This is a genomic window from Roseateles sp. GW821-FHT09G09, from assembly GCF_059415965.1.
On the sequence record NZ_JBWKOG010000012.1, the window covers coordinates 111892 to 161095 of the forward strand.

The 49204-nt window shown below is 70.2% G+C and carries 43 protein-coding genes (1 of these 43 cut by a window edge); 28 read left to right on the forward strand and 15 right to left on the reverse strand.

Annotated elements, in window-relative coordinates; genetic code table 11:
• The 3 genes in view from ligA to AC07O8_RS25395 are tightly spaced (at most 50 nt apart) and all read left to right on the forward strand, a layout consistent with a single transcriptional unit that may run on beyond the window.
• Positions 1-293: the 3' portion of a protocatechuate 4,5-dioxygenase subunit alpha gene (gene ligA / locus AC07O8_RS25385; protein ID WP_495050706.1), read on the forward strand. 181 nt of this gene lie to the left of the window's left edge; only the last 293 of its 474 coding nucleotides appear in the window; its start codon lies off the left edge, out of view; it ends in the stop codon at positions 291-293.
• Positions 290-1174: a class III extradiol dioxygenase subunit beta gene (locus AC07O8_RS25390; RefSeq protein ID WP_495050707.1), complete on the forward strand. Its 885-nt coding sequence runs from the start codon at positions 290-292 to the stop codon at positions 1172-1174. Before ligA ends, AC07O8_RS25390 begins: the two co-directional genes overlap by 4 nt.
• Positions 1175-1224: 50 nt before the next feature.
• Positions 1225-2184: a Gfo/Idh/MocA family oxidoreductase gene (locus AC07O8_RS25395; RefSeq protein ID WP_495050708.1), complete on the forward strand. Its 960-nt coding sequence runs from the start codon at positions 1225-1227 to the stop codon at positions 2182-2184.
• 33 nt (positions 2185-2217) lie between these two features.
• Here the strand turns inward: AC07O8_RS25395 and AC07O8_RS25400 are convergent, their stop codons facing one another.
• The gene (locus AC07O8_RS25400) at positions 2218-2721 is read right to left on the reverse strand and encodes a hypothetical protein (protein WP_495050709.1); all 504 of its coding nucleotides are present in this window, start codon (positions 2719-2721) and stop codon (positions 2218-2220) included.
• A 234-nt stretch (positions 2722-2955) separates the two neighbouring features.
• On the reverse strand, positions 2956-3486 hold the full coding sequence (locus AC07O8_RS25405) for a hypothetical protein (RefSeq protein ID WP_495050710.1): 531 nt from the start codon (positions 3484-3486) through the stop codon (positions 2956-2958).
• A 215-nt stretch (positions 3487-3701) separates the two neighbouring features.
• Between AC07O8_RS25405 and AC07O8_RS25410 the strand changes: the two genes are divergently transcribed.
• The 5 genes from AC07O8_RS25410 to paoC all read left to right on the forward strand — a co-directional run bounded on the left by AC07O8_RS25410 (position 3702) and on the right by paoC (position 10148).
• The gene (locus AC07O8_RS25410) at positions 3702-5852 is read left to right on the forward strand and encodes a sensor domain-containing diguanylate cyclase (RefSeq protein WP_495050711.1); all 2151 of its coding nucleotides are present in this window, start codon (positions 3702-3704) and stop codon (positions 5850-5852) included.
• A 14-nt stretch (positions 5853-5866) separates the two neighbouring features.
• The gene (locus AC07O8_RS25415) at positions 5867-6049 is read left to right on the forward strand and encodes a DUF3606 domain-containing protein (RefSeq protein WP_495050712.1); all 183 of its coding nucleotides are present in this window, start codon (positions 5867-5869) and stop codon (positions 6047-6049) included.
• Between the two features lie 171 nt (positions 6050-6220).
• Positions 6221-6976, forward strand: coding sequence for an aldehyde dehydrogenase iron-sulfur subunit PaoA (paoA, locus tag AC07O8_RS25420; RefSeq protein WP_495050713.1), 756 nt, complete (start codon positions 6221-6223; stop codon positions 6974-6976).
• The gene (locus AC07O8_RS25425; RefSeq protein WP_495050714.1) at positions 6973-7938 is read left to right on the forward strand and encodes an FAD binding domain-containing protein; all 966 of its coding nucleotides are present in this window, start codon (positions 6973-6975) and stop codon (positions 7936-7938) included. The genes paoA and AC07O8_RS25425 overlap by 4 nt, the downstream gene beginning before the upstream one ends.
• Positions 7935-10148 carry an aldehyde oxidoreductase molybdenum-binding subunit PaoC gene (gene paoC / locus AC07O8_RS25430; protein WP_495050715.1) on the forward strand — a complete coding sequence of 738 codons (2214 nt, stop codon included), beginning with the start codon at positions 7935-7937 and terminating at the stop codon, positions 10146-10148. The genes AC07O8_RS25425 and paoC overlap by 4 nt, the downstream gene beginning before the upstream one ends.
• An 18-nt stretch (positions 10149-10166) precedes the next feature.
• Here the strand turns inward: paoC and AC07O8_RS25435 are convergent, their stop codons facing one another.
• Positions 10167-10925, reverse strand: coding sequence for a hypothetical protein (locus AC07O8_RS25435; protein ID WP_495050716.1), 759 nt, complete (start codon positions 10923-10925; stop codon positions 10167-10169).
• 114 nt (positions 10926-11039) lie between these two features.
• Positions 11040-13322 (reverse strand): ATP-binding protein, encoded by a 2283-nt coding sequence (locus AC07O8_RS25440; RefSeq protein ID WP_495050717.1) that lies wholly within the window; start codon positions 13320-13322, stop codon positions 11040-11042.
• 90 nt (positions 13323-13412) lie between these two features.
• Here AC07O8_RS25440 and AC07O8_RS25445 point away from each other — a divergent pair, with 90 nt between their 5' ends.
• On the forward strand, positions 13413-14135 hold the full coding sequence (locus AC07O8_RS25445) for a heavy metal response regulator transcription factor (RefSeq protein ID WP_495050718.1): 723 nt from the start codon (positions 13413-13415) through the stop codon (positions 14133-14135).
• On the opposite strand, the gene AC07O8_RS25450 is transcribed toward AC07O8_RS25445, so the two are convergent.
• The gene (locus AC07O8_RS25450) at positions 14078-14848 is read right to left on the reverse strand and encodes a hypothetical protein (RefSeq protein WP_495050719.1); all 771 of its coding nucleotides are present in this window, start codon (positions 14846-14848) and stop codon (positions 14078-14080) included. The genes AC07O8_RS25445 and AC07O8_RS25450 overlap by 58 nt on opposite strands.
• A 62-nt stretch (positions 14849-14910) precedes the next feature.
• Positions 14911-15834 carry a PEP-CTERM sorting domain-containing protein gene (locus tag AC07O8_RS25455; RefSeq protein ID WP_495050720.1) on the reverse strand — a complete coding sequence of 308 codons (924 nt, stop codon included), beginning with the start codon at positions 15832-15834 and terminating at the stop codon, positions 14911-14913.
• Between the two features lie 405 nt (positions 15835-16239).
• On the opposite strand from AC07O8_RS25455, the gene AC07O8_RS25460 reads away from it, so the two are divergent.
• On the forward strand, positions 16240-17031 hold the full coding sequence (locus AC07O8_RS25460) for a Crp/Fnr family transcriptional regulator (RefSeq protein ID WP_495050721.1): 792 nt from the start codon (positions 16240-16242) through the stop codon (positions 17029-17031).
• A 217-nt stretch (positions 17032-17248) separates the two neighbouring features.
• On the opposite strand, the gene pepA is transcribed toward AC07O8_RS25460, so the two are convergent.
• Positions 17249-18046, reverse strand: coding sequence for a flocculation-associated PEP-CTERM protein PepA (gene pepA / locus AC07O8_RS25465; protein ID WP_495050722.1), 798 nt, complete (start codon positions 18044-18046; stop codon positions 17249-17251).
• Positions 18047-18446: 400 nt separating this feature from the next.
• Here pepA and AC07O8_RS25470 point away from each other — a divergent pair, with 400 nt between their 5' ends.
• Complete coding sequence (locus AC07O8_RS25470; RefSeq protein WP_495050723.1) at positions 18447-18746, forward strand: hypothetical protein; 300 nt, start codon at positions 18447-18449, stop codon at positions 18744-18746.
• Positions 18747-18839: 93 nt separating this feature from the next.
• On the opposite strand, the gene AC07O8_RS25475 is transcribed toward AC07O8_RS25470, so the two are convergent.
• The 5 genes from AC07O8_RS25475 to AC07O8_RS25495 form a co-directional block, all read right to left on the reverse strand.
• Complete coding sequence (locus AC07O8_RS25475; protein ID WP_495050724.1) at positions 18840-19238, reverse strand: hypothetical protein; 399 nt, start codon at positions 19236-19238, stop codon at positions 18840-18842.
• Between the two features lie 113 nt (positions 19239-19351).
• Complete coding sequence (locus AC07O8_RS25480; protein WP_495050725.1) at positions 19352-20236, reverse strand: CheR family methyltransferase; 885 nt, start codon at positions 20234-20236, stop codon at positions 19352-19354.
• A gap of 13 nt (positions 20237-20249) precedes the next feature.
• Positions 20250-23837, reverse strand: a complete 3588-nt coding sequence (locus AC07O8_RS25485) for a response regulator (RefSeq protein WP_495050726.1) — start codon at positions 23835-23837, stop codon at positions 20250-20252.
• 106 nt (positions 23838-23943) lie between these two features.
• Positions 23944-24816, reverse strand: a complete 873-nt coding sequence (locus AC07O8_RS25490) for a beta/gamma crystallin-related protein (protein ID WP_495050727.1) — start codon at positions 24814-24816, stop codon at positions 23944-23946.
• Between the two features lie 107 nt (positions 24817-24923).
• A complete protein-coding gene (locus tag AC07O8_RS25495) occupies positions 24924-26042 on the reverse strand; it encodes an ATP-binding response regulator (RefSeq protein WP_495050728.1) in 1119 nt (372 codons plus the stop codon).
• A 208-nt stretch (positions 26043-26250) separates the two neighbouring features.
• On the opposite strand from AC07O8_RS25495, the gene AC07O8_RS25500 reads away from it, so the two are divergent.
• The 9 genes from AC07O8_RS25500 to AC07O8_RS25540 all read left to right on the forward strand — a co-directional run bounded on the left by AC07O8_RS25500 (position 26251) and on the right by AC07O8_RS25540 (position 35875).
• Complete coding sequence (locus tag AC07O8_RS25500) at positions 26251-27141, forward strand: STAS domain-containing protein (RefSeq protein ID WP_495050729.1); 891 nt, start codon at positions 26251-26253, stop codon at positions 27139-27141.
• Positions 27138-27572 carry an STAS domain-containing protein gene (locus AC07O8_RS25505; protein ID WP_495050730.1) on the forward strand — a complete coding sequence of 145 codons (435 nt, stop codon included), beginning with the start codon at positions 27138-27140 and terminating at the stop codon, positions 27570-27572. The genes AC07O8_RS25500 and AC07O8_RS25505 overlap by 4 nt, the downstream gene beginning before the upstream one ends.
• The gene (locus AC07O8_RS25510; protein WP_495050731.1) at positions 27569-27979 is read left to right on the forward strand and encodes an anti-sigma regulatory factor; all 411 of its coding nucleotides are present in this window, start codon (positions 27569-27571) and stop codon (positions 27977-27979) included. Before AC07O8_RS25505 ends, AC07O8_RS25510 begins: the two co-directional genes overlap by 4 nt.
• Before the next feature lie 2 nt (positions 27980-27981).
• The gene (locus AC07O8_RS25515) at positions 27982-29076 is read left to right on the forward strand and encodes an ATP-binding protein (RefSeq protein WP_495050732.1); all 1095 of its coding nucleotides are present in this window, start codon (positions 27982-27984) and stop codon (positions 29074-29076) included.
• Entirely contained in the window at positions 29073-30005 is a 933-nt protein-coding gene (locus AC07O8_RS25520) for a sensor histidine kinase (protein WP_495050733.1), read from the forward strand. The genes AC07O8_RS25515 and AC07O8_RS25520 overlap by 4 nt, the downstream gene beginning before the upstream one ends.
• Entirely contained in the window at positions 30002-32011 is a 2010-nt protein-coding gene (locus AC07O8_RS25525; RefSeq protein ID WP_495050734.1) for a hybrid sensor histidine kinase/response regulator, read from the forward strand. The genes AC07O8_RS25520 and AC07O8_RS25525 overlap by 4 nt, the downstream gene beginning before the upstream one ends.
• Positions 32012-32192: 181 nt before the next feature.
• A complete protein-coding gene (locus AC07O8_RS25530) occupies positions 32193-33710 on the forward strand; it encodes a hypothetical protein (protein WP_495050735.1) in 1518 nt (505 codons plus the stop codon).
• A 79-nt stretch (positions 33711-33789) separates the two neighbouring features.
• On the forward strand, positions 33790-34281 hold the full coding sequence (locus AC07O8_RS25535; protein ID WP_495050736.1) for a hypothetical protein: 492 nt from the start codon (positions 33790-33792) through the stop codon (positions 34279-34281).
• Positions 34282-34312: 31 nt separating this feature from the next.
• Positions 34313-35875, forward strand: a complete 1563-nt coding sequence (locus AC07O8_RS25540) for a hypothetical protein (protein ID WP_495050737.1) — start codon at positions 34313-34315, stop codon at positions 35873-35875.
• Here AC07O8_RS25540 and AC07O8_RS25545 read toward each other — a convergent pair.
• The gene (locus tag AC07O8_RS25545; protein ID WP_495050738.1) at positions 35834-37993 is read right to left on the reverse strand and encodes a TonB-dependent receptor family protein; all 2160 of its coding nucleotides are present in this window, start codon (positions 37991-37993) and stop codon (positions 35834-35836) included. The genes AC07O8_RS25540 and AC07O8_RS25545 overlap by 42 nt on opposite strands.
• A gap of 2123 nt (positions 37994-40116) precedes the next feature.
• Between AC07O8_RS25545 and AC07O8_RS25550 the strand changes: the two genes are divergently transcribed.
• The 4 genes from AC07O8_RS25550 (at position 40117) to AC07O8_RS25565 (ending at position 44055) form a co-directional block, all read left to right on the forward strand.
• The gene (locus AC07O8_RS25550) at positions 40117-41469 is read left to right on the forward strand and encodes a PQQ-dependent sugar dehydrogenase (RefSeq protein ID WP_495050750.1); all 1353 of its coding nucleotides are present in this window, start codon (positions 40117-40119) and stop codon (positions 41467-41469) included.
• 117 nt (positions 41470-41586) lie between these two features.
• Positions 41587-42168: a hypothetical protein gene (locus AC07O8_RS25555; protein ID WP_495050739.1), complete on the forward strand. Its 582-nt coding sequence runs from the start codon at positions 41587-41589 to the stop codon at positions 42166-42168.
• A gap of 115 nt (positions 42169-42283) precedes the next feature.
• A complete protein-coding gene (locus tag AC07O8_RS25560; protein WP_495050740.1) occupies positions 42284-42607 on the forward strand; it encodes a helix-turn-helix domain-containing protein in 324 nt (107 codons plus the stop codon).
• A complete protein-coding gene (locus tag AC07O8_RS25565; protein WP_495050741.1) occupies positions 42604-44055 on the forward strand; it encodes a type II toxin-antitoxin system HipA family toxin in 1452 nt (483 codons plus the stop codon). The genes AC07O8_RS25560 and AC07O8_RS25565 overlap by 4 nt, the downstream gene beginning before the upstream one ends.
• Here the strand turns inward: AC07O8_RS25565 and AC07O8_RS25570 are convergent.
• Together AC07O8_RS25570 and AC07O8_RS25575 are read right to left on the reverse strand one after the other, a co-directional pair.
• The gene (locus tag AC07O8_RS25570; RefSeq protein WP_495050742.1) at positions 44012-44575 is read right to left on the reverse strand and encodes a hemerythrin domain-containing protein; all 564 of its coding nucleotides are present in this window, start codon (positions 44573-44575) and stop codon (positions 44012-44014) included. The two genes, AC07O8_RS25565 and AC07O8_RS25570, sit on opposite strands and share 44 nt — an antisense overlap.
• Positions 44572-44817 carry a hypothetical protein gene (locus AC07O8_RS25575; RefSeq protein WP_495050743.1) on the reverse strand — a complete coding sequence of 82 codons (246 nt, stop codon included), beginning with the start codon at positions 44815-44817 and terminating at the stop codon, positions 44572-44574. The genes AC07O8_RS25570 and AC07O8_RS25575 overlap by 4 nt, the downstream gene beginning before the upstream one ends.
• A gap of 294 nt (positions 44818-45111) precedes the next feature.
• On the opposite strand from AC07O8_RS25575, the gene AC07O8_RS25580 reads away from it, so the two are divergent.
• The 4 genes from AC07O8_RS25580 (at position 45112) to otsB (ending at position 49023) form a co-directional block, all read left to right on the forward strand.
• Entirely contained in the window at positions 45112-45324 is a 213-nt protein-coding gene (locus AC07O8_RS25580; RefSeq protein ID WP_495050744.1) for a hypothetical protein, read from the forward strand.
• A 110-nt stretch (positions 45325-45434) separates the two neighbouring features.
• Positions 45435-45941 (forward strand): hypothetical protein, encoded by a 507-nt coding sequence (locus AC07O8_RS25585; RefSeq protein ID WP_495050745.1) that lies wholly within the window; start codon positions 45435-45437, stop codon positions 45939-45941.
• Positions 45938-48226: an alpha,alpha-trehalose-phosphate synthase (UDP-forming) gene (locus AC07O8_RS25590; RefSeq protein ID WP_495050746.1), complete on the forward strand. Its 2289-nt coding sequence runs from the start codon at positions 45938-45940 to the stop codon at positions 48224-48226. The genes AC07O8_RS25585 and AC07O8_RS25590 overlap by 4 nt, the downstream gene beginning before the upstream one ends.
• Complete coding sequence (gene otsB, locus AC07O8_RS25595; protein ID WP_495050747.1) at positions 48223-49023, forward strand: trehalose-phosphatase; 801 nt, start codon at positions 48223-48225, stop codon at positions 49021-49023. Before AC07O8_RS25590 ends, otsB begins: the two co-directional genes overlap by 4 nt.
• The last annotated feature ends 181 nt before the right edge of the window (positions 49024-49204 follow it).

Below are 49204 nucleotides of genomic sequence, written 5' to 3' on the forward strand. Positions count from 1 at the left end.
AGGAGGCCGTGCTGGCACGCGACCTGAACCAGTGCATCCGGCTGGGCGGCAACATCTACTTCCTGGCCAAGATCGGCGCGACCGACGGCCGCAGCTACCAGCAGATGGCCGCGGGCATGACCGGCATGAGCGAGGGCGACTACCGCGACATGATGCTGGCCGGCGGACGCCGGCCCGACGGCACGCCGCGCCGGGCGCCGGTCGCCGCGGACGTGGCCGCCGATGCGCGCGACGCGACGCAGGGCGACACGCGGCAGGACACGCGCCAGGACACGAAGGGAACCCCTCGATGAGCACGCATGCGCGGATCACCGCGTCCGTCTACACCTCGCATGTGCCGGCGATCGGCGTCGCGATGGACCAGGGCCGCACGCGGGACCCGTACTGGTCGCCACTGTTCGCGGGCTACGAGCCCTCGCGTCGCTGGATGGACGCCAACCGGCCGGACGCGATCGTGCTGGTCTACAACGACCACGCCAACGCCTTCAGCCTGGACATCATCCCGACCTTCGCGCTCGGCACCGCGGACCGCTACGAGCCCGCCGACGAGGGCTGGGGGCCGCGCGCGGTGCCGCCGGTCCACGGCCACGGCGAGCTCGCGGCCCACATCGCGCAGAGCGTCATCCAGCAGGACTTCGACCTGACGCTGATCAACCGCATGACGGTCGACCATGGGCTCACGGTGCCGCTGTCGCTGATGTTCGGCGAGCAGGACGCCGGCGCACCCGGCTGGCCGGTGCCGGTGATCCCGCTGGCGGTGAACGTCGTGCAGTACCCGGTCCCGTCGGGTCGGCGCTGCCTGCAGCTCGGCCAGGCGATCCGCCGCGCGGTGGAGAGCTTCGACACGCCGCTGAAGGTCCAGGTCTGGGGCACCGGCGGCATGAGCCACCAGTTGCAGGGGCCGCGCGCCGGCCTGATCAACCGCGAGTGGGACAACGCCTGGATGGACCGCCTGATCGAAGATCCGCGCGGCCTGTCGGAGATGCCGCACATCGACTATGTCCGCGAAGCCGGCTCCGAAGGCATCGAGCTCGTGATGTGGCTGATCGCCCGCGGCGCGATGGCCGATCTGGACGGCCCGGCCGGCGCTCCCGCGCCGCGCGTCGCGCATCGTTTCTATCACGTGCCCGCGTCCAACACGGCCGTGGGTCACCTGATCCTCGAGAACCCCTGAACTTCCCCGACCCCGGCGACATGACGCGCCCCCGACCCTCCGGAGATTCCATGACCGCACCGATCCGCATTGCCCTGGCCGGCGCCGGCGCCTTCGGCCAGAAGCACCTGGACGCGCTCCAGCAGATCCACGGCGTCGAGGTCGTGTCGCTGGTCAGCCGCGACATCGACAAGACGCGCGAGACCGCCGCGAAGTACGGCATCGGCCACGCGACGACCGAACTCGACGAGGCGCTCGCCCGCGACGACGTCGACGCCGTCATCCTGTGCACGCCGACGCAGCTGCATGCCTCGCAGGCGCTGGCCTGCCTGGACGCCGGCAAGCACGTGCAGGTCGAGATCCCGCTGTGCGACGTGCTGGCCGACGGCGAAGCCGTCGTGCGTCGCCAGCGCGAGACCGGGCGGGTGGCCATGTGCGGCCACACGCGCCGCTTCAATCCCAGCCACCAGTGGGTCCGCCGCCGCATCGCGGCCGGGGAGTTCAACATCCAGCAGATGGATGTCCAGACCTATTTCTTCCGCCGCACCAACACCAACGCGCTGGGCCAGGCGCGCAGCTGGACCGACCACCTGCTGTGGCACCACGCCGCGCACACGGTGGACCTCTTCGCCTGGCAGTGCGGCAGCCCGGTCGTGCGCGCGAACGCGCTGCAGGGGCCGATCCACCCGACGCTGGGCATCGCGATGGACATGAGCCTCCAGCTGCAGGCCGCCAACGGGGCGATCTGCACGCTGTCGCTGTCCTTCAACAACGACGGACCGCTGGGCACCTTCTTCCGCTACATCGGCGACACCGGCACCTACCTGGCCCGCTACGACGACCTCGTCACCGGGCGGGACGAGACGGTCGACGTCAGCCGGGTGGCGGTCTCGATGAACGGCATCGAACTGCAGGACCGCGAGTTCATCGCGGCCATCCGCGAAGGCCGCGAGCCCGAGGCCAGCGTCGCGCAGGTCCTGCCCTGCTATCAGGTGCTGGCCGGACTGGAGCGCCAGCTGCGCGGCGGATGAGGCGCCCGGATCAGCGCGCCCGGATCAGCGCGCTCAGATCACCGCGTGCTGTGGCGGCAGGACCGGCGCATCGGGCGGGACTGGAGATCCCAGGGAGAAGATCGCGCACGGCGCCTCGGAAGGTGGGAAGACCGTCTCGGCCTGGATGTAGGTCACATCGCCTTCATCGAACTGGTTGCTGTCGAAATTCATGGGCGTGCGGTTGCAATCGAATGCGACGCGAACCGTATCGATGCTGTCGCTGCCGGGGGTGTACCGGCTGATGACCGTGTTGTCCCGGGACACGACTTCCAACAGGATCGTGTCCCCCAGGCCGCGCGAGCGCACCTGCGATGTTTCGTCCAGCACGCCGAGATCCAGGATCCGATCATTCGCAGGCGCGGTGGTGCTGCTTTCGCCCGCCCACATCGCTTCCCAATACTGATGCCACGACTGCGCCGCTTCCGTCAGCAGGGTCCAGTAGCTGGGGGGTGGGGCCATGGCAGCGGGATCGACGATCGGCACGTCGACATTGGAGAACTCAGTCCGAGCATTCATCACGATTCCTTTCGACAACCGGTCAGGCCGGTTTTCAAGAGACAAGACACAGGGGAAGGCGCCGGCGTCGGTGCGTCGGCGCCGCGCGGCGACTGGAAGGCCAGCGCCGCGCCAGCCTGTGTGGCCCGCGGGCGCCCGGTCGCTCGACCACCCTCGGATCACCACGTCCTTGCCGGGCTGGAGCGGGGTCTGCGCGGCGAATGACGCGCGCGCAGTCCCACGCTCAGATCACGTTTATCCGCAGATCACCGGCGCGTTGTCATGGGGGACGAGGACCGCGGTGCAGCTGCCGGCGGCCTGCATGCAGGAGGACTCGATGGCCACCCACTGCTCCTGTCCCAGTTCAATCGTGTTGAACGTCGTCGACCCTTCTCCGCGCAGCGGGATGCGCACCTGGTCGACGTCGTTGTCCGAGACCCTGTACGTGACGACCCGGTCACCATTGGCGTATTGCTCTTCGATTTCCAGTTCGCCCGAAAAGACCCCCGCGAGGATCTCCACACGACTGCTCGACGTGTCGAGCACGAGGGTCCTGCCCTCGATCTGCGGCGCTGCGCTGGTGTCGCCCGGCAGATCAGCGGCGCCGGTGTCTTGCGACGTGCCCACGGGATCAGGCGCAAGCTCCGAGGCGCAAGGTCCCGCCGCGGGGTCAGGCGTGTCATCGCCGTACGGCGCGCCCGCGGGGTCGGGAACGCTTTGAGACGACAGAGACGACAGGGGCGACAGGAGCGACAGGGAACTGTCAGGGGTGGTGTGAGCATTCATTCGATTTCTTTCCGATGTCCGGCCAGGCCGGTGTCCAAGAGACATGTGAAGATTCCGACGCGTTCGCGCCGGCACCGCGCGACAGCTGTGGTTGGCCGTTGCGCCTGCCTGGGTGGGCGCCGGGTGTCAGGGCGTTTGACAACCGCGCGAGGACACGGCGCGCAAGCGACGGTCCGGGCAGTTAGGATGACCGCTTCGCCTGCGTGCTCCCTCCGATGGACCGACCGCCCCTCTACGCCCCCCGCTCACTGACGCGACTGGCCCTGTGGCTCGCGGCGGGCAACCTCGTCATCGCCGCGGCGATCGTGACGGCCACCTGGCTGGCCTTGCAGGCCGGGCGCGCGTCCGACCTCACCCGCGCCCGCGAGACCACCGAGAACCTGGCCGCCAGCCTGAGCATCGAGATCGGCGCCGAACTCAAGCAGGTCGACAACGCGCTGGAGACGCTCGGGCTGCAGTTCCGGCGCACGCTCGGCGATCCGGACCAGGTCCGGCGCGCGATGGAACGCGCCCTCGCCGACCAGCGCAGCCTGCTGCCGCAGGTCGACGCGATCCGGATCACCGACGCGCGGGGCCAGGTCGTCTACGGGCTGGCCGGCGAGGAAGGCGCGCTCAATGTCGGCGACCGCGACTACTTCCAGCGCGCCCGCGACGGCAACGGCAACGAGGCCGTCATCTCCGAACCCTTGTTCGGCAGGATCCAGCACAAGTGGGGCATCGTGGTCTCGCGGCCGCTGGCGCACGAGGACGGCAGCTTCGCCGGCGTGGTCTACACGACGCTGTCGACGGAACACTTCATCGAGAGCTTCAAGGGCCTCACCATCGGAACGGAGGGCGCGATCTCGCTGCGCACGCGCAGCCAGCGGCTGATCGCGCGTTACTCGGCCGCCGAGCCGCACTCGATCCGCGGCGTCGGCGACGTGATCGTGTCCGAGGACCTGATGCGCAAGATCGCCGCCAACCCGCAGCAGGGCTGGTACATGACGCGGACCAAGCTCGACAACATCGAGCGCATCACCTGCTACCGCCAGGTGCGGGGTTATCCGCTGACGATCTTCACCGGCTCGAGCACGGCGGAGTTCCTGGCCGCCTGGCGCGGCGAGGTGGTGCAGCAGGCGGCGCTGGCCGGCGTGGTCATCCTGACGGTGCTGGGCTGCTCGGCGCTGGTCTTCCTGCAGCAGCGCCGCGACCGCCGCGCGGCGATCGGGCTGCAGCAGCTCGCGCTCGAGCAGGCGCTGATGCTGGACAACGACATGGTCGGCATGATGCGACTGCGCGACCGCACGGTGGTCTGGAAGAACCGCGCGCTGGCCTCGCTGTTCGGCTACGCGCCCGACGAGCTGAACGGCCAGACGACGCGCGCGCTCTACCTCGACGACGAGAGCTTCCGCGCGATCGGCGACACCGCCTATCCGGCCATCGCCGCGGGCCGGCACTTCCGCCAGCAGCTGCGGATGCGGCGCAAGGACGGCACGCCGGTGTGGATCGACCTCAGCGGCGCGTCGGTGTCGGAACGCGAGTCGCTCTGGATGATGATCGACATCTCCGCGCTCAAGGAGAGCGAGGCCACCGCGCAGCATCTGGCGGTGCACGACGCGCTGACCGGCCTGCCCAACCGCGTGCGCTTCACCGAGCGGCTGGCCGGCGCGATGACGCTGCTGGGCGAGCGCGTGGGGCTGGTGGCGGTGTGCTGGGTGGACCTGGACGGCTTCAAGGCCCTGAACGACCAGTTCGGCCATGAATCCGGCGACGTGGTGCTGCGCGTGGTGGCCCAGCGGTTGCTGGGGGGCGTGCGCGGGCACGATCTGGTGGCGCGCATGGGCGGCGACGAGTTCGCCATCCTGCTCACCGCGCTGCGCGCCGAGCACGAGGCCGATCCGGCGCTGCGGCGCATGCTGACCGCACTGGCCGAGCCGATCCGGCTGACCGACGGCGGCCATGCGACGGTCACGGCCAGCATCGGCATCGCGTTTGCCCCTCACCATGGCCGCCAGGCGGAGTCGCTGATGCGGCTCGCCGAAACGGCGATGACGACGGCCAAGCGCGCGGGCAAGGGCCGCTTCGTGTCGGTCAGCAGCCTGCCGGGGAACACCATGAACGCAACGAATTCACCGTCGACCTCCGTCGGCCCCGACGCTCCCACCCCGGTGGACGCGATCGACACGCCCTCGGGACCCGCGCCGGAGCCGGGAACCGAAGGCGCCGGGGACAAGCACGCCGCGCCGCCGGCGCCGCGTCCTCACGACCCCGGTCCGCCGGCGGTGCCCGACCATTCGTTCGACGAATCTGTCGCCGGGGAGGAGGATCCCGGAGCCACGCTCGACGGCGAGGACAGCAGCCGCGTGCCGCCGTCACGCAAGGGCTGAGCTGGGGGATCGTCATGTCCGAGGAAACGTCCAGTCCCCACAACAGCGAGCGCCATCGCGTCAGCGTGCAGGACGACTACGAGCTGCGCTACTGGGGTGAGCGCTTCGGGGTGTCGCCCGAGTTGTTGCGCCATGCCGTCGACGCGGTGGGGACGAGTGCCCGTTCCGTCGAGGAGTGGCTGCAGGCGCATCGCTGAGGCTTCAGCAGTTCCGCCGCCGCTGGCCTCACCGCTGGCCTCACCGCTGCACTCTCCCGCAAGCGGGGGAAGGGGAAAAAGGGGAAAAAGCGGGAAACGGGGAAGAAGGGAGTGGCACGACGATTGCCACCTCCTTGGCTTGCCGATCCCGGCCAGCCAGGAGTCCCCAGCATGGATCTCGACACGGATCGATCGGACGCGGACCCCGCGTCTTCCCTGCCTCCCCCCGCCAGTTCCCGATGCGACGCTGAGCGCTGCGCGATCTCGCGCCGCGGCCTGCTGATCGCCGGCGCGGGCGCCTCCGCCGCGGTCGCCGCCGGCGCGCCGCTGGAGGCCGCCGCGCAAGCCCCCTCGCCCGCCGCTCCACCGCCTCAGGAGAACCTCGTGGCCACCTCCCGCGTGACGCTCAGCGTCAACGGCCAGCCGCACACGCTGGTCGTCGACAACCGCACCTCGCTGCTGGACCTGCTGCGCGAGCACCTGCAGCTCACCGGCACCAAGAAAGGCTGCGACCACGGCCAGTGCGGCGCCTGCACCGTCCATCTCGACGGCCGGCGCGTCAACGCCTGCCTGACGCTGGCGGTGATGCACGAAGGCGCGAAACTCGTGACCATCGAAGGTCTGGGCACGCCCGAGAAGATGCATCCGATGCAGACCGCGTTCGTGCGGCATGACGGCTACCAGTGCGGCTACTGCACCCCGGGACAGATCTGCTCCGCGGTCGCGGTGCTGGACGAGATCAAGGCCGGCATGCCCAGCCACGTCACGCCCGATCTCAACGTCCGCCCGCTGCTGTCGATCGACGAGCTGCGCGAGCGCATGAGCGGCAACCTCTGCCGCTGCGGGGCCTACTCCAACATCATCGACGCGATGGCCGAGGTGGCCGGCGTCCCTCTGCCGGATGCCGGCGACCGGAGGTCCGCATGAAGCCCTTCACCTTCGAGCGCGCGGCCTCGCCGGCCGCCGCCGTGGCCGCCGCCGCGAAGTCGCCCGGCGCGCGTTTCATCGCCGGCGGCACCAACCTGCTCGACCTGATGAAACTGCAGGTCGAAACGCCCACGCACCTGATCGACGTGAATGGCCTCGGGCTGGACCGCATCGAGGCGGGCGCCGACGGCGGCCTGCGCATCGGCGCGCTGGTGCGCAACAGCGACCTGGCCGCCGACGCCCGCGTGCGGCGCGACTACGGCGTGCTGTCGCGGGCGCTGCTCGCCGGCGCGTCGGGCCAGCTGCGCAATCGCGCGACGACCGCCGGCAACCTGCTGCAACGCACGCGCTGCCCCTACTTCTACGACACCGACCAGCCGTGCAACAAGCGCAAGCCCGGCAGCGGCTGCTCGGCGATCGGCGGCATGAGCCGGCCGCTCGCGGTCATCGGCGTCAGCGAGGCCTGCATCGCCTCGCACCCGAGCGACATGGCCGTGGCGATGCGGCTGCTGGACGCGACCGTCGAAACGATGCGGCCCGACGGCCAGGCGCGCCGCATCCCGATCGCCGACTTCCATCGGCTGCCCGGCAACACGCCGCACGTCGAGACCACGCTCGAGGCCGGGGAACTGATCACCGCGGTGACGTTGCCCAAGCCGGTCGGCGGCACGCATCTCTATTGCAAGGTCCGCGACCGGGCCTCGTACGCCTTCGCGCTGGTCTCGGTCGGGGCGATCGTGCAGCGCGACGGCAGCGGGCGCTTCGCCGTCGGCGGCATCGCGCCCAAGCCCTGGCGGGCCGAGGCCGCGGAGCGTGAGTTGCGCCGGGGCGCGCCCGCCGCCGCGCACGCGCTGCTGGCCGGCGCCACGCCGACCGCCGAGAACGCCTTCAAGCTGCCGCTGGTGGAGCGCACGCTCGCCGCGGTGCTCGCGCAGGCCAAGGTCACCGGGAGGACCGCATGAAATTCGACACCCCCGCCACCACGAATCCGATCGATCAACTGCGCGTCGTCGGCAAGCCGACCGACCGCATCGACGGACCGCGCAAGACGACCGGCACCGCCCCCTACGCCTACGAGCGCCATGACGTCGCGAAGAACGTCGCCTACGGCGTCGTGGTCGGCGCCGGCATCGCCAAGGGCCGCATCGCGACGCTGGACGTCCAGGCGGCGGAAGCCGCGCCCGGCGTGCTGGCCATCGTCACCGCCTACAACGCCGGCAAGCTCGGCCAGGGCAAGATGAACACCGCCAAGCTGCTCGGCGGGCCGGAGATCGAGCACTACCACCAGGCGATCGCGGTGGTCGTGGCCGAGAGCTTCGAGCAGGCGCGCGCGGGCGCGGCGCTGATCCGCGTCGAGTACACGCGCGAGCCCGGCGCCTTCAGCCTCGCCAAGGCCAAGGACCAGGCCAAGCCGCCGAAGGAAGCCAACGACACGCCGCCCGAGTCCAAGGTGGGCGACTTCGACACCGCCTTCGCGCAGGCGGCGCTGAAGATCGACCAGACCTACACGACGCCGGACCAGTCGCACGCCATGATGGAGCCGCACGCCACGCTGGCCGTCTGGGAGGGCGACAAGCTCACCGTCTGGACGGCCAACCAGATGATCGACTGGGGCCGCGGGGACCTGGCGAAGACGCTGGGGCTGCCGCGCGACAAGGTGCGCCTGATCTCGCCCTTCATCGGCGGCGGTTTCGGCGGCAAGTTGTTCCTGCGCGCGGACGTGCTGATGGCCGCGCTGGGTGCGAAGGCCAGCGGCCGGCCGGTCAAGGTCGCGCTGCAGCGGCCGCTGATGATGAACAACACGACCCACCGGCCCGCGACCATCCAGCGGCTGCGCATCGCCGCGGGGCGGGACGGGAAGATCACGGCCATCGGGCACGAGAGCTGGTCCGGCGACCTGCCCGGCGGCGGACCGGAGACCGCCGTCGCGCAGACGCGGCTGCTCTATGCCGGCGCGAACCGGATGACCGCGATGAAGCTCGCGGAGCTGAACCTGCCCGAAGGCAACGCGATGCGCGCGCCGGGCGAGGCGCCGGGGCTGATGGCGCTGGAGATCGCGATGGACGAGTTCGCGGAGAAGATCGGCATGGATCCGGTCCAGTTCCGCATCGTCAACGACACGCAGGTCGACCCGGAAAAGCCGGAACGGCCCTTCTCGCAGCGCCGCCTGACCGAATGCCTGCGCACGGGGGCGGAGCGCTTCGGCTGGAGCCGGCGTACCGCGCCGGGACAGCGGCGTGAAGGTCCCGGCGGGCGATGGCTGATCGGCCTGGGCGTGGCCGCGGCCTTCCGCAACAACATCGTGATGAAGTCCGGCGCCCGCGTGCGGCTGGACCGCCGGGGCATCGTCACCGTCGAGACCGACATGACCGACATCGGCACCGGCACCTACACCGTGCTGGCGCAGACCGCGGCGGAGATGATGGGCGTCGGCCTCGAGCAGGTCGTCGTGCGGCTGGGCGACTCGGCGCTGCCGGTGTCGGCGGGCTCCGGCGGGCAATGGGGCGCGAACAGTTCGGCGTCGGGCGTGTATGCGGCCTGCGTCGCCTTGCGCGAGATGATCGCGAAGAAGGCCGGCATGGACGCGAAGGACGCCGTCTTCGCCGACGGTCAGGTGCGCGGCGGCGGACGGAGCGTGCCGCTCGGCGACCTCGCCGGGAACGAGGGCCTCGCTGCCGAGGACAAGATCGAGTTCGGCGACCTCGACAAGAAGTACCAGCAGTCGACCTTCGGCGGCCACTTCGTCGAGGTCGGGGTCGACGCCTTCACGGGCGAGGTCCGCGTGCGGCGCATGCTGGCCGTGTGCGCGGCGGGACGGATCCTCAACCCGAAGTCGGCCCGCAGCCAGGTCATCGGCGCGATGACGATGGGTGTCGGCGCGGCCTTGATGGAAGTGCTGCACGTCGACGAGCGGCGCGGTTTCTTCGTCAACCACGACCTCGCGGGTTACGAGGTGCCGGCGCATGCCGACATCCCGCACCAGGAGGTCGTGTTCCTCGATGAGACCGATCCGGTGTCCTCGCCGATGAAGGCCAAGGGCGTCGGCGAACTTGGCATCTGCGGCGTCGCCGCGGCGGTCGCGAACGCGATCTACAACGCCACCGGCGTGCGCGTGCGGGACTATCCGATCACGCTGGACAAGCTGTTGAAGGATCTGCCGAAAGTGGCGTGAGCGGCGAGGCCGGGTGGCTCAGTTGCGCGGCGACGTCGATCGAACGTCCACGCCCAGGCCAAGGAAGTCGGGCGTCGTCCGGGGATCGAGGGCCCGGCGCGCCTGCTCCGACGAGGTCCGTACGCTGGAGCGCCACACGGCACGTGCCGCATCCAGTCGGCCTCGCAGGTGCTGCAACGCGTCTCCCGCCGCCGCCATCTCCGACGCCAGCCCGTGGGACGGCGTCGTCAGCGCTGCCGGGCCCGAAAGGTCGCCAGGGCCGAGCGCCTCCAACATGACGTAGGCGCACAGGGTCGACCGATGAGGCCCTTCCCACAAGCGCCGGAATGCGACGGGGCCAAACAATTGTCGAAGCAGGTCATTCACCTGCGTCGCCAGAGGGACCGCCGCTTGACAGACCCGCACCGCAGGACTGCTCACCAGCGCCTCGCGCGTGCCGCCGGGCTCCTGGTAGCCTGCCAGCACCAGGGCGGCGATCCAGCCGGCCCGCCGGTCGGCGGGCAGGTCCGCGAGGTCGTGGGCGGCCTGGACGCCGCCCTCTCCCTCCAAAGCCGCCATCAGGTGGCTGCCGAGCTTGCTCACCTGGCTCAGGCGCACCGTGTCTCCGGCGCTCGCCGAAGCCTCGACGAGCAGCCCTTCCAGTTCGCTCCATCGCGACGGCCACGTCGAGGGCTCGGCGTCCGCGCCCCCATCAGACGGCGGACTCGTGACGGACGAAGCAGGCGGGCTCGCCGACCCGAGGCGGTAGAGCGTGCTGTCAGGCGTGAATCCGTCCATTCGATGCTCCCTTGACGAAAGCCCTTCAGTGCCTGGGTGGCCCGCCTGGTTCTCGCGCATGGCGCTGGCCCGCATCAAACGACGGAGCGCTTCCGTGGCGCTTCCGTGGCGCCTTCAGCGCGCGTTCGTCGTCTGCGCCGCCTGCGTGGGATTCATCGCCTCCGCGAGCACCATCGCCAGCACGTCGACGTCATACGGCTTCGGGATCAGCGGCACGTTCGGCGCCTCCTCGATGCGCACCGGGTGGCCGCTGGCCAGCACCACCGGCAGCGTCGGCTTCAGGACCTTCAAGGTCCGCACCAGGTCCACGCCGCTGCGTTCGCCCGGCATCACGATGTCGGTCAGCACCACGTCCGCCGTCAGGCCGCCGCGCAGCTGGTCCAGCGCCTGGTCGGCCGTCGGCGCCGTCTTCACCGTGAAGCCGCGCTCCTCCAGCGCCTGCGCGGTCAGCTCGCGCACCGAGGGCTCGTCCTCCACCAGCAGCACCGTGCCGGCGAAGCGCCGCGCCGCCTCGCCCGACGCCGCCTGCACGATCGGGCCGTCCGCCTCCGTCCTGCCGTGCGAGCGCGGCAGCCACAGCGTGACCTCGGTGCCCAGGCCGATTTTGCTGACGATGCCCGCCGTGCCGCCCGCCGAGCGCGCCAGCGCATAGACCTGCGCCAGCCCGAGGCCCGTGCCCTGCCCCACCGCCTTGGTGGTGAAGAAGGGTTCGAACGCGCGTTCCATCTGCTCCTGCGTCATGCCGTCGCCGGTGTCGCGCACCGCGATCGCGACGTACTCCCCCGGCAGCAGTTCGGGCGCCAGGCCCACCGGATCGCCCTCCGCCAGCACGCGCTTGCGCGCAGAGACGGTCAAGCGGCCGCGTCCGTGCATCGCGTCGCGCGCGTTCAGCGCGAGGTTCAGCACCGCCAACTCGAGCTGCACCGGGTCCGTGCGCACCGGCCACAGGTCCTCGTCGATGTCGAGCTCGACCTCGACGGCGCTGCCGACCGCGCCGCCGGCCAACGCCATCAGCTCCGGCAACTGGCGCCGCAGGTCGATGACCGCCTCGTGCCCCACCTGGGGACGTCCGAAAGCCAGCAACTGGCGCGTCAACTGGGCCGCCTTCGCGGTCGCGCGCTGGCAGGCCTCCAGCGCCGTGTCCGCGCGCGGATCGGTACTGAGCCGCCGCGCCAGCTGCAGGCCCGTGGTCATCGTCTGCAGCAGGTTGTTGAAGTCGTGCGCGATGCCGCCGGTCAGCCGGCCCAAGGCCTCCAGCTTCTGGCTGCGCAAGGCCGCCTGCTGGGCCTGGCGCGTCTGCGCGACCGCCGCCTCGATCTCCTCGCGCAGGTGCGATTCGCTGCCCGCGCGCTCGCGGCTGGCCGTGGCGAGCGCACGCTGCACGACGTCGATCTCGTCGACGCCGCCGGGAACCTCGTCGATCGTGGCGCCGCCGCCCATGCGGATCGCGTCCTTGCGCAGGCGGCGCAGCGGATCCGCGATCGCCCGGCTCATGCGCCGCGCGAGCACCAGCGCGAGCACGATGAAGGCCAGCGACAACGCCAGCATCATTGCGAACGCCGTCCAGGCGCCCTTGGCGAGCTCCGACTGGCTCAGCCCGATCAGCACCACCCAGCCCGAATCGGGCGCGCGGCTGAAGACGGTGAAGACCGGCTCGCCGTCCAGCGTGCGCGCGTCGACGACGCCCTGGTCCCCGCGCGCCAGCGCGGCCAGCATCTTCGGGCTGGCCCGCTGGCCGACGCGTTGCTCCGGGTCGCGGGTGCGCGCGATGACGACGCCGTTGCGGTCCAGCACGACCCCCAGCCAGCCTTCGGGCAGCGGCTGCTGGCGGAAGATCTGTTGCATCTCGCTGACCGGGCTGCCGTAGCCGAGGTACATCGGCTTGCCGAGCACCGTCACCGGCACCCGGACCGCGAAGCTGGGCTTGCGGTCCACCGGGCCGAGGTAGAGGTTGGAGACGAGCAGCCGGCGCGTGGCGTCGATGCCGTCCTGGAATCCGCTCGCCGTGGGCAAGGGCTGACCCCAGGCGAGCCGGGTGTTGATCAGTTGCCGGCCCTCGGCCGTCGTCAGCACGATGGTGTTGGGCGTGCCGGCGACGAGCCGGGCGGCCTCGCCGTGGAAGAGCTCCAGCCGGCCTTCGGCCAGGCTGGGCGACACGCTGAGCGCCTGCAACAGCGCCGTGCGCACCGCCATCTCGCGGTCGGCGACCAGGCTCAGCGCCTCGGCGGTCTCGGTGGCCGCGGCGACGGCGGCGCGCCGCTCGGTGTGGAAGACCGCCATGCCGGCGATCACCGACAACAGCAGCGTCGGCAGCACGATCAGCCAGACCATGGCGCGCAACTTGCCGCTGACGGACCCGGCGCGCGGCGCGGAAGAGGACGGGGTCCGAAGGGGCATGATGGCCGGATTCTAGAGGCGGAGCCGGCCAGGATCCGACACCTGCGCGGCACGCGTGCGCCGCGGCGCCTGTTCGGGAAAGGGAGTGCGATGAAATTGCTCGTCATCGAGGACGAGGACAAGCTCGGCGACTATCTGCGCAGCGGGCTGACGCAGGAAGGCTTCGTCGTCGACCTGGTGCGCGACGGCGTGGACGGTCTGCACCAGGCGAGCGAAGGCGCGTACGACCTGGTGCTGCTGGACGGCGTGCTGCCGGGCATCGACGGCCTGGCGGTGCTGGCGGCGCTGCGCCAGCAGGACCACACGCGCGCGCTGCCGGTGCTCATGATGACCGCGCGCGCCGAGGTCGAGGACCGCGTGCGCGGCCTGCAGGCCGGCGCGGACGACTACCTGTGCAAGCCCTTCGCCTTCTCCGAACTGGTGGCCCGCATCCAGGCGCTGCTGCGCCGCGCGGCCGGCACCGCGCCGGCCGAGGCCACCGTGCTCAAGCTCGCCGACCTGGAGGTCGACCTGCTGCGGCGCAAGGTCCACCGCGCCGGACAGCGGCTCGATCTCACGCCCAAGGAGCTCAGCCTGCTGACGCTCCTGCTGCGGCGCCAGGGTCAGGTCTTGTCACGGACCGAACTCGCCGAGCAGGTCTGGGACATGAACTTCGACAGCGAGACCAACGTCGTCGAGGTCGCCGTGCGACGGCTGCGCGGCAAGCTCGACAAACCCTTCGAGGTCGCCCTGCTGCACACCGTGCGCGGCATGGGTTACGTGCTGGAGGCGCGCGAGCCGGAGTCCGCGCTCTCCGCGCCCTCCGCGCCGTAGCCGCTCCCCTGGAAGCGTTCGATGCGTGTGCCGCCAGGGGTGACGAAGGCGACCTCGTAGCGAGGCGCCCGCACCTCCGTGACCTCCACGCAAGCGCCCGGGTGCAGCGTGATCCGCGGCAGGCCGGCCTGCGCGGCCGCTCCCATCGACCGACGCGGATGCAGCACGATGCGGTCGATCCGGCAGCCCGGCCCGACCGTCACGGCGTCGCCGTGGAGTTCGACCGTTCCCTGGATCTGCACATGGCCCGTCAGTTGCAGGCGGTCATGGTCGAGCCGGACATCGCCCCAGATCCTGCAACCGTCCAGGCGCACCGGACAATCCTGGGCCAGGATGTGGCCCGACACGAGACCGCGGGTGATCGACAGGCTGCCGCCTCGCAGCAGGATGCGCCAGGGATGCGCGTCGGGGCCGCTGGCGCTGCTGTCGATCAACGTCACGCCCGCGCCGGCGCCGTTGAGCTGGCCCGTGAAACTCGCATTGATCAGCTGGCACGGCGCGCGGTCGAAGAAGCATCGACCGCGCTCGGTGCCCGTGGCGTGCAAGCCGCCGCGGGCCCCCATGAACAGCCGGTCCCGCTGCGTCAGTTCCCCCTTCGTCAGCTCGTCCTTCGCGAGATCCGTCGGCGAGAGGCTCCCGCCGCCGGGCCCCGCAAGGAAGTCGTCGCAGCCTGGTGCACCCGGCTGGCCGGGTGGAAGATGACCCGCGTACATGCGCGCTCCTGAAGCGTTGGGGAACGCGTCAGTCCGTCGCACCCGCACGGCGGGTTCCCGCCTCAGGCGGCCGAGGACGCCGCGCGACGGCGCCAGACCGCCAGCAGGCCCACGCCCGCCATCAGCAGGGCCCAGGTCGAGGGCTCAGGCACCGGCGCGGCCAGCTGTTCGAAGGCCAGTTGCTGCATCACCCGCACCTGCGCCTGGGTGATGCCCAGCTGCGCCGCGGCGGTCTCGTCCGTGCCCAGGCTGCGCGGATCCAGGCCGGTGATCTTGCCGAAGATCGTCAACGCCTCCAGGTAGCTGCCGTACATGCTGGCGTGGTAGTTGTCGCTGGCCCAGAGCTTGACCTTGCCGGCGTCGATGCCGTCGTAAGGGTTGGTGTCCGCGAAGCCCTGCGACATCGCGCGGTTCCAGGCCAGTCCCACCGGGATCACGCCGTCGATCTTGTCGGAGGCCTGGTCCGCCTGCAGGTAGCCGGTGTAGACGTCCTCGGCCATCTTGTAGATCGACTGGCCGTACCAGGCGCCGCTGGGCGGATAGGTCTGGTCCGCACGCGACCAGGTCGCCATCAGGTTGATCTTCACGTTGGCGTTCTGCGCATGCAGCGCGTCGGCCAGCAGCCCCGAGTACTGGATCAGCGTGGCCGGATTGCCGGGGCGCGCCGCGTCCAGCGTGCTGTAGCTCTGCAGCACGACCCGGTCCCAGGGCTTGTTGATGAGGGCCATCTTGGTGTTGTAGTGCAGGTCCAGCCCGCTGCCCCCGACGGTCTCCAGGCTGACGTCGTAATTGAGGCCCGCCTGCGCGGTGAAGGCCTTGAACAACGCCGGGATGCCGCCGATGCCGGTGCCGTTGAGGTCGGTGACCGAGCCGGGATTGAACTGCATCACCGACGAGCCCTGCGCATAGGTGAAGCTGTTGCCGACGAACAGGATGCTCTCGGCCTGCGCCGCGCCGAAGGACAGCACGAGCGCGAGGCCCGCCAACGGGCGTGCAAATCCGCCTGCGAGTGGGCCTGCGAATGGACGTGTGAAGGGGCGTGCGAACGCGCGCAGGGCCCCGGGGAACCGCGTGGTGGATCGATTCATTTGTCTTCCTCGGTTTGGAGTCGTGGATGCGTCTGGCGCCACGACCGGTGGCCGATGGCGCCGCGCATGTCTTCGTTATAGGGAGCGGGACGCCGTCCGGTAGCCGCGTCGGTGCGGGCCCCCTAGATCGGTGTGCGGACAGCATCGAGAACCTGGTGCGTTGGCGCACGCATTTGGGGACACCTTGAAACAGCGACGCGGTGCATACGCAATGGCACCGAAGACACGCGCCGATACCTCGGCGGGTACGGTGTTTGCCATAGTGTCCGGCTGGAACGGATGTGCAGTTCCTGGAGCCTATCGATGTCCCTTTCTCTTGCCGCAAACCCTTCCGCCACACACCCTCGTGCGAACCTGCTGCTCGTGCAGCTGCCCGCCGAGGATCAGGCGCGCTGGTCCGCGCAGCTCGAGACGGTGGAGCTGCTCAAGGGCCGCGTGCTCTTCGAGGCCGGCACGCCCGCCACCCACGTCTACTTCCCGATCACCGCGATCGTGTCGCTGATCCACACGACCCACTCGGGGGATGCGACGCAGGTGGCGATGATCGGTTCCGAAGGGGCCGCGGGCCTGGCGGCGGCGATGGGCGGCGAGTCGCCTGCCTGCCGCGCGGTCGTGCAGCGCGCCGGCCTGGCCTTCCGCATGCGGGTGTCCCTGGTCCGGGAAGAGCTGATGCGGGTGGGTCCGTCGACGCAGCAGCTGCTGCGCTACGTGCAATCGCTGATCAGCCAGATCGCGCACACGGCGGTCTGCAACCGTCACCATTCGCTGGAACGGCAGCTGTGCCGCTGGCTGCTGCAGTCCCTGGATCGTCAGCATGGGCATTGCGAGCTGTCGGTGACGCAGGAGTCGATCTCCAACCTGCTGGGCGTGCGCCGGGAAGGCGTCACCGAGAGCGCCCAGCGCCTCCAGGCCGCCGGCCTGATCCGTTATTCCCGCGGACATATCGCGGTACTGGACCGGCCGGGGCTGGAGGCCCGGGCCTGTGACTGCTACGTCCTGCTCAAGCAGGACTTCCAGCGCTTGCTGCCTCAGGACCTGGACGACGCGAACGCGGCCACCTCTGCCACCTTCGCGCCCGTCGCCGTGCAGGCCTGAGGGCTCTGCATCGCTGTTCAAGCATCACAGCAAGCATCCCGTCGTGGACGGGCTACTCGTCGGACGTGTCAGGGACACGTCCTGTCGCGCTTGAGGATGCCGGCTCGCGCCGCCACCCTGTTGCGCCTTCAACGATCTCCACGGTCCGGAACGTCCGGGCACCCGCATGCCCTCGCGCTCCGATACCGTGACCGGTCCCGCGGGACCGGTCTCGTCATCACTTCTCCGAACGGGTCCGGCGACGCGCGACGAAGCCGATGGCGCCCAGACCGGCGATCAGCATCGCGTAGGTCGAGGGTTCCGGCACCGCCGACGCGAAGTTGATCGAACCGCCGCCCTGGCGGATGCGGAATCCGCCGGCGAAGGGCTCGACCTGCGACGTCGTGTTGGAGAACGAGGTCAGTGCCAGGTTGTAGACGGGCAGCGAGGTCTGGAAGCCGTCCACCAGCCAGTTCAGCGTCAGCTTGGCGTTGGCCGACGGGTTGAAGGTGCCGTCGCCCAGCGGCGTGGTCGCCACCGTGCCCAGCACCAGCGAGCCGCTGGCCAGGGCCACTTCGCCGGTCGCGGTTTCGGTCGGCGTGTTGCCGGCGAAGCCGAACGACGAGGTGCCGTTGTAGCCGTACAGGGTGTAGGTCAGCGAGGTCAGCGTGCCCAGCGTCGGGGTGGTGCCCGGATTGCCGGCTTGCGACAGCGTGCCGGAACCGCTGAACTGGATGTAGAAGCCGTAGTCCGAGTTCAGGCCGCTGGAAGGCAGCGTCAAGCCGCCGAGCTGCGCGGCGCTGATCGACAGGTAGCCGGATTCCGCGAAGGTGTTGCCGGCCCCGAAGGTGATGGTCGAGTAGTTCGACACCAGCAGGTTGTCAGCGGTGAACGACGAGCCGTTCAGGCCGGCCGCAGCCGGGTCCCAGGTGAATTGCGGTAGCGCGGAGGCGCTGGCGCTGACGGCAGCCAGGGCAAGAGCCAGCAGGGTACGCTGGAATGCCACGGGCTTCCGGGAGAGCAAAGGCAGGGTCATGGTGGTTGCTCCGATAAGGAAGGATGTCCGCACGTCGCGGACACCGCAGTTCAACATTCCGCACAGAGAGAGTCTGTTCGTCCACCCACATAAAAACTTACCCTCTTCCAGATGTACCCGGAAGGTGCTACGAAACGGGGGTTCCGTGCCTGAAAACACCCCGCATCCAGGGGGTGCTGCGGTGCAACAAAAACACGGAATTCTCGATGACCACAGGGGAAACGGCGCGGCGACCGCAGCTTGGCCTGCGAAAGCGGGGGCCACATCGTGAGTTCGGGGCGGCGCGACCGGGCTGGCCGCGAATTACTGCGCTCGGCACGCGCTTTTCAAGGGGCTCGCGGGAAGGCGCCGACGGGACAATCCGGCATCGCCTCCGACGACTCCCACGAGCCCGCACGCCATGTCCCAGCCTACCCGCACGGCCACCTCCGCCGCCCTTTCCTCGACCGCCGTCTCCGGCGTGGCAGGCCTGATGCTCGGGCAGATCGTGCTGGCACTGGCCCTGCATCATGGCCGCTCCGTCGAGGGCCTGGGCTACGCGCTCGTGTTCCTGCTGGCCGGCGGCGCATCGGTCGCCTGTTTCCTCGCGCATCGCCATCAGCAACGCCGTCCGCGTGACGAACCCGCGCCGCTGCGTCTCTGGGTCGGCGCGCTGGCGCTGGGCGCGTTCGCGTCGATGGCGGCCATCGGCTCGTTCTGAGCCTGGCGCTCCCGCGCCGGACGTCCTTGTCAGGGCCTTCAGCGGCACCGGCGCCGGCGGTCCGCGACTGCCGGCACGACGGCTGACCGCCGACTACTTGTCGACGTCCTCCTCCTCATCGGCATGCTCCGCGTCCGGCCCCGCGGACGGGTCGTCGCCACTGGCCAGTTCGTCCACGTCGATCGAGGCGTCGATGTCATCGGGCGTTGGCGAGCGGCTCACCTGGTCGGGCAGGATGTCCGCACCGTCCTGGTCCCGGCTGCCCGGCGTCGCCGAGCCGCGCTCCCCGGTACCGAAACGGTCGGTGTCGCTCGAAGGAGTCGACGGCGTCGCGCCGAGCTCATCCGGATCGTCCGGACCGGTGCTCATCTGACGTTCGCCCGAGACGTCGCTGCCGCTGTCTGAGCTGTCGCTCGGACCGAGCGAGTCCGTGCCCCGTCCCTTCGCCTGCGCGGGGGCCTGCGTGCCGCCGAGGATGCTGCTGGTCGCCATGGTGTTTCTCCTGTAAGACCCGGAGGGGTCGATGCAGGAGAACGGCAAGCCCCGAGCCCGCCATCCCAAGGGCCGCCATCTCACGGACAGGGGTCTCACGGACCAGGGTCTCGTCAGGCCGACCGCTTCTGGTAGACGCGCTCTTTCGCCGCGATCTCCACGAATTCGCCGGCATGCGCGGAGAAGCGCAGCGTCTCGCGCGCGCCCAGGCCCAGGAAGCCGTTGCGGCACAGCGCCTCGGTGAACAGACCGAGTGCGCGGTCCTGCAGCGCGCGGTTGAAGTAGATCAGCACGTTGCGGCACGACACCAGCTGCACCTCGGCGAACACGCTGTCCGTGGACAGGCTGTGGTCGCTGAAGACGATGCGCTCCTTCAGCGCCTTGTCCATCAGCACGTGGTCGTAGGCCGCCGTGTAGTGCTCCGACAGCGAGCCGTGCCCGCCCGACGCGCGGTGGTTCGCGCTGTACAGCGGCACCTGGTCCACGCGGTACACCCCCGCCTGCGCCTGCGCGAGCGCCTCCTGGCTGATGTCGGTCGCGTAGATCAGCGTGCGGTCCAGCAGCCCTTCCTCCTTCATGAGGATGGCCATGGAATACGCCTCCTCGCCGCCGCTGCAGCCCGCCACCCAGATGCGCAGCGACGGGAAGGTGCGCAGCACCGGCACGACCTGCTCGCGCAGCGCGCGGAAGTACTCCGGGTCGCGGAACATCTCGCTGACCTGCACGGTGAGGTCGCCCAGCACGGAGCGGAAGACCTCCGGCTCGTGCAGCACGCGCCCCTGCAACTGCGAGAGGTGGGTGCAACCGAAGCGCTGCTGCGCGGCCTTCAACCGCCGGCGCAGCGAACTGCCGGCATAGTCGCGGAAGTCGTAGTGGTAGCGCTCGTAGATCGCTTCCAGGATCAGCCGGACCTCGAGGTCGTCGGCGTGCCGGCCTTGCCCGCCCTGCCCGCCCTGTGCATCGCTCGACCCCTGCGTGTCGTTCGGCCCCCGCGTCATCGTCCCGGCGTCCTCAGCGCGGCATCCAGACCCGGACCAGCGAGAGCAGCTTCTCGATGTCCAGCGGCTTGGCGATGTAGTCGTTGGCGCCGGCGGCCATGCATTTCTCCTGGTCGTCCTTCATCGCCTTGGCGGTCAGCGCGATGATCGGCAGCCGGCGCAGGTCGGCGCGCGCGCGGATCTCGCGCATCGCGGTGTAGCCGTCCATCTCCGGCATCATGATGTCCATCAGCACCAGGTCCACCGCCGGCATCGCGCCGGGCCCCTGCAGCGGCGCGGAGAGGCGCTCCAGCGCCTCGCGGCCGTTGCGCGCGATGTCGACCTTCACGCCCTTGGGCTCCAGCACCGCCGACAGCGCGAAGATGTTGCGCACGTCGTCCTCGACGACCAGCACGCGCCGGCCCTCCAGCATGTTGTCGCGCGCGCGGACCTCCTTGAGCATCTTCTGGCGCTCCGGCGGCAGCTGCGCCTCGACCTGGTGCAGGAACAGCGTGACCTCGTCGAGCAGCCGCTCGGGCGAGCGGGCGCCCTTGATGATGATCGAGCGCGAGTAGCGCCGCAGCTGCTGCTCCTGCTGCGCCGTGAGCGTGTGGCCGGTGTAGACGATGACCGGCGGGAAGGCCACGTCCTCCTGCAGCGCCATCTGGTCGAGCAGGTCGTAGCCGCTCATGTCGGGCAGGTTCAGGTCCATCACCATGCAGTCGAAGGTCGAGCGGCGCAGTGCCTCGAGCGCCTCGGCCGCGGTCGCGACGCCTTCGATGCGGACCTCGTCGGCGGCCAGCAGGTGGCGGATGCTGTCGAGCTGGCGCGCGTCGTCCTCCACCACCAGCACCGTGCGCAGCCGCTGCGAGAACTTGGCCTCGAGCTTGTTCAGCGCGACCTCGAGTTCCTCGCGCTTGACCGGCTTGAAGGCGTAGCCGATCGCGCCGCGCTCCATGGCCTCGTGGGTGTAGTCGGCCACGGAGATGACATGCACGGGGATGTGGCGCGTCAGCGGCTCGCGCTTGAGCTGGTCCAGCACGCCCAGGCCGGAGTGGTCGGGCAGGTTCATGTCGAGCAGGATCGCGCTGGGCGCGTAACGCTGCGCGATGGACAGGCCGTTCTCGGCCGTATGCGCCATTAGGCAGACGAAGCCCATCTCGCGGATCAGGTCGCGCAGGATCAGCGCGAAGCGCTGGTCGTCCTCGATGATCAGGATCGCGCGGTCGCCGGGCACCCAGGACAGGCGGTCGTCGTCGAGCTGCGGCAGGCGCGGTTCAGGCGCGGCCGGCGCGGGTTCGCGCAGCACGGCCTCGGTCGTGGCCATGTGCGCCTCGTTCGCGCCCGGCGCCGGCAGCGCGGTGTCGAAGGCGGGCACCGCCGGCGGCGGCTTGATCGCGCCGTGCAGGGGCGCCTGGGCCGGCGACAGCGGCCGCGGACGTTCGTCGCCCAGCGGCGCCTCGTGCGCCAGCGGCAGCACCAGGCTGAAGACCGAGCCCTGCCCCGGCGTGCTCTGCAGGTGGATGTCGCCGCCCAGCAGCCGCGCCAGGTCGCGCGAGATCGACAGGCCCAGCCCCGTGCCGCCGTACTTGCGATGGGTGCTGCCGTCGGCCTGGCGGAAGGCGTCGAAGATGAGCGCCTGCTGGTGCGCCGGGATGCCGATGCCGGTGTCCTTGACCGTGAAGGCCAGGCGGCCGTCGGCGGTGGTGCCGACCTCCATGCGCACCGAGCCGCGCTCGGTGAACTTGAGCGCGTTGGACAGCAGGTTCTTGAGCACCTGGCCCAGGCGCGCCTCGTCGGTCTCGATCCATTCCGGCGCGCCCGGCGCGAGCTGCAGCCCGAAAGCCAGGTTGCGCTGCGCCGCGACCGGCGCGAAGACCTGCGTCAGCTGCTGCAGCAGGCGCGGCACCGCGACGCGTTCGACCTGCAGGTCGACCTTGCCGGCCTCGATCTTGGACAGGTCCAGGATGTCGTTGATCAGCATCAGCAGGTCGTTGCCGGCCGAGCTGATGGTCTGCGCGAAACGGACCTGCTCGTCGCTCAGGTTGCCGTCCTTGTTGTCCGACAGCAGCTTGGCCAGGATCAGCGTCGAGTTCAGCGGCGTGCGCAGCTCGTGGCTCATGTTGGCCAGGAACTCGCTCTTGTACTGGTTGGAGCGCTCCAGCGCCTCGGCGCGTTCGGTCAGCAGGCCCTGCGCCTGCGTCAGCTCCGAACGCTGCAGTTCCAGCTGCCGCGCCTGTTCCTCGAGCTGGGTGTTGCTCTCCTCGAGGTCGGTCTGCTGCTTCTCCAGCCGCAGCTGCGAGTCGCGCAGCGCATTGCCCTGCTCCTCGAGTTCCTCGTTGGAGGCGCGCAGCTCTTCCTGCTGCATCTGCAGTTCCTCGGCCTGGCGACGGCTCTCCTCGAGCAGCGCCTCGAGGCGGCTGCGGTCCTTCGCCGCGCGCAGGGCCATGGCGATCGGCTCGGCGACGCGTGCCAGCAGCTCGCGCTCGGCCTCGCCGACGGCGTGGAGGAAGCCCAGCTCGATCACGCAGTGCACGCGCTTGTCCAGCCCGACGGGCGCGATCAGCAGCTCGGCCGAGTCGGCCCGGCCGAGCGAGGACGTGACCGGCAGATAGTCGGCCGGCAGCTGCGTCACATGCACCGGCTGGCGGTCGCGCGCCGCCTGCCCCAGCAGCGTGTCGCCGCCGCGCACGACCGGCGGCGCCGCGTCCGTGCCCGTGGCCACCGGCAGCGCATAGCCGCCGACGCGCAGGAAGGTGCCGTCGTCGTTGGCCAGGTAGAACGCGCCGACGCGCGCGTCGGTCCAACGCGCGAGGAAGCTGGTGGCGATGTCGGCCAGCCGCTCGACGTGCGGGTCGCCCTGCAGTTCGACGCCCAGGCCGGCCTGACCGGCCTTCAGCCATTCCTCGGTCTTGGCGGCGCGGTAGGCGCGCGAACTCAGCACCGCCGCGACCATGGTCAGAAGCAGCAGCAGCGCGGAGCCGCCCCACATCACCCCGACCGTCTGCTGCACGGCACTGTCCCACAGCGCGCGACGTTCGGCGGCGCGGTCGCGTTCCTCGCGTTCCATCTCGCCGAGCAAGGTGCGGATGCGCTCCATCAGGATGCGACCGCGGTCGCCCTTCACGGTCGCCACGGCGGCGGCGTTGTCGCCGTTGCGGCGGGCCACGATGGTTTCCTCCATCTCCGCGAGCTTGGCCTTGAAGAGCTGCTCCGCCGCCTCCAGTCGCGCGAGTTGCGGGCGGTAGTTCTGGAAGCTGGCGCGCAGCCGCTCCGCCGCCGCGGGGATCGTCACCTGCGCGGTATTGAAGGGCACGAGGTAGGTGTCGATGCCGGTGAGCAGGTAGCCGCGCTGGCCGGTCTCCGCGTCCTTCATCGCCGATCCGAGCGTCTGGATCTGCTCCTGCACGACCAGCGTGCGCGCCATCGCGTCGGCCGAATCGGACTGCGCCTGCTGCGAGCGCCACGAGAACCAGGCGGTGATCAGGATGGTGATCACCGCGAGCGCGAAACCGAGCGCGGTGGTCAGCGGCAGCCAGTCGTGGCGGCGCACGCCGTGGGCGAGATGGAGGTCGTTGCCCGAGTAGGCTTTGGAGGCGGCGGGGGACGTCGTGGTATTCATGGAAGCGAAAACAGGGCGGCCGGAGCGGGAACGCATGCTAGCGCGTCCCCTCCCCGGCCTGCCCCAGGAATCCTCACTGGGTCGGTCGATCGATGACCGTGTCCGGCTACTCGCGCGGTTCGCCGCGCTCGTTGACGGTCACGGTCGCTCCCGGCGGCCGCCGGGTCTGCATGTAATGGTCCTGTCCCTTGAAGCGATAGGTCACGTCCCAGTACTGGGGGTTGCCGTTGTTGGGTGCCGCGCCGCAGCGCTGCACGTTGCGTACATCCTTGTCGCGGTTGACGTTACTGCCGACCACCGCGCCGCCGACCGCGCCCGCGGCCGTCGTCACCGCCTGGCCCGAGCCGCCGCCGAACTGGTGGCCCAGGATGCCGCCCAGCACGCCGCCGATGACCGCGCCGCCGACGTTGGGCCGGTCGCGCACTTCCTTCTGCTCGATCCAGCAACGCTGCTGCTCGTCGCCCATCACGGCGCGCACGGAGACGACCTGCGCCTGGTACACGCCTTCCTCGCCGCGGCGCAGGTAGGTCGGCTGCGGATCGGGACCGTAGCGGTCGCGGCTCACGTCCTCGCCGGCGCGGCGCGCGGAGCTGATGCGGTTGTCCAAGCCCATCGACTTCAGCGACGGGTAGCTGCCCGGCTGCAGCACGCGGCAGCGGCCGGCGTAGCCCGGGTCCTCGCAGACCTCCCAGCGCTCGCCGCGCACCTCGATCGAGGAGGCGCGATCATCGAAGCCGATCTCCTTGAGGAAGTTGATCTGCGCGTCGGCGCCCGCGGTGCGACCGCGGAAGTTCTCGTTCTCGTAGAACGTGATGTCGGCCATCGCCTGGCCGGCCAGCGCGCAGGCGCCGGCCGCGATGGCGATACGCAACATGGACTTCGGCGCGGACTTGGGCGCCGACTGGAGCGCCGACTGAAGCGCCGACTTACGCGCGGACTTCGACGCGAGCTTCATCTTCGGTGCGGAGGATCGGTTCATGGCAGTCCCCATCGTGGTTGCTGTGATGCCACCACTGTGGGCCGGCGCGCGCGGCCGGTCTGTCGGGCCACGCTGGCACCGCCTGTAGGACAACATTCCCTGGACTTTCAGCGTTCCGATTGCAACCGCGGCAGCAGCAGCTCGAACATCGTGCCCTGCCGCGCCCGCGAGACGCCGATCAGCGAGCCGCCATGGGCCCGCGCAACGCGCTCGGGCTCCTGCAGCCCGGGTCCGACCTGCGCCGAGGACATGCCCGACACCGGCTCGTTGCCGCCGAAGAGGTGGATGGAGGCCTCGGGCTCGAGCACGGTGTCGAAGCTGATGCGCAGCATCAGCGAGCGCTGCGCGCTGCCGTCGACCTGGATGCGGATCGCGCTGTCGCCGGCGTGCGTGGCGGCCTGCATCAGCAGTTGATCGAGGGTCTGCGCCATCAGCTCGACGTCGAAGTCGCCGCTCGTGTCGCCGATGCGGTCGAAGACGGGCGGCGCCCACATCACGGTCTGGTTGCTCTCGATGTCCAGCCGCTGGGCGGCCAGCGTCGCCAGGTCGCTGCGCACGGGCTGCACCTGCAGCAGCTCGCAGGGCCGGCGCGCCAGGCTGCCCAGGTGGTCCACCTGCCGGCCCAGCAGCGTCGCCGCGGCCTTGACCCGCTGCCCGGCCTTCTGCAACGACGGCGATTCGGTCTGGCGGATCAGCAGCTCGGCGTTGAGCATCATGACCGACAGCGGGCTGCGGATGTCGTGGCTCAGCGCGCTGAGCATCAGCGCGTTGACGCGCGCCAGGCGCTCCTGTTCGACGATGCGCTCGGCCAGCAGCTGCCGTTGGCGATGCAGGTCGGCGAAGACGGCCACCTTGCTGCGCAGCACGTGGGCGTCCACCGGCTTGTAGATGAAGTCGACCGCGCCGGCCTCGTAGCCCTTGAAGCTGCGCTGCGCCTCCTGCGAACCGGCGGTGAGGAAGATGATCGGGACGTGCCGGGTACGCTCCGTGCCACGCATCAGTTCAGCGAGCGTGAAACCGTCCATGCCCGGCATCTGGATGTCCAGCAGGGCCAGCATGACGTCATGCGTGAGCAGCAGTTCCAGCGCGGCGGGGCCGGAATCCGCCGTCAAGACCTCCAGGCCCGAGTCGGCCAGCAAGGCTTTCATCGCGAGCAGGTTTTGCGGCTTGTCGTCCACCACCAGCACGCTCATCTGATCCGCCACATCGTTCTCCCAATCATTCATCTTGAATTGTCTGACAGCGCCATTGGGCAACCGGCGTGCCCACGCCGACTCGGTAGATACCCCTCCCCAATCCTCGCCCGGGAGGGCCAAGAGCGAATGGCGCCCAGAGTACGATCTCGCCGCCGTGAAGGTCGGTTGCACGACCTGATCGCCTCCCCCTTACCCTTTCCAGAATCCCGGGCGCCGTCCAGCGCCTCGAGAGGACCCGATGAAACAGAACAGCGCCGCCGTCGAAGAACTCCTGTCCGTCCACCGCGACCAGGTCCTGGCCGAATGGCAGTCCGAACTGGCCGCGGTGACCGGCGGTCGCGCCCTCTCCAGTGAGAGCCGCGAGACCGGCGAGCTGCTGAACGCCCTCCTCGCCGGCGTGCGCGCCAACGGCACGGAGAATTTCGACGATGCGGCCTGGTCCGACGTGCGTGCGACGCTCGCCCAGCTGTCGGCCTCGCGGGCCGCGCAAGGCTCGAGCGCCGCCGACACCAGCCGCTTCGTGCTGGCGCTGAAGCGCCCCCTCTTCTCCGGCGTGCAGCGCAAGTTCGCAGGCGACGCCGCGGCCCTGGCCGACGCGACCTGGGCGGTGTCCTCGCTGCTGGACAACATGGCGCAGTACACCGTCACCACCTACCAGCGCAGCCGCGAGGAGATCATCGGCCGCCAGCAGATGGAGCTGCTGGAGCTGTCCACGCCGGTCGTCAAGCTGTGGGAAGGCGTGCTGGCCGTGCCCATGATCGGCACGCTGGACAGCGGCCGCACGCAGCTGGTGATGGAGGCGCTGCTGCAGCGCATCGTCGAGACCGGCTCCGCGCTGGCCATCATCGACATCACCGGCGTGCCCACCGTCGACACGCTGGTCGCGCAGCATCTGCTCAAGACCGTCACGGCGATCCGGCTGATGGGCGCCGACGCGATCATCAGCGGCATCCGGCCGCAGATCGCCCAGACCATCGTGCACCTGGGCATCGACCTGGAAGGCATCACCACCAAGGCGACGCTGGCCGACGCGCTGTCGCTGGCGCTCAAGCGCACCGGCTTCGTCGTCACCCGGGGCCGCGCTGCTGCCGGGCTGACCGGCGGCGCGGGCAGCGTGGGCGCGGCATGACGACGCGCATCCCGATCCTGCGCATGGGCAGGACGCTGCTGGTGACCATCCAGGTCGACCTGCAGGACCAGACGGCGCTGGCGCTGCAGGACGACCTCGCCAACAAGATCCAGGGCACCGGCGCGACCGGCGTGCTCATCGACATCTCCGCGCTGGAGATCGTCGACTCCTTCATCGGCCGGATGCTGGCCGGCATCTCCAGCATCGCCAAGGTGCTGGGCGCGCATTCGGTGGTCGTGGGCATGCAGCCGGCGGTCGCGATCACGCTGGTGGAACTGGGGCTGACGCTGCACGGCGTGCGCACTGCGCTCAACGTGGAACGCGGCATGGCGCTGCTGCGTCAGGCCGACGACACCGACGACGCGTCCGCTTCCGAGCTGGCTTCCGATGCCGACGGCGACGACGTCCTCGACCAGGGGCCCGGACGGTGACGGCCTCCACCGCCACGTCGGGCTCCCTGCCCATCGGCAGCGAGCCCGACATCGTCCTGTCGCGCCAGCTGGTGCGCAAGCTCACCCAGGAGCTGAAGTTCTCGCTGGTCGACCAGACCAAGATGATCACCGCGGCCAGCGAACTGTCGCGCAACACGCTGGTCTACGGCGGCGGCGGCGCGATGGAATGGGCCATCGTCCATTCGGGCGTGCGCACGGGATTGCGGCTTGCCTTCGTCGACCAGGGACCCGGAATTCCGGATCTGGAGCTGGCGATGAAGGATGGATGGACCTCGGGCGGCGGCATGGGCATGGGCCTGTCGGGCAGCAAGCGGCTGGTGAACGATTTCGAACTCGATTCCGCGCCCGGACGCGGGACGCGCGTGACCATCACGCGCTGGAAGTAGCCGTGCGCGCGCATCGACGCTTCCCCATCGACGACGCGAGTCAGGTGGGGGAAGCCCGCCGTGCGGCCCAGGCGCTCGCGACGGAACTCGCCTTCGACGAGGAGTCCGCCGGCCGGCTCGCGCTGGCGGTCACCGAACTCGGCACCAACCTGTTCCGCCATGTCGGCCCCGGCCGGCACGCCGCGCTGCTGATCGGCGTAGACGAGACGGACGGCCTCGGCGTGCAGGTGCTGTCGCTCGATCAGGGCAACGGCATGGACCTGGCGCGCTGCCTGCAGGACGGCTACAGCACCGGCGGCACGGCCGGGACCGGACTCGGCGCGATCCGCCGGATGGCCGATCGCTTCGGCGGCTTCTCCGCGCCGCAACGCGGGACGGTCCTGGCCGCGCGCTTCGGGCCGCGCACCGACCGGAGCCGCATCGGGACGTCCGCCCTCCGCGCAGGCGCCGCTATCGCTTTCAACCTGGCCTCCGACGTTGCCTCCGACCTCGCCTTCGACGTCGCCGGCCTGTCGCTGGCCGCGCCGGGCGAGACCGTCAGCGGCGACGCCTGGGCGCTGAGGCGCGATCCTGATCAGGGTGGCGAGCGCTGGTCGCTCGCCGTGGCCGACGGTCTGGGCCACGGCGTCGACGCGGCCGAGGCGGCGGACAAGCTCATGACGCTGCTCGCGCGCGCCGAGCCCGGCCACCTCGCCTCGCCCGCGGCCTTCCTGGAACGTTCCCACGACGCGCTGCGCAGCACGCGCGGCGCGGCTTCGGCGGCGCTGTCGCTGACGCCGGACGGTCCGCTGCTGTTCGCCGGCGCCGGCAACATCTCGGGGCGCCTGATCTCGGGCGTGTCCGACCGCACGCTGCTGTCCCAGCACGGCACCCTGGGCGTCCAGATCCGCCGGCTGCAGGATGTCGTCTACGATTGGCCGCCGTACGCGGTCCTGGTGCTGTTCTCCGACGGCATCGTTTCCCGCTGGACGCTGGAGGACACGCCGGGCCTGCTGCAGGCCGATCCGGCGGTGATCGCGGGCTGGATCCTCCGCGACCACCTGCGCGGCAGGGACGATGCGACCGTGGTGGTGGTCCGCCGTCGGGATCGCGCATGACGCTCAAGAAGGACACGATGCCCATCGACGACACCGTCGCCCTGCGCGACGCGCTCAACAGCTCGCAGGCGCAGCTCGAGGCGCTGCAGGCCGAGCTCGACGAGACCAACCGCGGCGTGCTCGCGCTGTACGCCGAGCTCGACACGCAGGCGCAGCAGCTGCGCCAGGCCACCGAGCTCAAGAGCCGCTTCCTGGCCTACATGAGCCACGAGTTCCGCACGCCGATCGCGTCGATCCGCAGCCTGACGCGGTTGCTGCTGGACCGTGTCGACGGACCGCTGACCGACGAACAGGAAAAGCAGATCAATTTCATCCGCACCACGTCGGAAGAATTTGCCGACATGGTCAACGACCTGCTCGACCTGGCCAAGGTGGAGGCGGGCCGCATCGACGTGTCGCCGGGCTGGTTCGAGCTGGTCGACCTCTTCGCCGCGCTGCGCGGCATGTTCAAGCCGGTGCTGGTCAATCCGGAGGTGCAGTTGATCTTCGAGGAGCCGCAGGGCATCGCCCAGCTCTTCACCGACGACGCCAAGCTGTCGCAGATTCTGCGCAACTACATCTCCAACGCGCTGAAGTTCACCGCCCAGGGCGAGGTGCGCGTCAGCGCCGTGGCCTCGCCTGGCGATCCAGGCGTTCCGGGCGCTTCCGGCGTTCCCGGCGAGGGCGAGATCACCTTCTCCGTGACCGACACCGGCATCGGCATCGCGCCGGAGTTCCACGGCGCGATCTTCCAGGACTTCACCCAGATCGGCTCGCCGATCCAGAAGCGGCTGCGCGGCACGGGCCTGGGCCTGTCGCTGAGCAAGCGGCTGGCGGAGCTGCTGGGCGGCCGCGTCGGCCTGCGCAGCGAGCCGGGGGTGGGCTCGGTGTTCTCGGTGACGCTGCCGCTGAGGCTGCCGGGCGCCGTCGAGGAGGTACCCGACGCATGAGCGAGGCGCGCTTCATCGATCGTTCACAGCACTGCGTGCTGGTCGTCAACGACGACCCGATCGGCCGTTACACGACGGTGCGCCAGCTCCACGCGGCCGGTTTCCCCACGTTGGAGGCGGCCACCGGCGCGGAAGCGCTCCAGATCGCGGACCAGGGCCTGTCGGCGGTCGTGCTCGACATCCACCTGCCCGACATCGACGGCTTCGAACTCTGCCAGCGTCTGCGCGCGCAGGCCAGCACCTTCCGGCTGCCGGTGATCCATCTGACCGCCGCCTACCTGACCGACGAGGACAAGGTGCGCGGCCTGGACGCCGGCGCCGACGCCTACCTGACGCATCCGGTGGAGCCGGCGGTGCTGGTGTCGACCATCCAGGCGCTGGTTCGCACGCGCACCGCCGAGGACGCGATGCGGCGCAGCGAGGCCAAGTTCCGCGCCGTGTACGCGCAGGCGCCGGGCGGCATCTGCCTGCTCAAGGCCGGCGACGGCACGGTGCTGGACGCCAATCCGGCGATGCTCGCGCTGCTGGGCCTGCAACCCGACGAGGGCGACGCCATCATCGGCCGGCCGCTGACCGACTTCGTCGGCGACGCGGACCAGGCCGCCGCGCGGGCCTTCGTGACGGCGCTGGGCAGCGACGGGCTGCAAGCCGAATTCCCGCTGCGATCGAACGACGGCGCGCAGGTGCCGGTCGAGTGGACCGCGTCGCCGCCGATCGAACCGGGCGTGTGCATGGCGATGGCGGCGGACATCTCGCAACAGCAGGTGCTGGCCCGGCAGCGCCAGGAACTGCTCGATCGCGAACGCAGCGCGCGCGGCGAGGCCGAGGCGCTGTCGCGGATGAAGGACGACCTGATCGCGGTGCTGTCGCACGAGCTGCGCACCCCGCTGAACGCGATCATGGGCTGGACGCACGTGCTGCAGCGGCACAGTCCGCCGGAGCTGCTCGTGAAGGGTCTCGCGGCGATCGACCGCAACGTGTCGATCCAGGCGCGGATGATCACGGACATCCTGGACATGTCGCGCCTGAACATCGGCAAACTGCCGCTGACGCGCGAGCGCGTCGAGGCCGGCGAGGTGCTGCGCGCGGCGGTGGCGGTGATCCAGCACAACCTCGATGCCAGCGGGCATCGGGTCGCGCTCGACCTGCACGACGAGTCGACCGTGCTGCTGGCCGACAGCGGCCGGCTGCAGCAGGTGATCTGGAACCTGATGGGCAACGCGGCCAAGTTCTCGCCGCGCGGCAGCGCGATCACGCTGTCGCTGCGCGCGCAGGACGCGGGCGTGCTGGTCGAGGTCCGCGACGAGGGCCAGGGCATCGCGCCCGAGTTCCTGCCGCATGTCTTCGACCGCTTCACGCAAAGCGACGCCGCGAGCAGCCGCCAGCACGGCGGGCTCGGGCTGGGCCTGGCGATCGTCAAGAGCCTGGTGGAGGCGCACGGCGGCTGGGTCGACGTGCGCAGCGAGGGCCGCGGTCACGGCGCGGCGATCCGCTTCTGGCTGCCCGGCGAGGCGGCGGCGCCGGCGATGACCGAGCCGGACACGGCGTCCGGCGGTCTGAGCGTGTTCGGCGCGCTGGGCGCGCCGGGCGACATCGGCGCCGGCGACGGCCCGTCCGTCCTGCTGACCGGACTGAACGTGCTTGTCGTGGAGGACGACGTGGACGCGGGCGCGATGCTCAAGCTGATCCTCGAGGATCGCGAGGTGCGCGTGACCCTGGTGCATCGCGCGGAAGAGGCGCTGCAGGCGCTGCAGGCGCCCGGCGGCAACGCCTTCGATCTGCTGATCAGCGACATCGGCATGGCGGGTCGCGACGGCTACGAGCTGATCCGCGAACTCCGCGCGCTGGAGGCGCCCGGCGAACGCCTGCCGGCGATCGCGCTGACGGCCTTCTCGCGCGACCTGGACCGGCGGCAGGCGCTGCAGGCGGGCTTCGATGCGCACCTGGCCAAGCCGCTCAAGCCGCAGTTGCTGATGCGGCTGGTGGAGCAGCTCGCCACACGTTGAGCGTCGCGGTCGCCCCTTGAACCTGGCGGCCGGTTCGACAGTTTTTTCCTGTGTGCAAGCGCGGCGGATGACGAATGTCAATTCGCTCTGCAAACTCATGTCGGGTGTCGGATGACAAATTCCACCTGTGCAACTATCAGGTGCAGCCGGACGCGAGCGCGTCGCCGGCCACCCTTCCGACATGCCGTTCTTTCGACAGGCTTTCCCGGCTCCGAATCACGACCCTTCCTTCGACCACGCGTCGGTCGAGTCGGATGGCTTCGAACTCATCCTCGGCGGGACAGATCCTCAACGGCTGAACTCCGCAGAGGTCAAATTCACCGACACGCTCATCAAGCGGTCTGAGCGGTCTGAGCGGGCTAAGGGCACGGCCCCAGTCGACACGCCGTTCAGCGCCAACTTCAAGGCATCGACGCTGATCCAGTGGCACGACACGGTCCAGGACCCAAGCTTCCGGCGCATGTGCGCGCGCGGCGTCGAACTCCTGAACGCCGTGCCTGGCGAAGTGTCCCTGCTGGCACGTCGCACTGCCGATGCGGCGGACATCTGCTTGAGAACGGCCGCGCCCTGCGACCGCCTGCAGCGCCTGTTCGCTCAAGCCGTCAGGCGACATGCGCGAGACACACTGCAGGAACGGATCGATGCGCCATTCAGGGAATTGGGCCTGGACCCGACGTCGATCGAGATGGCTCAGGCCATGTTCCTTCACGCCATCGCCATGAAGGATGCTTTCGGCGTGTTTCGTGCCGCCGACGAAGTCGGGCTGGACTTCATCCTCAATGTCGGCGGACAACCGGTCTACGCTTTCAAGCCGATGACCACCGACGCGCCTCAGGCGCTCAGCATGTCCCGCCTCCATCTCCAATTGGCGAGCACCTTGTCCAAGGAACTCGGCATCGACGTCTCACTCGGTCAATCCGTGGCGCACCTCGTGCAGATGCCGGGAGACTGGAGCGGCCTGGGAGAGGACGACCCACAGTACACGACGGCAGGCGCCAAGGGGACGCTGGGACTGCTGATGCGCGCGCCGTCCGATTTCAACCTGCATCTTTCGAATCCGGAAGGTGCGGACGACGACGCCGAGGGGCGAGCCCGGCTCATGGCGGCGCTGACCCGCTCGCCCAGTCCTCGGACCGCAGAGGCCTTGACGCTCGCGGCGCTGTGGACCGGGGGAGCGCAGGTGCCCCGACGAGGCGCTCTCGTGGATGAAAAGGGGCGTGCGTGGATCCTGCAACATGACATGTCCCTGCGCGAGCCGCCCCAGCACCATCCCGGACAGGTCCAAGAATCCGCGTCGCGGTCACCTGCTGCATCGGGCACGACCACGACAACGGACTTACCGATGCGCCACGACATCCAGCGCGCACTCTCGCAACTTGGCGGCGAGATGACCGCCGACGCCGTCGCCGAACTCTGCCGCCCGACGGAGCGGGAGCTTCTCCTGATCGCGGCGGCCACGGGCCTGCCCGACGTGGGAGCGACTGGCTCCGCGTCGGCGCTGTGGCCCGGCGATGCCTGGATCCATCGGGTGGCCGGACAGATCCGGCAACTGGGCGAATGGGCGCAATCCTGCGCGACGACGAGGGAGGGTCTGCTGAATCAACCTGCGGACGAGGTGGAAGCCTTGCGCGAAGAGGTCGAGCGGAGTTCCTCGTTGAACTGGTTCATGTCGACGCTCGATGTGAAGGAGGACGCCTGAACCGACGCGGGTTGCCAGGCGACATACAGGGATGACGACCCTGCCCCGCCCACGCGTCGCGCCTGTCGACGCTCCCCCGATGAAGCCGCGCCCCGGTCGCCCCGTGGCGACCGCCCCGGCGCCCCGCCAGACCTGGACCCAGACGCGCCGCCGTCTGCAACTCGCGGTGAACGATCTGCGGCGCGCGGTGGTCGAGCGTTGCGGGACGCATCCCGACCGGGCGCGCCTGACCGCCGCGCTCGACGACGCGATCCTCGACCTCGAGGCGCTGATCGATGGATTCGACCGGCCGCTGATCGCGCTGCTCGATGCCGCCGATGCCGCTGACGTCACGTCGGACCGCGGCGTCCGCGACGACGTGCTGCGGCGCATCGGCGCTCACGTCGCCGAAGGCCGCACGCGCTTCGCCAGCGACGACCTGGTGGCGCTGATGGACACGAACGGCTTCGTGGAACTCGGTCTGCGATCGGGGCTGGATGGCGCGCTCGCGACGATCGCCCGCCAGCTCGGCGGCAGCCCGCCCGCCGGTGTCACGCCATTGCCACGCCCGCCGGTGCCACGCCCGCTCTGATGGTCCTCGCCACCCCTGACAGGAGCCTGTGATGCCCTCGTCCTTCCCCTCTTCGCACGCCGCCAGTCATTCGTCCTCCGGCATGCCGGAGGTGTCCGATCAAGGATCCCCTGACTTCTTCGACGATCCCTTCATGGAACGCCTGATCGAGCGAAGGCAGAGCGAGCACGCGCGGGCTCAGACGGCGGCCCGCACGTACCGGCGGAGCCAGGCCTTCCAAACGGACGGACCCGGCCGGGAGCAAAGAGCGTTCAATCGCGCGGCGCAATTCCTCGCCCTCGATACCGAGCTTCCCCACCATGAGCTGCGGCTGAGGACGCTCGCCGATGCGCTGCAGCGCCACGGCGCTTCCCCCATCAAGGGGCCCGGGAGAGCCTCCCCGCTCCTGCTGTGCGACGGCTCGGGAGAGCCTCACCTCAGCTTTCTCCCCGTCCACGACGCTGCGTCTGCGGCGGGCCGCGCGTCGATGGCCGCCAGCCTCAACGACACCTTGCGGGCCGACCAGTCGCTCTCCGTCGGCATCGATCGCGCGGTGCTGCATGACGTGCACGGCCTCGGCAAGGGGCTGCTGACGCGGACGACAGGCGCCAGGTCGGCCAAGGAGTTGCAGGCCGCGGCGCTCGGCCGTCTGTTCACCAACGACTGGGAGGCGGGCTGGCAACAGGCGCCCGGCGGCGACGGCCTGCCGTCCTGGCACCTCGGCGCATGCGCCCCGTTCCCCGATCACAAGGCGTTGCGCGGATCGCTGGAGGCCATGCAGGATCTCCGAGGGCCCGCGCCGTTGTTCGACATTCCCGCGGATGCCGGGCCAGCCTGGGACGACGCCCTGGACCCGACGCTCGCCTGCCAGGTCCGGGGCCTCGACCTCGACAGCCTGGCGTGGACGATGGCGCTGGAACGACAGGCCCAGCGGAAGAACCCCGCCGCGACACCACCCGGCGCCGAGGCCATCCGCAGCGCGATCGCGTCCATCCGGGTGGTGCGCGCGCTGGTCGACGAGGCGCCCACGTTGACGCTGCGCCAATTGCTGGAGCGATTCCCGCATCGCCTCGACGGGGACGACATCGGCTCGTCGGCCGCCCGGACACGCAAGCCGGTGATGTCTGAGACGCCTTCGCCAGTCCCGAAGTTCTCCCGGGTCCTTCAGCCTTCGCCGGTCCTGGCGTTTCCAGCGGGGACACCGACCCCGCCGAGCCTGATCGACGACACCGAGCTCTCTGCGCTTCTGCGCGCGGCCGCTCCGTTCAGCCCGTTCCGTCGGCGAGACCGCGAACTGGCGCCGCGGCTCCGCGAGGCCATCGCGCTGCGCCTGATGAAGCCAGGGTCCAAGAAAGAACGCGCGACCAGCACATTGCTGAAGGATTCGTACCGGGCCTTGCAGAGGATCCAGGCGGAGGGGGATCGCAGGGCCTCAGGCCACTGGGAGCGCAGCCAGGCCACCGACGCACGGGCGACGATCCTGCTGCGTCTGATCGCTGATACCGAGCATCGCCTCGAGCAGCTCAGGTCGGACAGCGCGACCTACACGGCGGAGGCCTCGATGCCCGGACGCTCATGGTTCCCGTGGCGACGCGGCGCGCAGCGACAGGCCTAACCAGAACGACCGCCCGGGCGCCGGCTCGTAGAACCGGCCGTTGCCGTCGTTGACGATCACGCTGCCGACGTAACGGCGGTCGGCAGCGTTGTCGACGCGCGCGATCAGCTCCGCGCGCATCGCGCCCAACGTCCAGCCGTGGCGGGCGCGCAGGTTGAGCACGCCGTAGCCGCCGGCCCATTCGCTGTTGATGTCGTTCACCGCGGAGCGCTTCATGCCGCGCCATTCGACGGCGAGTTCGCCATCGCGCGCGACCTCGAACGGCCGCCACGCGAGCTCCGCATACGCGCTGCCGCCGTTGGTGCCGGCGATCCGGTTGCCCGCGGCGACCGGCACGTTGGCGGCCGGGCATGGCGTGCCGGTGCAGGTCAGGAAGCCGTCGCGATACCGCGCGTTCAGCGTCCCGATCGCCATCTGCGTGCGCCAGCGCGGCGCCACGTCCCACGCGCCTGACAGCTCCACGCCGCTGCGCCGCGTGCGGCCGACGTTCTGATAACTCGATCGGCCCCCGCTGTTGGACAACACGCCGATCTCGTCGCGCGTCGCGACATGGAAGGCGGTGGCGTCGAGTTCGATCCCACCCGCTCGCCACTTCGCGCCGACCTCCTGCTGCACGCTCTTCTGCGGCCGCAAGGCAGTATTGAAGCCGCCCTGCCCGTCCGCGCGATAGGCCAGTTCGTTGAGCGTCGGCGATTCGAATCCGCGCCCCAGCGCGGCGTGCAGCAGCAACGAAGGCGCGACTTTCCAGCCCAGTCCCACCGCCGGATTGGCGTAGTCGTAGCGCAGCGAGCCCGAATCGTCGCCGTTGCCCAGGAAGCGGTCCCGGGCCGACAGCGAAACCCGTCCCGCGCGCACGCCCGCGCTCGCGGCCAGCGTCGTCGTCAGCGGCACTTCCAGCTGCGCGTAGGCCTCGCGCGTCACGGCCCGGTTCTGCTCGTCGCGACGCAGCGCGCCGGTGACGCCGAGCTGCTGCGACGCGCCCGTGCCGATGAAGTTCTCGTAGCCCTGGCGGTCGTCCTCCTGACGCTCCACGTTCACGCCGGTGACCAGCGTCGCGGGCCCGAGCCGCCACAGCGCACGCGCATCGACGCCGTCGTAATCGCGGCTGAAGTCGACCACCCCGCCGCCGCTGCCCGGCGGCGTCTGCGCGCCCACGGTGATGGACTGCCACTGCGTCACCGAGCGCCGACCGGCGTAGGCCATCAGCACGCTTTCCGACAGCACGCCGCCGTCGTCGAACCGATGCCGCCAGCGCGCGCCGAGCTGCGTCTGGCTCGCGTTCTTGCGGGTGTTGAACTGCCCCGCCTGGGAAGCGGTCTGGTCCGGATCGGCGGCGACCTGCGCCGCGGTCAGGCCCAGCGGGTCCTGCGCCCGCTGGTCGATGTCGCTGACCAGCAGCAGCACCTGGTCGTGCGCGCCGGTCCACGCCAGGCGCCCGTTGGCCAGCGTGCGACGCGCGGCGCTGTGCGGGCGGAAACCGTCGATGTCCATGCGCGACACGCCGCCTTGCGCTTCCCATCCGTCGCCCAAAGGCGAGCCTGCCGTCAGGCGCGCCTGGCGCAGCCCCGCGCTGCCGGCATCCAGGTCCAGCTCGGCGAAGCGCTCCCGCACCGGCGCGCTCACCAGCGCGATCACGCCGCCCGAGCTGTTGCCGTAGAGCGCGGAGAACGGTCCGCGCAACACCTCCACGCGCGCGGCGGAAGCGAGGTCGAAGTGCGTCACCTGCCCCTGCCCGTCCGGCATGGTGGCCGGGATGCCGTCCGTATAGAGCCGCAGCCCGCGCACCCCGAAGGGCGCCCGCGCCCCGAAGCCGCGCGAGGAGAGCTGCAGGTCCTGGGCGTAGTTCTGCCGGTTGTTGGCGGTGAGGCCGGGGACGCGGTTCAAGGCCTCCGACAGGTTGATCATCGGACCGGCGGCGCGCAGCGTGTCCGCATCGATGACGGAGGCGGCATACGGGGCCTCGTCCAGCCGTCGCTCGGCCACGCTGCCGGACACCACCACGGTGGGCAGGGGCCGGGCGTCCGTGTCGCTGCCGGCCGGCGCCTGCTGGGCGATTGCCGGCCCCGACAGCAGCCAGAGGACCGCGCTCGCGCCGGCGGTGTATCGAATCGTCTTCATCGTCCTCCCGGGGATGCCCGTGTATCGCATTTCGAACAGGCCGCTCCCAGAGCAAGCGGGGTGCCAGGTGTTGTCCATGGGGAAACCGGTTCGCAGAACTTTCGGTTGTCGAATGCAGACAAACCTGCATGCCCCCGCAACGATCCCCTCGGGACGGCGGCCGGTGCATCAGGTGTTCATCTTCATGCCGCTGAACTCGATCGTGCGCAACAGTGCCGACGTCTCTTGCGCCGCTGCCGTCCGCCCCCTCTCCTCTGTCTCCTCCGTCTCCCCGTCCTCCCCGCAACAGAGGCACTTCCTGCAGAAGCTGGTGGCCCGGACGTCCGGCCGCTCGGAGAAGCCCACGGACTATGCCGACCTGGAAAAGCTTCACAAGGCGTGGACACGGGAGGGCGCGAGGCCCGGCGATCCGCGCGCGGCCAAGCTTCGCGGGCTGCTGGAACAGTACCTCGGGTGGGCCGAGCGCCAGCACACCAGCCGCAAGCTGGCGGATCACCGGCGCCGTGCCGCGGGCATGCTGGCCGAGATCGATGTCCTGCCAGTGCCAGCGGCGGATCCAAGACAGACACGAACGCCGCCACCGACGCCGACGCCGACATCGCCTCGATCGCCCGCCCTGCGCGGCGCGGCGGCGCGGCCGCGCTCGACGTCGCCGAGCCGGTCAGCGAACGGATCCACGGGATCAACGGGATCTGCCGGATCAAGCCCGTCGACCGCTCATCGCTTCGCCAAGGGGATAGGCGCGGCCATTGCGACTTTTCGCGCCCAGCTGAGTCCGCCGAAGCCGGGCAGCTTCACGGAGGTCGACAGTGCCTATAAGCGATTCGGGGAGAGGCTGAAGACCGAGCCGTTCAAGGAGGCTGAAGCCCTGCAGCTCCGGCAACTCGTCGAGAACTATCTGAACCGCCCGGGCGTCGCGACGTCGAGCGACAAGGTCCAGCACGCCAAGTTCCAGCTCGCCACCCTGTATCGCAGGGCCATGAACGAGCTGATCCAGAAGGACCGGTTGACGCGTCAGGCAGGCATCGATACCGACTGCGCCAACGTGTATTCCCCGAACCTGAGGCAACGGACCGAGGCCCGTCAGAGGCATGCGGCCAGCATGGTCGCCCAGTTTCCGACGCTGAATGCCGCGCTTGACGGCACGTCCGAACGCTTCATCTGCAGGGCGGATGGCACACGGGCTTACCGCTTCAGGCCGATGCCGACGCGCTCGGCCGCGCAGGGTGAGGACACCGGGCCCCAACATGCCGTGCTCGCCTCGGTCCTGCATCGGAAGCTGGTGGAGCAGGTCGGCCTCGACCTCCGCTTCCCTTGCGCGACCACCGCCAGCCTCCAAGGCATCCCGGGCGTCCTGGAGGATGTCATCGACCTGCCGACGCCTGAGCCCTCGGAGGGTGTTTTCCCGGCGGCGGAACTTCAGCGTGCCGTGCTGGCGCAATGGGTCCTGGGCCGTCCGAGGTCGACCTGGTCCGACGTGGGCGTCGACGCGGAGGGTCGGCTGCGCCCGCGGCATCTGCCGCAGCAGGCCCTTTCGCCGTCCGACATCGCGAACGAAGGACACCAGGGTGTGTCGCCGATGATCAACACCCCGGAACCGATCCTGGAGCTGCACAGTCCCATCGATGCCCAGCTGGCTGCGAGCCTGTTGCACGTGGATATCGACGCGCTCGCGAAGTCGATGGGCATGGCGCGGGACGTCATCGACATACCCACTTCAACGGTTTGCGGGCGGAGCAGCTGCCAAAGACACTGGTCGCCTCCCACAACGACGCCGTCGACCACCTGCTCGCCCCACTGCGCGCGTTGCAGCGCGCCTTGCGCAGCGCCGTGGACGCCCGCGTGCCCCTGCCGTTGGCCATGGTCCTGGCCGACGCCGCGGAGGCGTTGTCGCACCCCGGCGAACCGTGAGCGCGGGAGGTCGCCACGGCGCCGGGCATCCCGCTTGCTGATCCGTCGGCTGCCGCCGCCCCGCCCGGGGCGGCTCCTCGACGGAGAAGCCGATGAACAACAACACGCCCGCGTCCTTGACGTCGTCCCTGTCCTCCCTGCCCTCCCGCGCCGCCCGCCTGTCCCCGCGCGCGCGGCGGACCACCCGCGCGGTCGCCGTCGCCGCCGCGCTGATGGCCCTGGCCGGCGGCGCGCGCGTGGTGATGGCGCTCGAAGCGCAACCCGCGACCCCGCCCGGCTACGGCCCCAACCCCGCCCTGCCCGAGCCGCAGAAGGCGCTCGTGCCGACGATCAACGTCGCCAAGGCGGTCGGCTGGCCCGCCGGCGCCAAGCCGCAGGCCGCGGCCGGCCTGGCGGTGGCGCGCTTCGCCGACAAGCTCGACCACCCGCGCTGGCTGTACGTGCTGCCCAACGGCGACGTGCTGATCGCCGAGACCAACGCCCCGGTGCGTCCCGACGACGGCAAGGGCCCGAAGGCCTGGATCACCAAGCAGTTCCAGAAGAAGGCCGGCGCCACGCCCAAGAGCGCCAATCGCATCACCCTGCTGCGCGACACCGACGGCGACGGCGTCGCGGACCAGCGCTTCGCGTTCGCGGAGGGTCTGAACTCGCCGTTCGGCATGGCCCTGGTCGGCAACAGCTTCTACGTGGCCAACACCGACGCGATCGTGCGTTTCCCCTACGCCACGGGTCAGACCAAGCTTGCCGGCACGCCGACGAAGGTGGCCGACCTGCCGGGCGGCACGATCAACCACCACTGGACCAAGAGCCTCATCGCCAACGCCGACGGCACCAAGCTCTACGCGGGCATCGGCTCCAACAGCAACGTCGCCGAGAACGGCATCGAGAACGAACAGCGCCGCGCCGCGATCCTGGAGATCGACCTGCAGAGCGGCTCGACGCGCGTGTTCGCCTCCGGCCTGCGCAATCCGGTCGGCCTCGCGTGGGAGCCCACCAGCAAGGCGCTGTGGGTCGCGGTCAACGAGCGCGACGAGCTCGGCGACGACCTGGTGCCGGACTACATCACCTCGGTGCAGGACGGCGGCTTCTACGGCTGGCCGTACAGCTGGTACGGCAAGCACGTCGACGAACGCGTCAAGCCGCAGCGCCCCGAACTCGTGGAGAAGGCGCTGGTGCCCGACTTCGCCGTGGGCGCGCACACGGCCTCGCTGGGGCTGGCCGCTTCGGACGGCAACAAGCTGACGCAGGACTTCGCGCACGGCATGTTCATCGGCCAGCACGGCTCGTGGAATCGCAAGGTGCCGGCGGGCTACAAGGTCGTGTTCGTGCCCTTCGTCGGCGCCAAGCCCAGCGGCCTGCCGATCGACGTGGTGACGGGCTTCCTCGACGCCCAGGGCCAGGCGATGGGCCGCCCGGTCGGCGTCGCGCTGGACCGGCAGGGCGCGCTGCTGGTGGCCGACGACGTTGGCAACGTGATCTGGCGCGTCACCGCGACCGGCGGCGCGGGGCCGCAGGCCGCGTTCCCCGCGGCGGCCGGCGCGGCGAGCACCCCGGCCTCGCGCTGATCACCGGGACTCGTCCGGCCCAGGCCGGCGAACCCGGGGCTGTCGTCTCCGGACACAGTCGACCTCGCCCCGCGACAACCCGTCCGGGTTGGCGGCAGGCGAGGAGACTTGTCTTCGATGGCACCGGCCCTTTCCCCCGTCCTGCGTCCCGACGGTTCCTTTCTGACGACCCCGACCGCGACACCGATGCCGATGTCGCTTCCCGCCCGCGCGCCTCTGGACGCGGGCCAGCAGCGCTTCGTCGATCGGGTGGTCTCCCGTTGGAACACCGTCCGGGAGACCGTTCGAGACCGATGGGTCACCGGCAAGCCGGCCCCCTTCCGTTCCAAGGCGGTCGACTTCTCGGACGTCGATGCGCGTCATCGGCGCTGGGTCCGTCAGGGCCGTCCTGCGTACGGTGAAGCGGCCGACGGCTTTCAGCGTCGGGCGCAGCGCTTCCTCCTCGACAACGACCAGGAGCGCCGCACGTCCAAGCTCGAACGGGACCGAAATCGCACGAGCGCCCTCCTGGAGGAATTGCGCGAAGCGCGTCGGGCGCGCTTGCGGCGACGCCTGTCGCTCTCGACAGCCTCCCGACACGGCAGTCTGGCCACGTGGCTGACGGCGTGCTTCTCTTGCCTCGATCGACGAAGGGCCAGACGCCAGGCCGAGGCAGCGATCCGCCGTCGCTACACGCACGCTGAGCCGAACCGCACCTGAGCCAAGATAGGCAATATAGTTCCATATTCAATGAATATGGCACTTTATTTCCATTTTCCTTGACCAGCGGGCCGCAATAAAGTACCTTTTCAGCAGGAATTGGAACTTTATTGCCATGCTCACACTCCCAGAGATCTCCGGCCTGCTGCGCGAGGAAGCCCGTCGCAACGGGCTGACGCAAGCCCGCTTGGCGGACAGCGCGGGCATCTCGGCCCGTACGCTCACCCATGTGCTCAGCGGTCAGGAAGATTTCCGGGTCTCCACCTTGATGGCGGTCGCCCATCAGTTGGGTCTGGAAGTGGTGCTGGTGCCCAAGGACGCCGCCCGGGCGGTCGCCGCCGGTGACGCCATCGGCCCGCCGGTGCGTTCCGTGGTCACCGACGCCCTGGAAGCGCTGCACGCGGGGCGCGACGCGCCCGCGACACGGGGACGCTCATGAACGTGAAAGTCCTGGCCATCCATCTGGGCGCCTTGCGACTGGGCGTGCTGTTCCAGTACGCCCTGAGCGACGACACGGTCATCAACCGCTTCGTCGCGGACGAGGACCTCCTGACGCGTGCGGGTCCCGCCGCGCCGACGCTGTCGCTGTCCATGCGGGCGGCCACGACCGAGGCGCAGGGCGAGCTGTGGCGCAACATCCGCTCGGCCAGCTTCAACGGCCGCCGGTCCCCGACGGCCGGCTGGCTGCTGCCGGCCTTCTTCCAGAACCTGCTGCCCGAAGGCGTGTTCCGCCACCACGTGGCGGAACTCCGCGACTGCGCGCCCGACGACCACTTCGAGATGCTCGCCGCCTGCGGCAAGGACCTGCCGGGCAATGTCTTCGCGCTCCCGGTCGAGCTGAGCCGCGAGGAGCTGGCGCGCTACGTCACGCAGGGCCAGGACGCGCTGGAAATGTCGGTCACGGCGGAGCCGCTCGAGGATGGCGTGTCGCTGTCGGGCGTGCAGCCCAAGCTCGGCGTCATCCGTGACGGCGAGCGCTATGTCGGCCGGACCAAGGACCACGACACCCACATCATCGCCAAGCTGCCGGTGGTGGGCCAGCCGCTGCTGCCCGAGGTCGAGGACCTGAGCCTGCGCCTGGCGCGCGCGGCGGGCGTGGACACCTGCGAGGCCGCGCTGGAGCCGCTCGAACGGCTCGGTCTTCAGCACGGCTACGACCTGGGCGACGCGACGGCGCGGACGAACTTCCTGGCCGTGACGCGCTTCGACCGGTCGCCGGCGGGCCGCATCCATGTCGAGGACTTCGCGCAGATCCTCGGCTGCGCCCCGGAAGACAAGTACGGCCGCGGACCGGACGGCCTGCGGATCAGCTACCTCGACATCGCGGCGGTGCTGCTGGCCGAGCCGTCGATGGGCGAGCCGGCGGTGCACGAGCTGCTGCGGCGCATCGTCGTCAACGAGATGATCGGCAACGCCGACATGCATTTGAAGAACATCGGCGTGCGCTACCTCGACGGCATCACCCCGACGCTCTCGCCGGCCTACGACCTGGTGGCCTATGCCGTGTACCACCGCCTGCGCGGGCACGCCCTCCACATCCTGCCGCCGAAGTTCCTTCCCCGGCGGGCGGCCGCCCCGGACGGCGAAGAGGCCCCGCTCCTGCGGCAGTCGATGTCGCCCGCGCTGCTGCAAGCCTTCTGCGACCGGCTGAGGATTCCGGTCAAGCCGGCGGAAGCGGCGATCGCGCGTTGCGTGAAGGCGGCCTTCGCCACGTGGCCCGCGATGATCGAGGCGTCGACCTTGACCGCTCAGCAGAAGACGAGGCTGCTGGCGCAGTTCACGGCGCATCCGCTGGTGGTGTCGCTCGCGAAGCGTGCCGAGCGCGCCGCCGCTCGCGCGACGCTCACGCGTCCTGCTGCCGCTCGTACTCCGCGCTCTCCTGGCTGAGTTCGTCGCGCCACTGGCGGTCGAGCTCGTCGCGGCGACGGCGCAGCGCGCTGGAGAGCGCGCGCCAATCGACCGACGATGCATGCGTCAGGCGCGGCAGGATGCCCTGCTCCACGTCCTGCGCGTGGTGGCCGACATAGCGGCCCAGCACGCCGACCAAGGGCGCGAACTGCGCGTCGTCCGCGCGCATGCGGCGCAGCTGCGACATCAGGATGCGCACCACCAGGTGCTCGATCTCCGCCTCGTTGATCAGCCGGCGTTCGACCGCGCCGATCTCCGGACACTTGCGCACCGCCGGGTAGAACAGCTCTTCCTCCAGCGTCGCATGCACGGTCAGCAGCGCGCAGGTGCGGCGCACCAGCGCCTCGCAGGATTCGTGGTCCCCCATCGCCCAGAGCCGGTCGAACTGGTGGAAGGCGTGCTGGGCGCGCTGGTGGTCGTCGACCAGCAGCGCCACGACCTCGTCGCGCGCCATCAGGTCCGCGCGGAACTCGGTCTGCGGCAGGACGTGCGACCTCATGCGGGTACTCCTTGCGGAACGCCCTCGTCCAGGCGCTGACGCGCCGGCGCGGCGTGATCGTCGTGATAACGCTTCGGGCCGTCGGGATGCACGCCCGGATCGTCCGGATGCTCGTGCGGCGCCTGGTCCGGCCCCGGCGCCGGCGGCTCGGCGGGACGCTCCTTGTCCGAGCGTCGCGGCTCGGGCTCAGGCGCTTGCGCCATCACGGCCAGACGGAACGTCTCGAATGCCTTGTCGTTCATGAAGCGGGCCTCCTGAAAGATCGAACGAGATCGCGCGTGCTGAAGGCGGATGACCCGAGGCGTCCCGAGCCGTCCGCACTTGACCCGTTTCTGGCAAATCCGGTGCCGCCCCTGCCTCCCGGTCGGTCGACCCCGCCGGCCCCTGGGGACGCCCGAGGCGCGCCCTTGCAGCGCTTGCCGACAGAACTCCCGGTCCCGCGCCCGCGGGCTCGCCGGGCCGGCAAGCTTGGCCGCAGGGGCCCGATGCCCTCGGGCGCGCCGCTTGCAAGGGCCCGCGCAACCACGAGGACGACCATGCATCAGTTCCCCCTGCCCTTCGAAGCCCACACGGTGCCGCCGAGCCCGCCCCATCCGAACGAGGTCCCCTTCGTTCCGCCGCCGCCGCACGGCCCCGCGCCGGAGCCGGGCGACGACCCGCCGGGCGTCATCGATCCGCCGATTCCCGGCGAGAACCCGGTGCCCGTGCGCGAGCCGCCCTACATGCCGCCGCCGACGGCCGTGAACTGAGCCTTCCGCCGGACCCGCCCCAGGCGGGCGCCTGTCGACCCGTGCCGGCTTTGGACGGCACGACGATTGCCATCTTCAGGGGCTTGTTTCCCTCTGTACAGGAGTCGCCTTTGAATGCATTGCTGCTCCCGGCGCTGCGCCGGGCATGCGCCGACGGCGTGTTGGCCAGCCTGTTCTCAGGATTGGCGCTGTTGCGCGGCAGCCGGTCCGACCATGCCCATCTGGTCGGTCGTTCCGAGTACCGCGTCGGCCGCCCGCCGCTCAAGACCTCCGCCGCCGACATCGCGCTGCACGCCGCCACCGGCATGGTGTGGGGCGCGCTCTACGACCGGCTGCGCGCGCTGCGCCGCCGGCCCACGCGCGGCAACGCGGTCACCGACGCGCTGCTGCTCACGGCGGTCGCCGTCGGCATCGACCGCGTCGTCACGCCGAGCGTGCTGACGCCCGGCGCCGACAAGCGCGCCACCGCCTCGGGCACGCGCCGGCCGTCCGTCGCCAGACTGCTGCTCGTCTACGGCGCCTTCGCGGCCGGGCTGGCGCTGGGCGGCATGCATGCGCTGAAGCGGGATCGGGCCGACGAGGACGAGGACGAGGAATACGGCGAGGACGAGGCATGAAGTCGCTGCATCTCCAGATCCGCTTCCTGGTCCCGCTGCTGATCACCCTGACGCTCGCCGCACTGCTGGCGCTGCCGCTGCTGGACCGCATGACGCTGCGCTGGTTCTCGCGCGACCTGAGCCTGCGCGGCGCCATGGTCGCCAAGACGCTCTCCGTGGCGATCAGCGACATCGACCCGAGCGCCCAGCGCGAGCGCCTGCGCAACCTGCTCGAACGCGGCGTGCTCGACGAGCGCCTCGTGGGCATCGCGCTGTGCTCGCCCGACGGCACGCAGGTCATGAGCACCAAGGGCTTCCCGGGCTCGCTCAGCTGCAAGGAGGCCGAAGCCAGCGCCGCGCTGAAGGATCCGCGCCTGGAGCTGACCAGCGGGGCGGTCCACATCGGCGTGTTCCCGGTCAACCCGCAGCAGCCCGACGCCGAACGGCTGGTGCTGCTGCACGACCTGAGCCTGCCCGACCGCCGCAGCCTGGACACGCGGCGCTACATGATCATCTTCATCACGGTGCTGGGCCTGGCGATCGCCGGCATCACCATGATCGTGGCGCAGCTGAGCTGGCGCGGCTGGGTCTCCGGCATGCGCGCCATCCTGCGCGGCGAGGGCCTGGTGCGACCGCTGCTCAACACCGGCGGCTTCCGCGGCGGACCGGAGACCGCGCCGCCCGAGCTGCAGCCGCTGGAGGTCGAGATCCGCCAGCACATCCGCGAGCTCGAGGACAACCTCTACCGCGAACACGGCCCGCTCACGCCCTGGGATCCCGACCGCCTGCGCGGCCTGCTGCGCACGCAGCTGCGCGGCGACCAGGTGATCGTGGTCTCCAACCGCGAGCCCTACATCCACCAGCGCGGCCCGGACGGCATCACGGTCAGCCGCCCCGCCAGCGGTCTGGTCACCGCCGTCGAGCCGGTGATGCGCGCCTGCTCCGGCACCTGGATCGCGCACGGCAGCGGCAGCGCGGACCGCGACGTCGTCGACGCGCACGACCGCGTCGCCGTGCCGCCGGACACGCAGGACTACCTGCTGCGCCGCGTCTGGCTGAGCGAAGAGGAAGAACGCGGCTACTACCAGGGCTTCGCCAACGAAGGCCTCTGGCCGCTGTGCCACGTGGCGCACGTGCGGCCGGTGTTCCGCGAGTCGGACTGGGCGCAATACAAGGCCGTGAACCAGCGCTTCGCCGACGCGGTCGTCGCCGAGGCCCGCGGCGACGATCCGGTGGTGCTGGTGCAGGACTACCACTTCGCGCTGCTGCCCGCGATGGTGCGCGAGAAGCTGCCCAAGGCGACCATCATCACCTTCTGGCACATCCCCTGGCCCAACCCCGAATCCTTCGGCATCTGCCCATGGCGCCGCGAGCTGCTGCAGGGCATCCTGGGCAGCACCATCCTGGGCTTCCACACCCGTTTCCACTGCAAGAACTTCACCGAGACCGTGGACCGCTACCTGGAGGCGCGCATCGAGCACGAGCACTCCACCATCAGCTACCAGGGCGAGCCGACGCTGGTGCAGAGCTACCCGATCTCGATCGCCTGGCCCACCGACGAGGAGCGTGCCGCCTGGGACTCGCCGGCCGACGCGCGGGCGGCGGTCTTCCAGCGGCTGAACCTGGCGCCGGACACGGTGCTGGCCGTCGGCGTGGACCGCTTCGACTACACCAAGGGCATCCTGGAGCGGCTCCACGCCGTCGAACGGCTGCTGGAGAAGCATCCGGAGTGGCAGGGGCGGTTCGTCCTCGTGCAGGTCGCCGCGCCCACGCGCAGCGCGCTGGAGGAGTACCGCGAGTTCCAGGACCGCATCCACCGCGTCACCGAGCGCATCAACCTGCGCTTCGGCGGCGCCGGCTACAAGCCGGTGCTGCTGCTGGCCGAGCACCACGACCATGCGGCGCTGATGACGCTCTACCGCGCCGCGCACATGTGCGTGGTGACCAGCCTGCACGACGGCATGAACCTCGTCTGCAAGGAGTTCATCGCCGCGCGCGACGACGACCAGGGCGTGCTCATCCTCAGCCGCTTCGCCGGCGCGGCGCGCGAGCTGCCGGAGGCGCTGGTGATCAACCCCTACCACGTGGAAGAGACCACCGACGCCCTGCACCGCGCGGCGCTCATGCCGCCGCAGGAACAGCGCGAACGCATGGCCAGCCTGCGCATGACGGTGCGGGAATTCAACGTCTACCGCTGGGCCGGCCGCATGCTCACCGATGCCGGTCAATGGCGGCTGCGCGAGCGCATCACGCGGCGCGTGCAGCGGCGTTCACGCGAAGCCGGAGAGGAGGCGCTGACGCCATGATGCCGGTGCGATATCTGCTCGACGCGGAGGGCCGCGCCGCGGTCGCCCGCCTCATGACACGCCGCCCCCTGCTGGGCTTCGACTTCGACGGCACGCTCGCGCCCATCGTCATGCATCCCGACGAGGCGCGACTGCCCGAGCCCACGGCCAGGCTGCTGGAACGTCTGGCCGCGCGGCTGCCGATCGCGGTCGTCAGTGGCCGGCAGGTACTGGACGTGCGCCACCGGCTGGGATTCAAGCCCACGCACATCGTCGGCAACCACGGCGCGGAGGACGAGTTCGACGGACCCGATCCGCACGTGGTGATGACACTCGGCGGGTTCCGGGAACGGATGCTGCGCATGGAGCCGGCGCTCAACCAGGCCGGTGCGACCATCGAGGACAAGGGCGCCTCGATCGCGATCCATTACCGGATGGCGCCGAATCCTGCGTCTGCCCGCGAAGCGATCGCCGAGCTCATCGCCGACTTGCCGCCGGGTGTCATCACCGAGCCGGGCAAGCGCGTCGTCAACGTGCTTGTCGAAGGCGCGCCGGACAAGGGCGACGCGATGACACGTCTCACGGCGCGTTATGGCGCCGATGCGGGCTTCTACGTCGGCGACGACACCAACGACGAGCCGGCTTTCCAACGCGCCGGTGCCGACTGGGTGACGGTGCGCGTCGGTCCGAGGCTCGATCACAGCCATGCGAGGTACTACCTCAACGAGCAGGCGGAGATCGACGCCGTGCTCCGTCTCATGCTGGAACACCTCGGTGATTCGGGGGAGGGGCGACCGGGTCCCCTTTTCGGAACTTAGGGAGGGAATTCGCTTGCCGGGAGGCAAGCGAAGGAGGGAGATGGAGAAAAGGGGACCCGGTCGGCCCGAGCCGCGCACTGCCCCGGCCACTGGCCCTCACCCCCGCCCTTGTATGTAGCAAAGTACGCCCAGGCCGCCACAGGCCGACCAGCCCAGGGTAGGCGCTTCGGCGCCATGCCGA

What these genes read in the sequence shown, in the direction of transcription:
- AC07O8_RS25490 (WP_495050727.1), bottom strand. Translation starts at nt 24,816, where the DNA reads ATGAACCGATCCTCCGCACCGAAGATGAAGCTCGCGTCGAAGTCCGCG.
- AC07O8_RS25425 (WP_495050714.1), top strand. Translation starts at nt 6,973, where the DNA reads ATGAAGCCCTTCACCTTCGAGCGCGCGGCCTCGCCGGCCGCCGCCGTG.
- AC07O8_RS25450 (WP_495050719.1), bottom strand. Translation starts at nt 14,848, where the DNA reads ATGTACGCGGGTCATCTTCCACCCGGCCAGCCGGGTGCACCAGGCTGC.
- AC07O8_RS25415 (WP_495050712.1), top strand. Translation starts at nt 5,867, where the DNA reads ATGTCCGAGGAAACGTCCAGTCCCCACAACAGCGAGCGCCATCGCGTC.
- AC07O8_RS25475 (WP_495050724.1), bottom strand. Translation starts at nt 19,238, where the DNA reads ATGGCGACCAGCAGCATCCTCGGCGGCACGCAGGCCCCCGCGCAGGCG.
- AC07O8_RS25530 (WP_495050735.1), top strand. Translation starts at nt 32,193, where the DNA reads ATGCCGTTCTTTCGACAGGCTTTCCCGGCTCCGAATCACGACCCTTCC.
- AC07O8_RS25480 (WP_495050725.1), bottom strand. Translation starts at nt 20,236, where the DNA reads ATGACGCGGGGGCCGAACGACACGCAGGGGTCGAGCGATGCACAGGGC.
- AC07O8_RS25400 (WP_495050709.1), bottom strand. Translation starts at nt 2,721, where the DNA reads ATGAATGCTCGGACTGAGTTCTCCAATGTCGACGTGCCGATCGTCGAT.
- AC07O8_RS25555 (WP_495050739.1), top strand. Translation starts at nt 41,587, where the DNA reads ATGGCACCGGCCCTTTCCCCCGTCCTGCGTCCCGACGGTTCCTTTCTG.
- AC07O8_RS25550 (WP_495050750.1), top strand. Translation starts at nt 40,117, where the DNA reads ATGGCCCTGGCCGGCGGCGCGCGCGTGGTGATGGCGCTCGAAGCGCAA.
- AC07O8_RS25565 (WP_495050741.1), top strand. Translation starts at nt 42,604, where the DNA reads ATGAACGTGAAAGTCCTGGCCATCCATCTGGGCGCCTTGCGACTGGGC.
- paoA (WP_495050713.1), top strand. Translation starts at nt 6,221, where the DNA reads ATGGATCTCGACACGGATCGATCGGACGCGGACCCCGCGTCTTCCCTG.
- AC07O8_RS25435 (WP_495050716.1), bottom strand. Translation starts at nt 10,925, where the DNA reads ATGGACGGATTCACGCCTGACAGCACGCTCTACCGCCTCGGGTCGGCG.
- AC07O8_RS25540 (WP_495050737.1), top strand. Translation starts at nt 34,313, where the DNA reads ATGCCCTCGTCCTTCCCCTCTTCGCACGCCGCCAGTCATTCGTCCTCC.
- AC07O8_RS25525 (WP_495050734.1), top strand. Translation starts at nt 30,002, where the DNA reads ATGAGCGAGGCGCGCTTCATCGATCGTTCACAGCACTGCGTGCTGGTC.
- AC07O8_RS25570 (WP_495050742.1), bottom strand. Translation starts at nt 44,575, where the DNA reads ATGAGGTCGCACGTCCTGCCGCAGACCGAGTTCCGCGCGGACCTGATG.
- AC07O8_RS25575 (WP_495050743.1), bottom strand. Translation starts at nt 44,817, where the DNA reads ATGAACGACAAGGCATTCGAGACGTTCCGTCTGGCCGTGATGGCGCAA.
- AC07O8_RS25460 (WP_495050721.1), top strand. Translation starts at nt 16,240, where the DNA reads ATGTCCCTTTCTCTTGCCGCAAACCCTTCCGCCACACACCCTCGTGCG.
- AC07O8_RS25535 (WP_495050736.1), top strand. Translation starts at nt 33,790, where the DNA reads ATGAAGCCGCGCCCCGGTCGCCCCGTGGCGACCGCCCCGGCGCCCCGC.
- AC07O8_RS25495 (WP_495050728.1), bottom strand. Translation starts at nt 26,042, where the DNA reads ATGAATGATTGGGAGAACGATGTGGCGGATCAGATGAGCGTGCTGGTG.
- AC07O8_RS25560 (WP_495050740.1), top strand. Translation starts at nt 42,284, where the DNA reads ATGCTCACACTCCCAGAGATCTCCGGCCTGCTGCGCGAGGAAGCCCGT.
- AC07O8_RS25485 (WP_495050726.1), bottom strand. Translation starts at nt 23,837, where the DNA reads ATGAATACCACGACGTCCCCCGCCGCCTCCAAAGCCTACTCGGGCAAC.
- AC07O8_RS25545 (WP_495050738.1), bottom strand. Translation starts at nt 37,993, where the DNA reads ATGAAGACGATTCGATACACCGCCGGCGCGAGCGCGGTCCTCTGGCTG.
- AC07O8_RS25580 (WP_495050744.1), top strand. Translation starts at nt 45,112, where the DNA reads ATGCATCAGTTCCCCCTGCCCTTCGAAGCCCACACGGTGCCGCCGAGC.
- otsB (WP_495050747.1), top strand. Translation starts at nt 48,223, where the DNA reads ATGATGCCGGTGCGATATCTGCTCGACGCGGAGGGCCGCGCCGCGGTC.
- AC07O8_RS25500 (WP_495050729.1), top strand. Translation starts at nt 26,251, where the DNA reads ATGAAACAGAACAGCGCCGCCGTCGAAGAACTCCTGTCCGTCCACCGC.
- AC07O8_RS25405 (WP_495050710.1), bottom strand. Translation starts at nt 3,486, where the DNA reads ATGAATGCTCACACCACCCCTGACAGTTCCCTGTCGCTCCTGTCGCCC.
- AC07O8_RS25445 (WP_495050718.1), top strand. Translation starts at nt 13,413, where the DNA reads ATGAAATTGCTCGTCATCGAGGACGAGGACAAGCTCGGCGACTATCTG.
- AC07O8_RS25440 (WP_495050717.1), bottom strand. Translation starts at nt 13,322, where the DNA reads ATGCCCCTTCGGACCCCGTCCTCTTCCGCGCCGCGCGCCGGGTCCGTC.
- AC07O8_RS25470 (WP_495050723.1), top strand. Translation starts at nt 18,447, where the DNA reads ATGTCCCAGCCTACCCGCACGGCCACCTCCGCCGCCCTTTCCTCGACC.
- AC07O8_RS25395 (WP_495050708.1), top strand. Translation starts at nt 1,225, where the DNA reads ATGACCGCACCGATCCGCATTGCCCTGGCCGGCGCCGGCGCCTTCGGC.
- AC07O8_RS25590 (WP_495050746.1), top strand. Translation starts at nt 45,938, where the DNA reads ATGAAGTCGCTGCATCTCCAGATCCGCTTCCTGGTCCCGCTGCTGATC.
- AC07O8_RS25505 (WP_495050730.1), top strand. Translation starts at nt 27,138, where the DNA reads ATGACGACGCGCATCCCGATCCTGCGCATGGGCAGGACGCTGCTGGTG.
- pepA (WP_495050722.1), bottom strand. Translation starts at nt 18,046, where the DNA reads ATGACCCTGCCTTTGCTCTCCCGGAAGCCCGTGGCATTCCAGCGTACC.
- AC07O8_RS25390 (WP_495050707.1), top strand. Translation starts at nt 290, where the DNA reads ATGAGCACGCATGCGCGGATCACCGCGTCCGTCTACACCTCGCATGTG.
- paoC (WP_495050715.1), top strand. Translation starts at nt 7,935, where the DNA reads ATGAAATTCGACACCCCCGCCACCACGAATCCGATCGATCAACTGCGC.
- AC07O8_RS25520 (WP_495050733.1), top strand. Translation starts at nt 29,073, where the DNA reads ATGACGCTCAAGAAGGACACGATGCCCATCGACGACACCGTCGCCCTG.
- AC07O8_RS25410 (WP_495050711.1), top strand. Translation starts at nt 3,702, where the DNA reads ATGGACCGACCGCCCCTCTACGCCCCCCGCTCACTGACGCGACTGGCC.